At 71.6% G+C, this 57,671-nt stretch carries 42 protein-coding genes and 3 pseudogenes (2 of these 45 cut by a window edge); 31 read left to right on the top strand and 14 right to left on the bottom strand.

Annotation, left to right across the window (positions count from 1 at the left end; all coding sequences use genetic code 11):
* Positions 1–22: pseudogene (locus tag GA0070618_RS35600) on the bottom strand (site-specific integrase); its annotated part reaches 158 nt to the left of the window's first position; the annotation flags it as partial.
* A 236-nt stretch (positions 23–258) separates the two neighbouring features.
* Positions 259–885, bottom strand: a complete 627-nt coding sequence (locus GA0070618_RS33770; protein WP_143740200.1) for a DUF4760 domain-containing protein — start codon at positions 883–885, stop codon at positions 259–261.
* A 158-nt stretch (positions 886–1,043) separates the two neighbouring features.
* On the opposite strand from GA0070618_RS33770, the pseudogene GA0070618_RS31235 reads away from it, so the two are divergent.
* Positions 1,044–1,202 (top strand): annotated as a pseudogene (locus GA0070618_RS31235) (IS1634 family transposase); the annotation flags it as partial.
* A gap of 282 nt (positions 1,203–1,484) precedes the next feature.
* Positions 1,485–2,315, top strand: coding sequence for a PIG-L family deacetylase (locus tag GA0070618_RS31230; protein WP_088984848.1), 831 nt, complete (start codon positions 1,485–1,487; stop codon positions 2,313–2,315).
* Positions 2,316–2,637: 322 nt separating this feature from the next.
* On the opposite strand, the gene GA0070618_RS31225 is transcribed toward GA0070618_RS31230, so the two are convergent.
* Positions 2,638–3,885 (bottom strand): NAD-binding protein, encoded by a 1,248-nt coding sequence (locus GA0070618_RS31225; RefSeq protein WP_088984847.1) that lies wholly within the window; start codon positions 3,883–3,885, stop codon positions 2,638–2,640.
* Positions 3,886–3,960: 75 nt separating this feature from the next.
* A complete protein-coding gene (locus GA0070618_RS31220; RefSeq protein WP_088984846.1) occupies positions 3,961–7,257 on the bottom strand; it encodes an NACHT domain-containing protein in 3,297 nt (1,098 codons plus the stop codon).
* 250 nt (positions 7,258–7,507) lie between these two features.
* Between GA0070618_RS31220 and GA0070618_RS31215 the strand changes: the two genes are divergently transcribed.
* A complete protein-coding gene (locus tag GA0070618_RS31215; protein WP_088984845.1) occupies positions 7,508–10,411 on the top strand; it encodes a beta-N-acetylglucosaminidase domain-containing protein in 2,904 nt (967 codons plus the stop codon).
* Between the two features lie 87 nt (positions 10,412–10,498).
* Positions 10,499–11,377, top strand: coding sequence for an endonuclease/exonuclease/phosphatase family protein (locus GA0070618_RS31210; RefSeq protein WP_157749047.1), 879 nt, complete (start codon positions 10,499–10,501; stop codon positions 11,375–11,377).
* An 88-nt stretch (positions 11,378–11,465) separates the two neighbouring features.
* Here GA0070618_RS31210 and GA0070618_RS31205 read toward each other — a convergent pair whose 3' ends face one another.
* From GA0070618_RS31205 to GA0070618_RS31190, 4 genes are all read right to left on the bottom strand, one after another.
* Positions 11,466–13,295: a glycoside hydrolase family 15 protein gene (locus GA0070618_RS31205; RefSeq protein ID WP_088984843.1), complete on the bottom strand. Its 1,830-nt coding sequence runs from the start codon at positions 13,293–13,295 to the stop codon at positions 11,466–11,468.
* The gene (locus GA0070618_RS31200) at positions 13,288–13,764 is read right to left on the bottom strand and encodes a hypothetical protein (RefSeq protein ID WP_088984842.1); all 477 of its coding nucleotides are present in this window, start codon (positions 13,762–13,764) and stop codon (positions 13,288–13,290) included. The genes GA0070618_RS31205 and GA0070618_RS31200 overlap by 8 nt, the downstream gene beginning before the upstream one ends.
* A gap of 243 nt (positions 13,765–14,007) precedes the next feature.
* Entirely contained in the window at positions 14,008–14,967 is a 960-nt protein-coding gene (locus tag GA0070618_RS31195) for a zinc metalloprotease (protein ID WP_088984841.1), read from the bottom strand.
* Between the two features lie 241 nt (positions 14,968–15,208).
* Positions 15,209–16,120 carry a helix-turn-helix transcriptional regulator gene (locus GA0070618_RS31190; RefSeq protein ID WP_088984840.1) on the bottom strand — a complete coding sequence of 304 codons (912 nt, stop codon included), beginning with the start codon at positions 16,118–16,120 and terminating at the stop codon, positions 15,209–15,211.
* A 191-nt stretch (positions 16,121–16,311) separates the two neighbouring features.
* Here GA0070618_RS31190 and GA0070618_RS31185 point away from each other — a divergent pair, with 191 nt between their 5' ends.
* Complete coding sequence (locus GA0070618_RS31185; RefSeq protein WP_088984839.1) at positions 16,312–17,334, top strand: zinc-dependent alcohol dehydrogenase family protein; 1,023 nt, start codon at positions 16,312–16,314, stop codon at positions 17,332–17,334.
* A 261-nt stretch (positions 17,335–17,595) separates the two neighbouring features.
* Here GA0070618_RS31185 and GA0070618_RS31180 read toward each other — a convergent pair whose 3' ends face one another.
* Positions 17,596–18,666, bottom strand: a complete 1,071-nt coding sequence (locus tag GA0070618_RS31180; RefSeq protein ID WP_197701688.1) for a class I SAM-dependent methyltransferase — start codon at positions 18,664–18,666, stop codon at positions 17,596–17,598.
* Between the two features lie 209 nt (positions 18,667–18,875).
* Between GA0070618_RS31180 and GA0070618_RS31175 the strand changes: the two genes are divergently transcribed.
* Positions 18,876–20,669: a gamma-glutamyltransferase family protein gene (locus GA0070618_RS31175; protein ID WP_088984838.1), complete on the top strand. Its 1,794-nt coding sequence runs from the start codon at positions 18,876–18,878 to the stop codon at positions 20,667–20,669.
* A 10-nt stretch (positions 20,670–20,679) separates the two neighbouring features.
* Here the strand turns inward: GA0070618_RS31175 and GA0070618_RS31170 are convergent, their stop codons facing one another.
* The 3 genes from GA0070618_RS31170 to GA0070618_RS31160 form a co-directional block, all read right to left on the bottom strand.
* The gene (locus tag GA0070618_RS31170) at positions 20,680–21,867 is read right to left on the bottom strand and encodes a PucR family transcriptional regulator (RefSeq protein ID WP_088984837.1); all 1,188 of its coding nucleotides are present in this window, start codon (positions 21,865–21,867) and stop codon (positions 20,680–20,682) included.
* Positions 21,868–21,999: 132 nt separating this feature from the next.
* Complete coding sequence (locus GA0070618_RS31165) at positions 22,000–23,481, bottom strand: FAD-binding protein (protein WP_088984836.1); 1,482 nt, start codon at positions 23,479–23,481, stop codon at positions 22,000–22,002.
* A 239-nt stretch (positions 23,482–23,720) separates the two neighbouring features.
* Positions 23,721–24,536 carry a Rossmann-fold NAD(P)-binding domain-containing protein gene (locus GA0070618_RS31160; RefSeq protein WP_088984835.1) on the bottom strand — a complete coding sequence of 272 codons (816 nt, stop codon included), beginning with the start codon at positions 24,534–24,536 and terminating at the stop codon, positions 23,721–23,723.
* Between the two features lie 256 nt (positions 24,537–24,792).
* Between GA0070618_RS31160 and GA0070618_RS31155 the strand changes: the two genes are divergently transcribed.
* From GA0070618_RS31155 to GA0070618_RS31140, 4 genes are read left to right on the top strand one after another with little or no spacing between them, the layout of a single operon-like run.
* Positions 24,793–25,263, top strand: a complete 471-nt coding sequence (locus GA0070618_RS31155; RefSeq protein WP_197701687.1) for a VOC family protein — start codon at positions 24,793–24,795, stop codon at positions 25,261–25,263.
* Entirely contained in the window at positions 25,260–26,213 is a 954-nt protein-coding gene (locus tag GA0070618_RS31150) for a hypothetical protein (protein WP_088984833.1), read from the top strand. The genes GA0070618_RS31155 and GA0070618_RS31150 overlap by 4 nt, the downstream gene beginning before the upstream one ends.
* The gene (locus GA0070618_RS31145; RefSeq protein ID WP_088984832.1) at positions 26,213–27,100 is read left to right on the top strand and encodes an LLM class flavin-dependent oxidoreductase; all 888 of its coding nucleotides are present in this window, start codon (positions 26,213–26,215) and stop codon (positions 27,098–27,100) included. The genes GA0070618_RS31150 and GA0070618_RS31145 overlap by 1 nt, the downstream gene beginning before the upstream one ends.
* Entirely contained in the window at positions 27,097–27,990 is an 894-nt protein-coding gene (locus tag GA0070618_RS31140; RefSeq protein ID WP_088984831.1) for a PhzF family phenazine biosynthesis protein, read from the top strand. Before GA0070618_RS31145 ends, GA0070618_RS31140 begins: the two co-directional genes overlap by 4 nt.
* Here the strand turns inward: GA0070618_RS31140 and GA0070618_RS35050 are convergent.
* Entirely contained in the window at positions 27,954–28,721 is a 768-nt protein-coding gene (locus GA0070618_RS35050; RefSeq protein WP_231931524.1) for a hypothetical protein, read from the bottom strand. The genes GA0070618_RS31140 and GA0070618_RS35050 overlap by 37 nt on opposite strands.
* Positions 28,722–28,913: 192 nt before the next feature.
* On the opposite strand from GA0070618_RS35050, the gene GA0070618_RS34185 reads away from it, so the two are divergent.
* The 16 genes and pseudogenes from GA0070618_RS34185 (at position 28,914) to GA0070618_RS31060 (ending at position 50,420) form a co-directional block, all read left to right on the top strand.
* Positions 28,914–30,098 (top strand): kynureninase, encoded by a 1,185-nt coding sequence (locus GA0070618_RS34185; protein ID WP_170107781.1) that lies wholly within the window; start codon positions 28,914–28,916, stop codon positions 30,096–30,098.
* Positions 30,095–30,880, top strand: a complete 786-nt coding sequence (locus tag GA0070618_RS34180) for a tryptophan 2,3-dioxygenase (RefSeq protein ID WP_197701686.1) — start codon at positions 30,095–30,097, stop codon at positions 30,878–30,880. The genes GA0070618_RS34185 and GA0070618_RS34180 overlap by 4 nt, the downstream gene beginning before the upstream one ends.
* 28 nt (positions 30,881–30,908) lie before the next feature.
* Positions 30,909–31,649 (top strand): methyltransferase, encoded by a 741-nt coding sequence (locus GA0070618_RS31125; RefSeq protein ID WP_088984830.1) that lies wholly within the window; start codon positions 30,909–30,911, stop codon positions 31,647–31,649.
* Positions 31,646–32,815 carry a dTDP-4-amino-4,6-dideoxygalactose transaminase gene (rffA, locus tag GA0070618_RS31120; protein ID WP_088984829.1) on the top strand — a complete coding sequence of 390 codons (1,170 nt, stop codon included), beginning with the start codon at positions 31,646–31,648 and terminating at the stop codon, positions 32,813–32,815. The genes GA0070618_RS31125 and rffA overlap by 4 nt, the downstream gene beginning before the upstream one ends.
* Complete coding sequence (locus tag GA0070618_RS31115) at positions 32,812–34,062, top strand: class I SAM-dependent methyltransferase (RefSeq protein WP_088984828.1); 1,251 nt, start codon at positions 32,812–32,814, stop codon at positions 34,060–34,062. The genes rffA and GA0070618_RS31115 overlap by 4 nt, the downstream gene beginning before the upstream one ends.
* Positions 34,059–35,093, top strand: a complete 1,035-nt coding sequence (locus tag GA0070618_RS31110; protein WP_088984827.1) for a methyltransferase — start codon at positions 34,059–34,061, stop codon at positions 35,091–35,093. Before GA0070618_RS31115 ends, GA0070618_RS31110 begins: the two co-directional genes overlap by 4 nt.
* On the top strand, positions 35,090–35,911 hold the full coding sequence (locus tag GA0070618_RS31105) for an alpha/beta hydrolase (RefSeq protein WP_157749045.1): 822 nt from the start codon (positions 35,090–35,092) through the stop codon (positions 35,909–35,911). The genes GA0070618_RS31110 and GA0070618_RS31105 overlap by 4 nt, the downstream gene beginning before the upstream one ends.
* A complete protein-coding gene (locus tag GA0070618_RS31100; RefSeq protein ID WP_088984825.1) occupies positions 35,908–36,489 on the top strand; it encodes a dTDP-4-dehydrorhamnose 3,5-epimerase family protein in 582 nt (193 codons plus the stop codon). Before GA0070618_RS31105 ends, GA0070618_RS31100 begins: the two co-directional genes overlap by 4 nt.
* Positions 36,486–37,340 (top strand): annotated as a pseudogene (gene rfbA, locus GA0070618_RS31095) (glucose-1-phosphate thymidylyltransferase RfbA); the annotation flags it as partial. The gene GA0070618_RS31100 and the pseudogene rfbA, both read left to right, overlap by 4 nt.
* Positions 37,341–37,479: 139 nt before the next feature.
* On the top strand, positions 37,480–38,658 hold the full coding sequence (locus tag GA0070618_RS31090; RefSeq protein WP_088984823.1) for a glycosyltransferase: 1,179 nt from the start codon (positions 37,480–37,482) through the stop codon (positions 38,656–38,658).
* The gene (locus GA0070618_RS31085) at positions 38,655–39,710 is read left to right on the top strand and encodes an FAD-dependent monooxygenase (protein ID WP_088984822.1); all 1,056 of its coding nucleotides are present in this window, start codon (positions 38,655–38,657) and stop codon (positions 39,708–39,710) included. The genes GA0070618_RS31090 and GA0070618_RS31085 overlap by 4 nt, the downstream gene beginning before the upstream one ends.
* A gap of 50 nt (positions 39,711–39,760) precedes the next feature.
* Positions 39,761–42,073, top strand: a complete 2,313-nt coding sequence (locus GA0070618_RS31080; RefSeq protein ID WP_088984821.1) for an excinuclease ABC subunit UvrA — start codon at positions 39,761–39,763, stop codon at positions 42,071–42,073.
* 77 nt (positions 42,074–42,150) lie between these two features.
* Positions 42,151–43,944, top strand: a complete 1,794-nt coding sequence (locus GA0070618_RS31075; protein WP_211296289.1) for a non-ribosomal peptide synthetase — start codon at positions 42,151–42,153, stop codon at positions 43,942–43,944.
* On the top strand, positions 43,941–48,452 hold the full coding sequence (locus tag GA0070618_RS31070) for a non-ribosomal peptide synthetase (RefSeq protein WP_088984819.1): 4,512 nt from the start codon (positions 43,941–43,943) through the stop codon (positions 48,450–48,452). The genes GA0070618_RS31075 and GA0070618_RS31070 overlap by 4 nt, the downstream gene beginning before the upstream one ends.
* A gap of 22 nt (positions 48,453–48,474) precedes the next feature.
* Positions 48,475–49,908, top strand: coding sequence for an FAD-dependent oxidoreductase (locus GA0070618_RS31065; RefSeq protein ID WP_088984818.1), 1,434 nt, complete (start codon positions 48,475–48,477; stop codon positions 49,906–49,908).
* The gene (locus tag GA0070618_RS31060) at positions 49,908–50,420 is read left to right on the top strand and encodes a pyridoxamine 5'-phosphate oxidase family protein (RefSeq protein ID WP_088984817.1); all 513 of its coding nucleotides are present in this window, start codon (positions 49,908–49,910) and stop codon (positions 50,418–50,420) included. The genes GA0070618_RS31065 and GA0070618_RS31060 overlap by 1 nt, the downstream gene beginning before the upstream one ends.
* Here the strand turns inward: GA0070618_RS31060 and GA0070618_RS31055 are convergent.
* Positions 50,389–51,357, bottom strand: coding sequence for a response regulator transcription factor (locus GA0070618_RS31055; RefSeq protein ID WP_088984816.1), 969 nt, complete (start codon positions 51,355–51,357; stop codon positions 50,389–50,391). The two genes, GA0070618_RS31060 and GA0070618_RS31055, sit on opposite strands and share 32 nt — an antisense overlap.
* Positions 51,358–51,518: 161 nt before the next feature.
* On the opposite strand from GA0070618_RS31055, the gene rfbB reads away from it, so the two are divergent.
* The 5 genes from rfbB to rph form a co-directional block, all read left to right on the top strand.
* On the top strand, positions 51,519–52,475 hold the full coding sequence (gene rfbB / locus GA0070618_RS31050) for a dTDP-glucose 4,6-dehydratase (RefSeq protein WP_088984815.1): 957 nt from the start codon (positions 51,519–51,521) through the stop codon (positions 52,473–52,475).
* Positions 52,476–52,505: 30 nt separating this feature from the next.
* Positions 52,506–54,068, top strand: a complete 1,563-nt coding sequence (locus GA0070618_RS31045) for an MFS transporter (protein WP_088984814.1) — start codon at positions 52,506–52,508, stop codon at positions 54,066–54,068.
* A 112-nt stretch (positions 54,069–54,180) separates the two neighbouring features.
* Entirely contained in the window at positions 54,181–54,510 is a 330-nt protein-coding gene (locus tag GA0070618_RS31040) for an ArsR/SmtB family transcription factor (protein ID WP_172900350.1), read from the top strand.
* Positions 54,510–55,232, top strand: coding sequence for a cation transporter (locus GA0070618_RS31035; RefSeq protein WP_088984812.1), 723 nt, complete (start codon positions 54,510–54,512; stop codon positions 55,230–55,232). Before GA0070618_RS31040 ends, GA0070618_RS31035 begins: the two co-directional genes overlap by 1 nt.
* A gap of 232 nt (positions 55,233–55,464) precedes the next feature.
* A protein-coding gene (gene rph / locus GA0070618_RS31030; protein ID WP_088984811.1) for a rifamycin-inactivating phosphotransferase crosses the window boundary here: on the top strand, positions 55,465–57,671 show its 5' portion. The gene runs 421 nt beyond the window's last position; only the first 2,207 of its 2,628 coding nucleotides appear in the window; the start codon lies at positions 55,465–55,467; its stop codon lies beyond the right edge, outside the window.

The raw sequence follows: 57,671 nt of genomic DNA, 5'->3' as shown, positions 1-57,671 counted from the left end.
CCGGCACCCTGGCGTCAGCGGTGGAATGCAAGAGTTGGCGTCGTCCAGTTACGAAGCCTCATGTTCTCGCGCTGCGTGAGATCGTTGCTGACCTCGGCGCGGACAAAGACACCTCGCGACCTCGCGGAACGTCTTGATAGGGCTGTCACTGAGTGGGAACGACGACTTGACCGTGGCGAAGCTCGCTTAGCTGGTGGCGCTGATGGCTGAGCGGGCGCCGCTACCGCACCATCCAGATCCAAGCTGGCGACCACACCATCACCGCCGCCGCCCCCATACCCGCTGAACTACGGACAGCACTGGACTCGATCCACGGCGCGCGCCAAATGAGCCAAGTCGGGACGCGGGTGATCGAGGCGCGTCTCGACCTTCCTGCGTCCTGGCGTAACGAAGTCCGAGTTTCGCGTAGATCTTGTGTGGCGGATTTCGGGAGGCCCGGTGCGCGAGATCTTCCAGGTAGACGCCGGTCATGACGTCTCGCTTCCTGCGTTCTTCGTAGATAAAAGGAGCGACGCATTTCCAGACTTTGCGGATGCCAGGTCCATTGGCTCCGAGGATCAGTTCCTCGCCCACGACTCCGTGAGCCACGAGCTTGCCCAGATCATCGTACCGGCCAGCCACGATCCGCACTTTGGCCAAGACGTCGGAAGGTAGTTCGGAATAGGCGACAGGCTGGTCGAAATCCTTGTTCAGGTCATCATAGACATATCGCCGAGCCTCGTAGAACTCCTCCGTACGAAACTGGCTGAAGATCTCTAGAACGACCGGCAGAGAATACCCGGCAGACGCCGTCCGATTCTGCCGGGTGGCGAGAGCTCCAGAAACAGCCAGCGACGTAGCCGAGATGGCGATTGCCGCTATGTTGACGACGACTTCTGAGTCCACGCCGTCAACACTACGCGGTCCGGGCAACGTCGCACACCGCGAAGAGCGCGGTCGATGGACGCCGACTTCCTGCTTGCCGATCTCCGGGCTGGCCGGCGCCAAGAAGATCGGCACCCGGTTGGGGTATGCGCCCGCAGAGCAGGCGCGCCAACAGCCGGCTACTGCAGGTCGAGGAGTCCTTTCGGATGCCCAAGGCCGACCTGGCCGCCCGACCGATCCACCATCACACCCGCGAATCGATCGAAGCGCACCTGACCATCGTGTTCGCCGCCCTGGCCGTGTCCCTATGGATCGAGAACACCACCGGCTGGAGCATCAGGCCGGAGCATATGCCCTGGTAGGCGGCTTTTAATTCATTCTGCGCCGGCACGGGATTGATTGGCAGTTGCCGGGTAACAGGCGGTTCAGCTCAATTCGGGGCGGCAGCAAGCACCGCTGCGGGACGTCCGGCACCGATAGGTGGTCACTCGCAGGTCTTATCGGAGTTCACGCTACGCGCGGTCCAGATCAGCAACCGGAGCCAACGTATCTCGCCTCGTTTCAGCCGCCGCGCAGCGTGGCAATGCTGGTGGGTCGGACGTCCCTCGTATGGTGGTGGGGTGGCTGAGCGATCTCTGACGCTGATGGCGGTGCACGCGCACCCGGACGACGAGGCGACCAGTACTGGCGGCGTTCTCGCCCGGTACGCGGCGGAAGGGATCACGACGGTGCTCGTGACCTGCACGGACGGGCGGTGCGGCGACGGGCCCGGCGGAGTGAAGCCGGGCGACCCGGGGCACGACCCGGAGGCTGTGGTAGCGATGCGTCGGGCCGAGTTGGCGGCCAGTTGCGAGGCGTTGAAGGTCACGCATCTGGAGACGCTCGGCTATGCCGACTCCGGCATGATGGGTTGGGCGGCCAATGACGCTCCTGACGCCTTCTGGAACACGCCGGTGGCGGAGGCGGCCGACCGGCTGAGCGAGTTGATCCGGCGCTATCGACCCGACGTCGTCGTCACCTATGACGAAAACGGCTTCTACGGCCATCCGGACCACATCCAGGCGCACCGCATCACGATGTCCGCCGTCGAGCGGACGGACATCCCGGCGAAGGTGTACTGGACCACCGTGCCGCGTAGTGCGTTTCAGGAGTTCGGCCGCGTGATGAAGGAGATCGGCGTCGAGTTTCCCGAGCCGGACGGGCCTTCGGATACGGTGCCGCAGCTCGGCCTGCCCGACGATGAGATCACCACCTGGGTGGACACGAGCGGCTACGGCGCGCAGAAGTTCGAATCGTTGGCTGCGCACGCGAGTCAGGCCGAGAACATCTTCTTCCTGCAACTTGGCCAGGAACGTTTCACCGAGCTGATGGGCATGGAAACCTTCGTCCGGGTCCGCGACAAAACCGATGCGCCGACGCCCGAGGACGACCTGTTCGCCGGACTGCGCTGACCGAGCACGCATGGCGGTCAGGGCCGGATCCCTGCGCCGTGGTGCAGACGGATCTGTTCGACCAGGCAGATGCCCACGCGCGGGGCTCGGGCCTCGACGATCTCGCCGAGTTGACCCAGCACGCCGACAGCCGTCAGGGCGCTCAGACGCGTCGTCGCACTGTGGAAGCGTGCCCGCACAGGGCAATCCGCGTCGTGACGCTCCGGTCGAGTTCCCGGACGCGGGGCCACCAACCACGGGGCGTCGGTTCGAATCCGGCTGTCCCGACAGTACGCAGAACGGCCGTTGACCGGAGCATAAGCCCAGGTCAACGGCCTCTAGTTCATCCTGCGCCGACGGGGGAATGGTCGGCTGCGGTACCGGAGCTGACGGGTTGGGGCTGCTGGTGGTTGGTCAGCAGGTCGGCTACCTGTCCGGCGATGTCGTCGAGGGTCGCGTCCGGAACGGCGACGTGGGGCAGCCGGCCGGCCAGGGCGACGAGGTCGTCGTCTCTGGGGAGCCAGACGATGGGTAGCTCGGGGCGGATCGTCCGGGCGGCCGTCACGATGGTGAGACCGGTGTCGTCGTCGGGGGTGGTGACGACCAGGGCCCGGCTTCGGTCGAGGGCGGCGTGGAGCAGCGTGTCGGGCCAGCGTGCGTCGTCGACGATGACGGGGATGTCGCGTCGGCGGGCGGCGCGTACGCCCCGCGCAGTCGGTTGGGAGTCGATGGCGACGATCTCGTCGCCGGCATCGTGGAGGGCGCGCACGAGGTGTGTCCCGCGTTCTCCGAGTCCGGCGATCACGACATGTCCGCGGATCCCCGCCGGTGGTAGACCGGCGGCGGCGAGGGTCCGGCCCTGTTGGAGGGCGTCACCGAGGTAGACACCGGTGGTGACACTGCCCAGCACTGTGAGCAGCGCGAAGCAGACCTGGTAGAGCTGCACGGCGGTGCTGCCGGCCAGGTCCGGTTCGGCTGCGCTGCGCAGCAGTGTGATGTAGAGGGCCTGGCCGATACTGAGATCCTCCAGCACGGCGAGCAGCGTGGTGCTCAGCAGGGCGAGGATGAGTGCGACCAGGGCGACCCGCGCCGCCCGGGCCCGTAGCTGGTTGCGCACGATGCGCCGTGGGTACGGGGTGCGTCGCGCACCCCCGAGGGCCGGTAACGATCGAGGCCGGCGGGGCGCCGTGGAGGCCACTGCCGACAGGTATGCGCGGGCGACTGTGGACGCCGGGGAGAAACACCGGGCATCGTACGGAGCCGCGTCGGCGAGCAGTTCGGTCCGGATCACCAACCTCGCCCGCGGTTGGTGAGCGCGGGCCAGCAGAGCGTCGCGCAGCGCGGTGTCCTGGCGCAGGACCGTCACGGTGTCGACGAGCCCGCAGCGGGCCAGGACCTCGGCGTCGAGCCGATCGGCGACGAGCACCGACGCCGCACCGGGAAGCCCGGCGGATACCAGCTCCACGGCGTACTCCGGTACGGCCAGCGTCACCCTTGTGTCGGGTGCGGCCAGGAGGCGTCGGGCCACGGCGGCGGCGAGCGCATCGTCGCCGCACACGAGATGGTGGAGTTCCCGTTGGTCGCCGGACATGGAGTCACCCTAAGCGACAGAGGCAACACGATCGGAGGTGGCGGTCGGTCGCCGCACACATCGGGTTGGGGAGTTCTATCCGCCGTTCTCCGTAGCGGATTCCTGATCTGACGTGGTGTGGTGCGGCCGGGCGAACACGGCCTCGGCGAGGTCCGGGGCCGCGCGTTCGAGGTCCGGTTGGCGTCCGGCCTCGGTCAGGGCTGTGGCCAAGCGGGGGAGGAGATTCTCAGCCTCGGGTTCCCTGCTACCGGCCAGCGCACGTAGCGCCGTGACGAGCGCGCGGACGTCGATGCCATGTGCGTGTTCCCGGATGAGGTCCGAGGTGAGCAAGGCTCCGTACCAGTCTTCGGTGGCCCTTGACGCCACGAGGCAGTGAATCGCGCTGGCGGCCGCGCGCACAGTCATCCATCCCTCGTCGAGCTGCCGATGGACGATCTCGCAGACCCTCTCCGGCGGCAGGCGGTGCGCTTCGGCGCGCATGGTGCCCAGCACCATCTCCGTGGCGTCCCTGATCGCCGACGTGGTCCTTTCGCCCGACAGGGCCAGGTCCGCCACGGCGTAGGCGGCGTCATCGCAGGCGGCGACCAGTTCCTCGGCGGGGGCGTGCAGCGAGACCGCCAGCCACATCCGGACGAGGGTGTGCGCGACCGAGAGGTGGCTGCCATCTCCCCGCTGCGCGAACCGGTTCAGCGCCGCAGGTATCCGTCGGATCAACGGTTCCAGGGCGTGCAGCAGCGTGTCGTCGCTCAGGCGGCTGCTCAGGTGCATGGACCGGAGCGCGGGCGGTATCTCGAAGGCGGCCCTGAAGACCGCGTCGCGGCTCTCGCCGGGTCTGAGCCCGTTGATCCAGTACACGTCTGTCGGATCCGGGAGGTCGGCCGTCCAGCCGCGCGCGTGTTCGACGACGATGTCGCGGCGGCCGTCGTGCCAGGTGCGGGTGACCTTGAGGACCTCCATGGCGTCCATCCACATGCCACCCGGCACGGCGGCCTGCCACTGCAGAGCCGAGTTGCGCAGCCAGGTCGCCGGATCGTTGGTGCGGGTGAACAGGTCCGACGCCCGCAGTTCACCGCCGCAGGCCAGGGTCAGCAGGAAGAGGTTGAACGAGTAGGTGGCCATCCAGTGGTCGATGCGCTTGTCGACGGGGCGGTAGCGGCTCTCGGCGTACTGCGGGCGGGTCATGGCCTGGGCGGTGCGACCGGTCAACCAGGCCCGGATACGTTCGCGGTCGGGGCCGTCGAGCAGACCGGCGATGAACGGCAGGACCGTGGCGCGGGCGGTCAGCGGCGTGACGCCGAGCAGGGACCGCAGCAGGTCGTCGTCGTTCGACGGGCCCATGCGCAGGGCCAGCGTGCTCGCCGACTCGCGCGCCTCGGTGTCGCGAACGGCCTGTACGACGAGCCGGGACACGAGGTATTCGCCGAAGGTCGCGTGCAGGAACTCGTACGTCTGCCGGGTCTGGTCGTCCTGGACGGCCTGGGCGCGCTGGATGAAGAAGAAGCGCCCGACCATCTCCTGACCGGCGGTGAGCGGGCTGCGGAAGGCCTCGGTGCGGCCCGGGTGCGTCGGGGCGATGCCGAGGCTGGTGAGGTCGTCGTCCAGCTCGCGCTCGGTGACCCACAGGCGCAGGCGGTGGAACATCGCGAAGGCGACCACCGACAGGCGCAGGAGCTCCTGCTCGACCAGCCCCGGCACGGCCGGTTCGGGCTGTCCCGGGTGTACCCGGCGCACCTCACGCTCGGCGAAGGAGGCCAGCAGCCGTTCGTAGAGCTGACCGTCGTCGAGGGCTGCGGCGTCGTCCTGGAGAGCGTTGCCAGCGGCATCGTAGAGGGCGAGCATGAGCAGCAGTAACGGCTGTTCGGCGAGGTGCCGGAAGCGGAGGACCGCATCCGGCGTCAGGGGTCTGGCGAGCTGACCGGTCTCGTTCCAGACGGTCAGCCAGCGTTCGATCTGGACCTCGTCGAACGGCTCGAGGCGCACGGCGAGGGCACCGACGGGCAGGCGGGCGCGGTCCGCGACGGCGGTCCGGGTGGTGACCATGACCGCGACCGGGCGGCCCAACGCTGCCTCCCGCTGCTGGAACCGGGCGACCCGGTGCAGGTAGTCGGACTGGTGCAGGCCGGTGGCCTGTAGGAGTTCGTCGAAGCCGTCGAGGAGGATGACCGGCAGGGCGCCCTTGGCGTCGCGGGAAAGCTCTGCCCAGGACACCGTCTCGCCGATCGCGAGGCGCAGGGCCCGTTCGACCTGGCCCTGGATCTCGGCTTCGGCGGGCACCTCGCGCAGCGGGACCCGGCAGACGAAGAAATCGCCGGCGGGCAGGCGGGCGGCGAGGATCCGGGTCAGCGAGGACTTCCCGGCGCCCGGCTGGCCGAGCAGCAGCATCGGAGCCTCGGTGGCCTGGGGCGTGGTCAGGTGGGCGGCGAGGAAGTCGGCGAAGTCGTCGCGCACGTCGGCGCCGGCCCACCACTGGTCGTCTGCGGGACGTGCGTCCGGATCGGCCGCCCGGACCCGAAAGCGCGGATCGAGGTACGCGGCTCCGAGCGTCGGCAGGAGCAGGCCCTGCGTGTCGCCGCCGAGAACGGGACGGTCGAGTTCGGCGCGATAGGAGCGGGACAGCGCGGCCCGGTGGAGGCCCGGGTCGCGCCCCGAGCCGGCCCGCAGCAGCAGCGCCTCGAGACGTTCCAGGCCCCGGGCGGTGGCACGCGCCTCGAGGCGGTCGGCCCAGAACGCGAACTCGGGGATCTCCTCGGCGAGGCGGCGATGGATCTCGTCGTAGCGGGCGACGGCCGCACCGGGCAGCCGCCGGTCGAGCAGGTCGGCCAGCCTGCGACGGGCGCGCTCGTCGGCCCGGTCCCAGACGGCCAGCCCGGTGAGATGGTGGCTCATGCGGGTCGACTCTTTGGCGTACCAGGCCTCCAGGGCGGTCAGGAGGCTCGCATACGGGAGGTCGGGCGTCGGTAGCGGGACCGGCGTGCGCAGGAAGCGGTCGACCAGCGTCCCCTCACCCCGGTCAGCGGCGAACGCGAGCTGGTCCCCCCGGGTGAAACCGGGATCACGGAAGCCTGCCGTGGTCAGGCAGACGTCGAGCTCCTCGAAGAACGCGGTGACCACCAGGACGGCGTGCGCGGCCTGGAGTCGCTCGCTGCGGTCGTGGCGCCCCAGTCCGCGTACGGAATCACTGATCTTGGCCGTGACCACGCCGCCGAGCCGGACCACCTCGGTCTTGGCGTCGAAGAGGCTGATCGCGAGATCGCTGCCGCCCGCGGTCGCTACGGTGAGCGCGCCGCCGAGCAGGTTGTCGACGGCCTTCGCGAGCGGTCCGGAGCCACCCAGGATCCGGACGGCGTCGGCATAGGACAGGCGGTGCGGCATCGGTACATGATGACGCACCTGGGGAAGCGGCCAGGGCTGGGCGGACGAGCCCGGCTCTGTGCCGTGGCAGCGGGACCGGCAAGCGGCCGTACGTACGCCACCCACTCGCTCCCCATCAAGATCATGACTGCCGGCTCGGTCGGGGCCATTGACGAAGCTGTGTGGTCTAGCCCAGTATCTCCGAAAGCCGTCGTGTGCCCACCGCGTGCCACGGCTCCGGTCATGATCCTCACGTTCTAGGAGTGAGTCCATGCGAAACGGCCTTCGGAGACGTTGGCGCTTCCCACGTGCACTGGCCGGCTGCGTCCTCGCCTCGCTTGTCGGCACGGTCGGGCTGCTGGGCTCGACGTCCACGGCCGGTGGCGCATCAGCCACCCCGGCCCTCAATCCGCAGCCGCAGGAGTTGTCCGTCACCGGGACTCCGCTCGACCTGCCGGCCGCTCTGACGATCGTCCGCGGCACGGCCGCGGACCAGCCGGCTGTCGACGCCGTGGTGGCCGCTCTCACCGCGCACGACACGAGCGTCACCCTCACCAGCGCCGATCCGGGCGGCGGGGCGACCGTCTACGTCGGGGGAGCGCAGGAGACGCCCGCGAGCGCGGCGGCCCTGACCGCGATCGGTGTCCCCGCCCCGAGCGCCCTGCCGGGCCAGGGTTATCTGCTGGCCACCGGGACGGACTCCGGCGGCAGGCAGCGGGTGGTCCTCTCCGGTGGCGGAAAGGCGGGCACCTTCTACGCCGCACAGACCCTGAGGCAGCTCCTGACCCCGGACTCCTCCGGCGCACGGATCGCGCGGGTCACGATCAGGGACTGGCCGGCCTTCTCGTTCCGCGGCGGTATGGACTCGGCCAACCCCCCACCACCAGGGGTGGCCCTCTGGACGAAAGCCGACCGGCTGGAACAGGTGGAGGTTCTCGCCCGCAACAAGATGAACCGCTTCTTCTACGGCCCCGCAGCCGACCCGCGCACGGGTGGCAGCGGAAGCAACAACTGGCGGACCCCCTACTCGGCGGCGGAACTCGGCGACCTGCGGGAGATCGTCACCAAGGCCCACAGCCTGCACGTCGCGTTCGTGTACCGGATCTCCCCCGAGATGCCGCTGGACCAGGCCAGCGGCATCTGCCACTCCTCCGCCACGGAGCGCGCCACCCTGCTCTCCCGGCTCGACCAGATGTACGGAATCGGAGTCCGGCACTTCGTCATCGCCTGGGACGACGTCTTCCCGACGCGGCCGTTCTCCTGCGCGACCGACCGTGACACGTACGGAACCGGGGTCACGGCATGGGCCCGGGCGCAGGCCGACGTCACGAACTTCGTCCAGACGCAGTTCGTCGGCGCCCGCACCGGCATGGGCCAGCTGTACACGGTCAGCAGCGAGTACGCCGGGACGGCGGTCAGCAGTTACCGCACCGAGTTCGACAACCGGCTCGACACCGCGGTGGGCGTCTACTGGACCGGACCCGAGGTGCTGTCGCCGAGCATCACCAGGAAGAACCTCGACGACGCGCAGTTGGCCTTCCCCCGGCACCGCCTCGCGATCTGGGACAACTTCCCGGTCAACGACCAGGTCTGGGACCGGCTCCAGATGGGCCCGCTGGTCGGGCGCGAGGCCGCGCTCTCGGCTGCGCCCGGAATCCTGTTCAACGAGATGACCCAGCAGGGCCCCTCTCAGCTGCCCCTGCTCACCGCCGCCGACTTCGCCTGGAATCCGGCCCGGTACCGGCCGGAGGACTCCTGGTCCCGCGCCATCGAGACTCTCGGTGGGGCGAAGGCCGGCCAGCTCCGAACCTTCGCGGAGGTCAACCGCTCGTCGGTCATCGACCGCACCGACTCGGTGGCGCTGGCCGACGCCATCAGGAGCTTCCGCGACGCCCTCCGCACCGGAAACGGGGTGGACAGCGCCGCCGCCGCGCTCAAACAGAGGCTCTCCGCGCTCAAGACGGCCAGCACGGACCTACAGACCATGCCGACCAGCCTGACGACCCAGGCGCGACCATGGCTCCAGCAGACGGTGCGCCTCGTGGACGCGGCCACCCGCGCCGTGGACCTCCTGATCGCCGAGCGCGCCGGACAGGCCACCGTGGCGAACGGTCTCCGCCGGGAAATTCGTGACCTGCTTCCCGCGATCGCCTCGCACCCCGAGTCGGTGGCACACGGCGTGCTCCACCCCCTGGTGACCTTCGCGCTGCGTCGGGGCGTCGACCGGGTGGACTTAAGCGGAGACGGACGCGCCGATGTCCTGGCCGTGACGGGAAGCGGCACGCTGAACGCGTACGAGAACCTGCGTACCACGATGAACTGGCCGGAGCTGGGCGCCACCCAGACGGTCGGGCAGGGGTGGTCGACCTCGCAGCTGCCCGTCATCGGTGACCTCGACGGTGACCGGCTCGCGGACCTGCTCACCGTGAACAGCGCCGGGGCCCTGGTGCAGTTCCGCAACTCCGGGTCCTTCACGGGTGGCATGTTCGCTACGGGCGTCCAGGTCGGTAGTGGCTGGCAGGGGACGTTGGCGGTGCGCCTCGCCGACCTCGACGACGACGGGCGCGCCGACCTGCTGGGGGTGTCCCCGGGCGGCACGCTCACGGCGTTCCGCAACACCGGCATGCACAACGGTGCGGTCACCTGGGGTCCGGCCGTCCAGGTCGGGCAGGGGTGGAGCGCCGCCGAGCTTCCCTTCGTCGGCGATCTCACCGGTGACGGAAGAGCCGACCTGATGTCCGTCAAGTCCGATGGATCGCTCTGGCACTACCTGAACACCGGCAGCTTCACCGGAGGAATGTTCGCCGCCGGCCAACGGGTCGGTGCGGGCTGGACCGGTCACCTGGCCCTGCACGTCGTCGACCTCGACGGCGACGGACCTGCGGACGTGCTCGGCGTGCTGGCGGACGGGACGCTCGCCGCCTTCCGTAACCAGGGTGTGACGAACGGGCTGGTCAGCTTGGGACCCCGGACGTCGGTGGGCCAGGGATGGCACGCGAACATGCTGCCCTACCCGACCGATCTGAGCGGGGACGGCCGTGCCGACCTGGTCTCGATCAACGGCGAGGGGCGGCTCCTCACGAACATCAACGCGGGCCGCTTCGCGAGTGGATTGATGTTCCCGACGACGGCAGCACATGGTCCGGGATGGGGAGGAACCATCTTCCTGCGCTGACGAACTTCGATATCGACTAGCATCGCGGCGACAACTTTCTCCGCCGGCTGCGCTCAGGTCGGCGTCATGTCACTGGAAGGGACTGCCATGGAGAGTGGACGACGATGGTCGGCCCGTGGCGCGGCCGTGCTGGTCAGTGCGGTCGCGTTGGTGACCGGCCTGCTGCCGGCGCCACCCGCTGCCGCGGCGAACGCGGTCTTCCAGGCGGCGACGCTGAACATCTACCACGGGCTCAGCCGGGCGGACTTCGTCGCCGACCTGCAACTGATCACCTCGAAGGCGGACCTGGTCGGCCTCAACGAGGTGGGGGAGCGGAAGGACTATCTGCAGGACTGGGCCGCGGCGAACGGCTGGTGGTACTACGCGCCGGAGCCGACGAGCGCCGCGCAGGAAGCCCTGTTGGCCAGGAAGAGCATGTTCGACGTGGTCGACAAGGGGTCCGTCTTCGTGTGCGACACCAACGGGCCGGGCGAGGTGCCGCCCGCCCGCTACAACAACTGGGTCAGCTACCGGCACAAGGCGAGCGGCCGGAACGTCGTCCACGTCAACGCGCACCTGAACGCGAGCATCGAGAGCAACGGCCGGCCGGAGGACCTGCCGCGCACCCGGTGCGCCGAGGAGCAGATCCAGAACATCAAGAACCTGGCGGCCAGCAAGAAGGACGACGGTCAGGTCATCGTCAGCGGCGACTTCAACATCGACTTCAGCGCCGACCGGGCGTACGGGTACGAGAAGTTCCCGTGGAAGGTCTTCGAGGCCAACTCCCTGCCGAACCTGCGCTCCGTCTACAACCTCTACGGAGAGAAGGGCACCGGAACGCACACGTCGGGTCGGCACATCGACTACGTCTACTTCTGGAAGCGCGTGCCGGAGCACCAGGTCATGTGGATGACCGACTACAGCATCGTCGGCGGCACGAAGTCCGACCACGACGGCGTCGTGGCGACGTTCGCCATCCAGACGTAGGTCCCTTACCGGGGCCACCGAGGCGGGGACGGGCCGGGCCCGTCCCCGCCTCGGTTCTTGACGAGCCGGAGTCGGACTGCCGATGCGCTCAGGCGGATCCGCGATCGGTTGTCGGGGCGTCTCGAATGGCGAGCGCGGCCTGGACGAGCGCCGCGTGGGTCAGCGTCTGGGGGTAGTTGCCGAGGTGGGCGCCGGTCGCCGGGTCCAGTTCTTCGGCGTAGAGGCCGAGTGGGCTGGCGTGGTCGACCATCGCCTGGAAGAGCTCGACCGCTTCGCGACGGCGTCCGACGCGGGCGAGGGCCTGGACGAGCCAGAACGAGCAGGGCAGGAACGCGCCCTCCGTGCCGGGGAACCCGTCCCGCCCCGGCGGGTAGCGGTAGAGCAGGGGACCGCCGGCGGAGAGCCGGGACCGAATGGCGTCGATGGTGCCGTGCACCCGGGGCGATCCGATGTCGTCCAGGCCGAGCAGCGGCAGGACGAGCAGGGCCGCGTCCAGGTCGGCCGAGTCGTAGCTGCGGACGTAGCTGCCTGCCGCCGGGTCGAAGCCGCGCGCGCGAACCTCGTCGGCGACGGCGTCCCGTGCGTGCCGCCACCGTCGACGTTGGCGGTCCGCGAGCGGATGGGTCTCGGCGATGCGGAGGGCCCGGTCCAGGGCGAGCCAGCCCATGAGCTTGGAATGTACGTGTTGGGCGGGTGCGCGGATCTCCCAGATGCCGGCGTCGGGTTCCGGCCAGCGACGGGCGACCAGGTCGGCGAAGCCGCGCACCGCCCGCCACGTCTCGGTGGAGAGGCGCTGCCCCGCCTGCGCGAACGCCCAGGTGGCGTCGATCACCCAGCCGTAGCCGTCGAGCTGGTGTTGGCCTGCGGCGTCGTTACCGATCCGCACCGGGGCGCTGCCGAGGTAGCCGGGCCAGCCGGGCACCGGCCGCTCCGCTGGTACGCGGCGGCCGTGCAGGGTGAACAGCGCCGGCAGACGCGGCCGCTGGAGCCGGCTGGCGTGCAACAGCCAGGCGAGGAAACCGTGGGCCTCGTCGGGTTTTCCGACGCTCAGGAAGGCGCTGACGCCGATGCTGGCGTCCCGGGGCCAGACATAGCGGTAGTCCCAGTTCCGTGACCCGCCGGGGTCCTCCGGCAGTGAGGTCGTGGGTGCGGCCACCGGCGCCTGCGACGGCGAGTAGGTCATCAGTCGCAGGGTCAGCAGGCTTCGTGCGACGTGCTCCCGGAAGGGCAGCGAACTGTCGATCCCGGTGGTCCAGGTGCGCCATCGGCTCTCGTCCTCGATCAGCAGTTCCCAGGCGGCTGCCGGCTCGACGTGGATCACCGGTTCGCGGTGGGCCACCGCCAGGACGAGGGTGACCGCGTGGCCCGGCCGGACCGTGATCGGGGTGGGCCGACCGGGTTCGATGGGGAGTCGGGGTGCGCTGCCCAGAGCGACCGCGGTCGCCCCCCACTCGCACAGCAGGGCCCGGCCACGGTGGTCGACCCGGGGACGGCGGTGCCGTGCGCCGAGGCGGGGGTCGAACTCGACGACGGCGTCGACCGCCGCGCCGGCGGCCGACAGGCGCCGCACGATCAGGGTCGTGGGCAGCAGGCGTCCGCTGATCTCGGCCACCATGCCCTCGGTGAGGGTGAGCCGACCGCTGCCCACCGCCCACGTCGTCGTCAGTGTGGCGGTGTGCTGCCGGTAACGTCGTTCGACCACCGTTGCCGGCCGGGCCGGGCCCACCCGGTACGTTCCGGCGTCCGGGCCGCCGACCAGCCGGCCGAACAGGGGCTCGCCGTCGAAGCGGGGCACGCAGAGCCAGTCGATTCCGCCGTCGCCGGCGACGAGGGCAGCGGTGCGGGTGTCCCCCAGCAGCCCGTAGTCGCTGATCGGCGCCGGACGCCGACGGCCTGTCACGTCCGACCCGTCAGTCATGGTCGAGGAGCAGGCCGAGGACGACCCCGTACATGACGTGGACGACGACCGTGACCGCGGGAGTCTGGAGGCCGTAGTTGAGGCCGAACAGGCCGGGTGGCTCCAACACGGCCGTGCTGGCCGGGCCCGCCCGCTCCGAGGCCATGCGCGAGTGGACACCGGGAAGCAGCGGCAGGAGCACCGTCAGCGCTATCCCGACGTGCAGCATCCCGAACAGCGCGCCGATCCACCAGGTCGCGCGGTGCAGCAGCGCGAACGCGGCGGCGTACCCGAGGGCGAAGCCCTGACCGGCGCAGAGGTGGATGACGAATCCGATGACCCGGGCCCGGTCGGGGTCCTCGGTGACGAGCGTCCCGAGCACCAGGGGCAGGTCGAGGCGGGTGAGACCGGCCAGTTGGGCGGCGATCAGCGCTGCGGTGAGCACGGCGGTGGCGACCAACCCGAACAACGCCCAACCGGCCCAGTCCATCTCAGCAGTCGTCGACGTCGCTCACGGCAACGTCCTCTCGCATCGACGGTCCACCTCTCGGCCGGACGACGTGACGCTTCCGGTCGGCGTCGCGACGTGCGCTGTGCGCCACCGTGCGGCGACAGCGGCCCCTTCGGTCTCCCACCATAATCCGGCCAAACGGTGCATAAGGTCGACTCACCGAGATGCGACCGGAACGAAGGGCTGGCGGGCCGCTGCGCGACCCGCCAGCCCGACACGTGCCTACTTGCTGCCGCCGGCCCGGAAGGCCACCCAGGCGTCGCTCATCCGGTCCGCCTGGCCCGGGGTGAACATGTTCATGCAGGAGTCCTGCGTGTAGTCCATGAAGTTGTGGATCGGGTCCAGACCGGGCGCGGAGCAGCTGTCCGCGCCCTCCGGGCAGTTGAACTGCGGCGCCGCCTCCCGTGGCGTGTCGGCGACGAAGTCACCGGAAGCGGAGCACCCGTGCGCGAAGGTGTGCTCCAGCATCAGCCAGTGCCCGACCTCGTGGGTCAGCGTGTCGCCCAGGGCGTACTTGCCCGCCGTTCCGCCCGGCATCGACTCGTCGAGCATCACCACGCCGTCGATGAAGTCCCGGCCGTTGTTGTAACCCTTCGGGAAGTACGCCCAGCCGAGGAGTCCGTCGCCGATGTTGGCCGCGTACACGTTCAGGGTGCGGGAGTCGCCGGTGTACAGCGCCTTCTTCATGTCCCGCTCGTTCTTGCCCGGCACGACCGTGTACCAGTCGCTGTTCACCGTCCACGTCGTGTCGACCAGCGAGAACCGGAACGGCGTGTTGGAGGCGTCCGCCGCCGTGCGGCCGGCAAACGAGTCGTTGAGCACCGTCATCTGCGCCGCGATCAGGGTCTTCCACCGGGCCGTCTCGGCGGCGCCGAACGGGTGGTCGGAGATCATGTGGAAGACCGTGGGCACGGTGACGCTGCCGTCGGGCAGGCGAGGCGAGTCCTTGATCACGCCGTAGGCGTTCGCCTCGTTCTTGGCGTACAGCTCCGGCTCGTGCGCGGTGGCGCCCTCGCGCACCCGCGCCGCGCTGTGCTGCTCGGCGCCCGGCTCACACGCCTCGACACCGGGGGAGGCGGTCGCGGGCGCTGCCGTCACCGCTCCGGAGGCACCGCCGGAGGCCAGGAACGTCGAAGCCGTAGCGGCCAGAACTGCCAGTTGGAACATGGACTTCTTGCGCATGGTCGCCCTTTCGCGCGTGGGGAGGCGGAGGGCTCGCAGAGCGGGACGGCCGAGTGCCGCCGCCGAGAGGATCACCGCCATCGTCGTGCCGGTATGAGAACACGCCGTCGACGTCCGCGACAGGCCCCGAAGAGACGTTCCCCGACGTCGCTGTGGCGACGGTGGGTATCGATTCGGCCCTTCCCCGCGCCCGGTCGAGGATCCGACCGTCCCGACCCCCGAGCGGCGCGACCGGGCGGCGCTACTGTCCGCTGCCGGGCGATCCGCTGGCCGCGTTCGACGGACGGTCCGACGCCGAGAGGCGGTTCTCGCTGGCGGCCCAGGAGGCGAGGAGCGAGAGAGCCTGCGCGGTCGGCGAGTCGGGCTCGGCGGCGTAGATGGTCATGGTCAGGTCCGGCTCGGCGCGCAGTTCCATGCTCTCGTACGCGAGGGCGAGGTCGCCCACGATGTGGTGGTGGAAGTGCTTGACGCCGGTGCCGTGGATGCGCACGTTGTGTGCGCCCCAGCGGCGGCGGAACTCGTCGCTGCGGGTGGACAGCTCGCCCACCAGGTCGTGCAGACCCTTGTCGTGGGGGTCTATGCCCGCTGCGGTGCGCAGGTTGGCCACGGTCATGTCGGCGAACAGACCCCAGTCCGGGTAGAAGCGACGGGCGGCGCTGTCGAGGAACGTGAACCGGGCGAAGTTCGGCACGCCGGTGGGGTCGGCGTAGACGTCGCTGTGCATGGCCCGGCCGAGCAGGTTGGCGGCGAGCAGGTCGGCGCGGTTGTTGACCACGATCGCGGGTGTGGTGACGGCGTCTAGCGACCACTGCAGGCTCGGGCGCACGGTCCGCTGCTTCGCGCGCCGGCTGGGCCGCAGCAGCGCGGAACTGCCGTTGGCCTCCTGCGCGAGGCGCAGCAGGTGGGCCCGCTCGGCGTCGTCGAGCCGCAGGGCGCGGGCGATCGCGTCGAGCACGCCGGCGGAGACCCCGGCCAGTGAGCCGCGTTCGAGCTTGGCGTAGTACTCGACGCTCATCCCCGCCAGCGCGGCGACCTCACCGCGGCGCAGCCCGGGTACCCGGCGCTGCCCGGTGGTCGGCAGCCCGGCCTGCTCCGGTGTGATCCTGGCCCGGCGCGAGGTGAGGAAGTCGTGCACTTCGACTCGGTTGTCCACCTGCTCGACGGTACGACGCTCCGTGCCGAACTGGGATGTACCGCCGGTACACCTTTCATCAGAGTCTCCCGCCGGGACCGCTGGCGTGGTTCTCTGGGATCCGGTCAGCGCGAAACAGACATGCCGGGAATATCGCATCGGCATTGTCGCGCGCTGCCGTGGGCAAGTGAGTGCGTCTAGGGAGAACAGCTATGCGTGGTGCCGTCCTGCACGCCCCCGGCGACGTCCGGGTGGAGAACCGCGACGATCCCCGGATCGAACAGCCGACGGACGCGATCATCCGCCTCTCGGCGACGTGTGTCTGCGGGTCGGACCTGTGGCCGTACCGGGGGATCCAGAAGCTGGCGGGCCCGACGGCGATGGGCCACGAGTACGTGGGCGTCGTCGAGGAGGTCGGCAGCGAGGTCACCGGCGTCCGGCCCGGCCAGTTCGTGGTCGGCTCGTTCTGGGCCTCCGACAACACCTGTGAGCTCTGCCGGGCCGGCTACCAGAGCGCCTGCGTGCACCGGGTGCCGATGGGCGACCTGGGCTCGCAGGCCGAGTACCTGCGGGTGCCGCTCGCCGATGGCACCCTCGTCGCCACGCCCGAGGTGCCGTCCGCCGACCTGATCCCCAGCTACCTGGCCGCCTCCGACGTGCTGGGCACCGGCTGGTTCGCCGCGGTGGCCGCCGAGGCCGGGCCGGGCCGGACCGTCGCGGTCGTCGGCGACGGCGCGGTCGGCCTGCTCGCGGTGCTGGCGGCCCGGCAGCTCGGGGCGGAGCGGATCATCGCGATGAGCCGGCACGAGTCCCGGCAGAAGCTGGCCCGCGAGTTCGGCGCGACCGACATCGTCACCGAGCGCGGCGAGGAGGGGGTCGCCCGGATCAAGGACCTCACGAACGGGCTGGGCGCGCACTCGGTGGTGGAGGCCGTCGGCACGCAGGAGTCGATGATGCAGGCGGTCCACTCCACCCGTGCCGGTGGGCACGTCGGTTTCGTCGGCGTCACCCACGACGTGAGCCTGCCGGGCATGGAGATGTTCTTCTCGCTGGTGCACCTGCATGGCGGTCCGGCCCCCGTACGCCGTTTCCTGCCGCACCTGATGGAGCTGATCGGCGACCGTACGATCGACCCGGGCAAGGTCTTCGACCTCGAACTGCCGTTGGAGCAGGCCGCCGAGGGCTACCGGGCGATGGACGAGCGCCGCGCCGTCAAGACCCTGTTGCGCCCGTGAGGGGAGCCGCGCTGACCGGCTCCGGCAGAAACCGGCCTCGCGGCTGCCCCTCGCCGACCGGGTGGCTGTGGACCTCGTCGCTACCTCGCCGGAGACCGTGGGATCCGGTGCGGTGGCCGTCGTCCACCGACCGCCCTCGACGACGACCCGCCCTCGACGACGACCCGCCCCCGACGGCATCGCCCCTGTGACGGCACCCGCCCCCGGCCCGGATTCCGGACCGCGGCACGACCGGCCCGGGTCCACACCCGTGCCTGGTCGTCACCGCCCGACCGGGACCTCGGACGCGGGTCGGAGGTCGTAGAAGCACAGCCGTGGCCCGGCTCCCGGCCGGGTGTAGATGTGCCGGCAGGGCAGTCCGGCCTTCTCGAACACCGGCAGCCAGGCGTGCCGGTCGCGGGGCAGGCCCTGACCGGTCAGGACATGGACCAGCAGGAAGTCGTCGTGGTTCTCGCGGTCCTCGTACAGCAGCTCGGGTTCGCCGACCAGCAGCATCTTCAGCGCCGGGAGGCCGCGGGCGTAGCGGCGCAGCAGCTCGGCCACCGCGTCCTCGCCGTGGCGGAAGTGCTCGTGCAGGGCGCTGACGATGCACATCGCGTCGGCTGTGCGGCAGACCTCCGGCCACGTCTCGGGTTCGAACGCGTCAGCGACGAAGAACTGGACGCGGTCGGCGACGCCGTGCTCACGTGCCGACTTCTCGGCGACCGCGATCGCCTCCGGCGAGTTGTCGAGCCCGATCCCGGTCAGCCGCTCGTCGCGCAGGCAGGCGTCGACGAGCAACTGGCCGCCGCCGCACCCGGCGTCCAGCATGGTACGGATGCCGCGCTCCCGCGTTGCGGTCATGATCGTGTCGCTGTGGAAGACGGAGAACAGCGTGGCGCAGTGCCGGCCGAGCGCCCCGCCGTCGCGGTCGACGTCCACGCCGTAGCGGGCCTTGCCGGTGAGCAGGTCGCCCATCCGCGCAGTCACGGCGCCGTACGCCCCGGCGTACACCCCCAGCCGGGCGAGCGACACGTCGGTGGTCAGCAGCTCGCCCCGGCGGCTGAGCCGGTAGCCGTCCGGCAGGTCGTCCACCACGCCTCTGACCACCAGGTAGCGCAGCAGCCCGCGGACCAGTTCGGGGTCGAAACCGGGAAGCGAGGTGATGTCGTCGCGGCGCAGGCCGCCCCGCAGCTCGGCCAGCAGACCGGTCTCGGCCAGCGCGTGGACCGCCTGGCACAGGTGCATCGCACTGATGAGGTGGGGCATCCCCGACAGTTGGAAGTCCTGCCATTCCCGCAACTGGGGCTGGGTCCTGAGCTCGACGAGCTGGTCACCCGCATCGGTCCGCACGACGATCCCTCCCTTGGACTGGGCCTGCCGGTGATCCTCGCCTACCGCATTCCGCCCTGCCCGGGACCGGAGGGTGACGCTGTGGCCAGCACCAAGGACGTTGTGCCGGGGCACCGATTCTCTCCGGTGTGCGCGGCGGCCGTGCCACGCTCGCTGCGAGCAGCGAGCGCGCGGGCGGCGGACGCCCGGCGTCAGGCGGAGGGAAGATCATGCTTTCGCGTCCCGATTTGCACGGCACGTACGGAGCGGTGTCGTCCACCCACTGGCTGGCCTCGGCGGCCGGCGCGGCGATGTTCGACCGTGGCGGCAACGCCTTCGACGCGGCGGCAGCCGCCGCCTTCGTGATCCAGGTGGTGGAGCCGCACGTCAACGGACCGGCCGCCGAGGCCCCGATCATGGTCCACGACGCCTCCTCCGGCGAGGTCAGCGTCTACGCCGGTCAGGGGCCCATGCCGCGCCGAGCCACCATCGACGCCTTCCGGCGCCTCGGCCTGCGCTACGTCCCCGGGTCGGGCCTGCTGGCGGCGTGTGTCCCCGGTGCCTTCGGCGCCTGGATGACGATGCTGCAACACCACGGCCGGCTGCGGCTCGCCGAGGTGCTGGAGCCGGCCATCGGGTACGCGGAACGCGGATTCCCGCTGCTGCCCAAGGCCGCCGAGATCATCGGTGTGCTCGCCCCGCTGTTCCGTGAGGAGTGGACGGAGACCGGCAGGATCTACCTCGACCGTGGTGCCGCGCCCCGCGCCGGCGCGCTGGTCCGCAACCCGGATCTGGCCGCGACCTTCAGCCGCATCGTGCAGGAGGCGACGGCGGCGGGCCGGGGGCGCGAGACCCAGTTCGAGGCCGCTGTCGACACGTTCTACGAGGGCTTCGTCGCCGAGGCGATCGACGCGTTCACGAGTTCGGCGGAGGCCCTCGACGCGACCGGGAAGCGGCACCGGGGTCTCCTCCGTGGCGACGACCTGGCGGCGTGGCGTCCCACCATCGAGGCGCCGGTCACCGCCGGCTACCGGGGCCACATCGTCCACAAGCCCGGCCCGTGGACGCAGGGACCGGTGTTCCTGCAGCAGCTCGCCCTGCTGGAGGGCTTCGACCTGGCCGCGCTGCGGCACCTCGGCCCGGAACACATCCACACCGTCGTCGAGGCCGCCAAGCTGGCGTTCGGTGACCGCGAGGCCTGGTACGGGGACCCGGACCACGTCGACGTACCGCTGTCGGACCTCCTGTCCGCCGGCTACACCCGCGAGCGCCGGGCCCTGATCGGCGACCACGCCGCGGCCGGCCTGCGCCCGGGCTCCCCGGGCGGGCGGACGCCGTGGCTTCCACCGCTGCCGGACGAGCCGTCGCCCCTGGAACCGGCCTGGCTGAACCAGCTCGCCCACGGCATCCCGGCGGTCGTCGGGCGCACGTCGCAGAACCGCGACACCACCTGCGTCAGCGCCAGTGACCGGGACGGCAACATGGTGGTGGCCACGCAGAGCGGCGGATGGTTCAGCAGTTCCCCGATCGTTCCCGGTCTCGGCTTCGCGCTCGGCACGCGTGGGCAGATGGCGTGGCTGGCGGAGGGGCACCCCAACTCCCTCGCACCCGGCAAGCGGCCCCGCACGACGTTGAGCCCCACCATCGTGCGGGCCGGGTCGGGCGAGCCGCTGCTGGCCTTCGGCACGCCCGGCGGCGACCAGCAGGACCAGTGGACCCTCAACTTCTTCGTCAACCACGTCGACTTCGGCATGACGCCCCAGGCGGCCGTCGAGGCCATGACGTTCCACACCGGACACGTGCCCTCGTCGTTCACGCCCCGCCAGACGCCCCCGCCGGTCGTCGTGGTCGAGGAGGGACTTCCGAGCGAGACGGTCGAGGGACTGCGCCGACGGGGACACGAGCTTCGGCAGGTGGCCGCCCACTCGCTGGGCAAGGTGTGCGCCACCGGGCACTCCGAGGGCGGCCAGGTGTTCGCGGCGGCGAGCCCGCGGGGGGAGCAGGCGTACGCCATCGTGCGTTGAGCGCGGTGCGTCAGGCCACCCGGGAGACGGGCCGGCGGCCGGCGGGAACCCCGTCGGCCCTGCTCGTCACCTGCCAGGCCATGAGCGAGGCCTTCAGGAGACAGAGGTCACCGGCGCTGGTCAGCGACAGCCCGGTGAGCTCGGAAACGCGCCGCAGGCGGTGGTTCAACGTGTTCGGGTGGATGAACATCTGCCGTGCGAGTTCCCTCCGCTCGCAGTCGCTGTCCAGGAAGGCCGCCAGCGTGTCGAGCAGGTACGGGTTGCGCATCGCCACCGGCCGCAGCCGCCCGGCCAGCCGGGCGGCCAGCTCGGGTGATCGGCAGAGCACCGCCTCCAGCAGGACGTCGTCCAGTTGGAAGAGTCCCCGCTCGTGCCGCCCGAGCCGGTTGAGCGTCGCGACGGCCTCCCGGGCCTCGGCGACCGCCGCGGGGATGTCCTCGACGGTGTTCGGCAGGGCGAGGCCGGCGGGGTGCTCCGGACGCAGGGTCTGGAAGGCGCGCTGGGCGCGGGCCCGGCCCTCGGCGCGGCGATCGGGCCCGTCGACCGGCACCAGCACGGTGACGGATCCGGGCTGTTCGGCGGCGAGCCAGCCGTGCCGGGCGGCGACGGCGGCCATGGCGGCCGGTCGGCGGGCCGGGACGACCAGCACCGCGTACGTGGCGGCGACCGGGAACCCCGCGGACAGCGACGCGGGCGGCCGTTCGCCGTCGAGCAGCCGGGTCAGCACCTGCTGCCGGCACGTCCCGGGACGCGCCTCGATCTCCGGTCCGGTGCGAAGGCCGGTGAGCACGTGTTCGACGAGGACGGCACCGGCCGCCAGGTAGCGCGCCGCCCGTTCCAGCAGCAGGACGCCCTCCGCGTCCGTGGCCTCCTCCACCAGGGCCTGCCAGGTGCGCTGGCACATGTCGTTGCAGGCCTGGCTGACCAGCGGGCCGGTGAGGCCGTCGTCCACGCGCTCCAGCACGCCGGACCTGCGGATGTCCCCCGGGTCGGCGCGGTCGTCGACGCTGCTGAGCACCCAGAGCGCGGCCCGGCTGACGATCGTCCGCAGTGCCTCGGTAGCGGCCGGCGTCAACGGGGGTGCGTCGGGCCGGCCGCGTACGACGGCGACCGTGGTAGCGGCGAGCCGCGGCACCGCGCGGCGGACGCGGTCGAGGACGGTGTGCAGGGGCTTGCGGCGTTGGTCGTCGCCGGACAACGGTCATCACCCTCGGTTGGTGGGACGGTACGGACGGACTGACTGCACACGAAGGTCGGACCCCGGCGACCGGTCGCTCGTACGCCGTGTCGCCGGGGCCCGGTACGACCCGGGCGGGATCTCCCCGCCGGGTCAGTCCTGGCGGAAGATCCCGGGGCCGGGCGTGAGCACGCCGGCGGGGTCGTAGCGGCGCTTCGCCGCGTGGAAGGCCGGCCAGGCGTCGCCGTAGTGGTCGTGCCAGTCCCTGGCGGTGAACGGGACCGACCCGATCGGGTACAGCACGGCGCCGTAGGACTGCCGGGCGTGGGCGTAGAGCCGCTTGTTGCGTTCGAGCATCTCGGCGCTGAACTCCGGGTCCGGCCCGGGGGTGCTGGAGACGGTGTTGATGTCCACCACGTACACGAAGGGCGAGCCGTCCGGTTCCGGGCGCCGGGGAGCGGGCCGGGTCGCGAGGTCGCGGCGCTGCGGGTAGATCAGGCCCGCTCCGTATGTCCCGATGTCGCGCGGGGTGAGGGTGGGCAGGAGTTCGGCCAGGTACTCCTCGATGGTGGAGTCGGGGAGCCACACGTCGTACCAGGGCTTGACCAGCCGGTCCCAGTTCTCGGTCTCCCGGAGCATGTCGATCAACCGGTCGATGGTGAGCACGTAGTCGAGGTACGGGGTGTCCTCGACGACGGGCTCGGTGGTCAGGCCGGCGAGGATGGCCGCGTCGTCCGGCGTCGCGGGGGGATCGTAGAACGCCGTCGCGTGGATCCGGTAGACCGGCGTGGGGTCGGGCGCGGTGAACTCGGCGTAGACGTGGTCGACCCCCGCCCGGTCGATGAGCAGGCGTAGGTCCCGGAAGAACGGGGCGTTCTCGGAGTACTGGAGCACGAAGTTGCGGGCGCGCTCGGGGGCGGGGACGAGTTCGATCACCGCCTTGGTGATCACCCCACACTGGCCCAGACCGCCGAGCACCGCGTCGAACAGGTCGGGCTGCTGCTGCCGGGAGCAGCGTCTGATGCTGCCGGTGCCGGTCACCACCTCGAGTTCGCGGACGTGGTCGACCTGCAAGCCGGTGCGCAGGCCGCCGACGATGCCGCCGATGCCGCCCACCGAGAGCGTGCCGCCCACGGTCAGTCCCGTGTAGCCGGTGAGCACCGGCGGTGTCAGCCGCGGCGACTGTTCGTACGCGGCGGTCGCCAGGTCCTTCCAGTGGATCCCGGCGTCGACCTCGGCGTACCGGCCGTCGAGTGAGCGGATGCGCCGGAGGTGGCGCATCTCGATCACCAGACCACCGGAGACGCCCTGGCCGTAGGTGGTGTGCGCCTGACCGCGGGTGGAGACCGGGATGCCGTGCGCGGAGCAGAAGCGGATCATCGTGGCGATGTCGCGGGCCGAGCCGGGGCGCAGCACCGCGCGCGGTTGGCGGTGGACGATGTTGCCGAGGTCGGTGGCGACGGCCTGCCGGGCGGCCGGGTCGACGGCGAGTTCTCCGTCGAGCGGGGGCACGTCGGAGAACGACGGCCGTGTCGCGGCCTCGGCCTCGGTGACCCAGCGGTGCCCGAACGGGTCGAAGCCCACGACCGCAGCGGCGGACGCGGCCGCGCCGAGGAACCCGCGGCGGCTGATCATTTGCCCTCCCCTGATAAACGGTTGTCCGTTCGGCTGGCGGCCTCCCCGCGCGGTGCGGAGGCCGTGGCCGGCACGCATCCCGGACCGGTGGAATCCATTCCGCCCGGGACGGCCCTTCGGTGCAATGCGTCGAACCTAACCGATCCGGGATGCGTGCGACGTCATGGTTACGTCAATTCATCGTGAGAGAACATGCAATTCCCGCGGTGTCGGGAAGCGGTTGCGGCGCCGCGCGGGAATCAACGCCAGCGACCTGCGGCGGCTGCGGCGGCGGCGTACTGCTCGAACGTGCGCGCGGGGCGGCCGGTCAGCCGCGCCACCGTGTCCCGGGGCTCGGAGTCGCCGAGTTCCCGCAGCGCGGCGAAGGCTTCGATCTCGACGTCGACCTCCTCTGCGGGACGTCCCAGCGCCGTCTGGCTCCGGCGGTAGTGCTCCGGGCTGCCGTGGAACGTCACCGGTCGGCCGGTGGCAGCCGCGATCAGCGCGCAGGCCTCGTCGAAGGACAGCGCCTGTGGCCCGGTCACCTCGTACGTGTGACCCGTGTGGTCGGCGTCGCGCAACGCCCGCACCACGACCTCCGCCACGTCCCCGAGGTCCACGAAGGTCTGCCGACAGTCCACCAGCGGAACGCTCAGCTCGCCGGCCAGGACGGCGTCGCGGAACGGTCCTTCGTCGAAGTTCTGGTCGAACCAGTCCGAGCGCACGATCGTCCAGTCCATGCCCGACTCGCGGACCAGCCGTTCCGCGCCCAGGAGCCGCTCGTCACGCATGGCCTCGATGCCGCGGCTGGAGAGCAGCACGACGCGTCCGACCTTCATGTCGGCGGCCAGTCGAACGAACGCCGGGTCGACGTCCACGCCGTCGGGCGCCATGAGGAAGAGCCTGCCGGCCCCGCCCAGCGCCGGTTCCCAGGAGGTGTCGTCCGCCCAGTCGAAGCGGGTAGCCGTATGCCGCGAGGCCGCCCGTACCGGCTCGCCGAGGTCGCGTAGGCGGGCGGCGACCCGGCCGCCGACGGAGCCGGTGGCACCAAGGACAAGAGTGACCAGATCATCCATACCGGGAAAAACGACAAGGTCGTCGCCGGGTTGTGCTCAGGAAGCCCATCGCGCAGTTCTGTATACCGTTTGTAAGAATTCTGAAGCATCTGGAAACCATCTGCGTTGACCGTCGCCGAACGGCGAAGATACGTTGTGGCAATCTCGCCATTGCCGTGTTCGATTGTGATCGACGGGTCGGCAGTGCCTTTCATGAAGGCGGCCGTCTCCGTTCTCGGGCGGTCTCTCGTGTCGCATTCAGCAAGGAGGCAGGATCGTGCCGACAGTCGCATTGCAGCCCCGCGTCCATCACGTGGGCGTACAGACGTCGGATCTGGACAACAGCGTGCGCTGGTACACCGAGTTCTTCGGCGCCCGGGTCGCCTGGGAACTCGACCGCTTCTCGGACCTGACGCTCAGTCGTCTCCCCGGCATCCGCAGGCTGGCCGAGGTCGCCGTGGACGGACTGCGGGTGCACCTGTTCGACCGAGCCGGGCACAGCCGGGAACTGCCACCTGAGCAGGCGTACCAGTTCCAGCACGTCTGCCTGCAGGTCGACCGGGTCAAGGACCTGGTGACGGCGCGGGACCGGTGGATCGAGCTGTACGAGTCGGGCCGTTTCTCCTTCGCCCGCGCCGACGCTCCCACCGACATCGTCGTCGACGCCGACGGGGTGAGCAGCCTCTACCTCTTCGACCCCAACGGGCTGGAGTACGAGTTCACCCACGTGCCGGCAGGGTCGCGATGACCGCCGTCACGCTCTCCCCCGACGCGCGGGTGGGGGCCTGGGACTTCGGAGACTTTCCGTACGGCCTGGAGCCGCTGACCATGCCCCCGGTCGGCAGGGCCCGGGTGCTCGGTGCCGCAGCCTGTCCCGACGTACCGCGGTGCGACGTGGACCGCGTGTCCGTCGAGTTGCGCCTGCTCGACGGCGGCGTACGCGCCGCCGGTCGCTTCGACCTGCCGACGGCGCCCACGTACGAGCAGCTCTTCTGGTTCCGCTGGATCACCGGCCACCAGGTGACGTTCGCGCTCTGGCGGCTGATGGGCGCCCTCCTGGCCGAGCACCCCGCCGACGGCGCCCCGCCGGGTCGGGAGGTGCTGGACCGCTTGGAGACCTACACCCACGCGTACGGCGCGATGCTGATCTACAGCGGGTCGTGCCCGCGCGACCTGTACTCCACGCTCATCCGCCCGGCGATGGTCCTGCAGCACCGGGGTTTCAGCGGCACCTGGGCGCCGGACTTCGCCCAGGTGCGCTCGCTGCTGCGGGGGCGGTCGCGGGGCTGGCTGGGCGAGGAGGGCGCGGCGCGGCTCCGGGCCGCAGTGGAGGCCCACTGCGCGATCCACGACGACGTGGCCGCGCGGCTGGTGCCCAACGGCCGGTCCTTGCTGCAGAACAGCATCGCCGAGACGCCGGTGCGTCCGTCCGAGCGCACCTCGGTGCTGTACGACAACTTCTTCATGACGTTGCGGGCACCGGTCGCCGACGGGATCGTCGCCGTCCAACTGCTGCGGCGGCTGCGCGCGGTCGCCCTGGACCTCGCCGCGAACGGGCTGTACCCGCTCGGCCGCGACGAGGCGGTCGACGAGAGGCAGCCGTGGGGTGCCATGGTCGCCCGTGGCGAGCGTCGGCTCGGGGCGGTGGTGACCGCCGCTGGCCGGTACGCCGCGGAAATCGCCTGGCAGGCACGCTGATGCGGCACGGGGTACTGATCCTGCCCGAGCACCGGTGGCCGCAGGCCCGGCAGCGGTGGACTCTCGCCGAGCAGCTCGGGTACGCGCACGCCTGGACCTACGACCACCTCATGTGGCGCTGGTTCGCCGAGAAGCCGTGGTTCTCGGCGGTGCCCACGCTCGCCGCCGCCGCGGCGGTGACCGATCGGATCGGGCTCGGCACGCTCGTGGCCAGCCCGCACTTCCGGCACCCGGTCAGCTTCGCCAAGGAGCTGGTCTCGCTGGACGACGTCGCGCAGGGCCGGATCGTCTGTGCCGTCGGTGCCGGCGCTCCCGGGTTCGACGAGGTCATCCAGGGTGGACGGCCGTTGACGCCGCGCGAGCGGGCCGACCGTTTCGACGAGTTCGTCCACCTGCTCGACCTGCTGCTGCGCGAGCCCCGGACCACGTACACCGGGCGGTGGTACTCGGCCCGCGACGCCGTCATCCTGCCGAAGTCACCGGTCGCGCCCCGGCTGCCGCTGGCCGTGGCCGCCGCCGGCCCGCGGGGGATGGCGTTGGCCGCCCGGTACGCCGACATCTGGGTCACCAGCGGCCCGCCCAACGTCTTCGAGCAGGACCGTTTCGACCGCGTGGCCCCGCTGCTCAAACAGCAGTCGGCGGCGCTGGACGAGGCCTGTGTCGCCCACGGGCGGGACCCGGCGAGCCTGCGCCGGCTGCTGCTCACCGACGGCGCGGTCGGCGGGGTGCTGGAGTCCGTCGGCAGCTACCGCGACGCGGCCGGGCTCTTCGCGGAGCTGGGCTTCACCGACCTGGTCGTGCACTGGCCGCGCCCCGACTCACCGTTCCAGGGCGACGAACGGGTGCTCATCGACTTCGCCACCGCTCATCTTCAGGGGGAACGATGACTGTCTCCTTCGAGCTCGTGGGTGTCTTCGGCACGGAGCCCGGCGGCGGGAGCCCGCTGGCGGTCGTGCACGACGCCGACGGGCTGGACACCGCGCAGATGCGGTGGATCGCCGACCGGCTGCGGGCGGACGAGACCGTCTTCGTCCTGCGTCCGGGCGTGCCCGGGGCGTCGTACCGGGTCCGGGTCTTCACCGCCCGGGGGGAGTCGCCGTTCGGCGGGCACTCGGCCGTGGGGACCGCGGTGGCCCTGGTCCGGCGCGGCCGCATCCCCGCCGGCACGGTGGTGCAGGAGTGCGGGGGCAGGCTGCTGACCCTGCGGGCCGACGCCGACCGAGCCACGATCAGCGCGACCGGTCCGCAGCCCGTCGAGCCGCTGCCGGCGGAGCCGGTGCTCGACGCGGTCGGGCTCACCGCGGCCGATCTGGCCGGCCAGCCCGTACTGGCGGGCTTCGGGCCGTTGTTCCGGCTGGTGCCGGTCCGTCCGGAGGCGCTCGCCACGGCGCGTCCCGACGTCGCCGCCATGGCCCGCCACGAACTGCCGGAGGTGTTCCTGTTCACCTGGGACGACGCGGAGGGCGTCGCCGTCGCCCGGCTGTTCGCCCCGGGGTGGGCCATTCCGGAGGATCCGGCGTGTGCGTCGGTGGGGCTGGCGCTGGGGGCGTGGCTCGCCGAACGGTCCGGTCCCCACGCCCAGCGGTTCTTCCGCATCGAACAGGGCGCGGAGCTGGGGCGCCCGGCGCTGCTGGAGGGGACGGTCGCCGCCGACGGCCCGGCGACGGTTGTCACGGTCGGCGGGCGGGCGCCGAGGGAACTAACCGGGGAGATCACGGCCAGCTCCCTCCCGAGCGCCGGTCACGTCAGTGTGCGCCGTACGTCCTCGGTGGCGTAGTACGTGCGTCCCGCTCGCCGCTGACGCCTCCACCCGTTCTCGCTCGCCAGGCGGTACACGCTCCCCCGGGGCACACCCCACAGCGCCGTGATGCCGGCCGCGCTGAGCCAGGGCGGCTCCTGCGGTGCCCGCTTCCCGGACCGCAGCGACAGCACCTCGGGTCCGTTCCACTCGTGGGTGGCGTCCGCGTCGCAGGTCACGCGCAGCGGGTCCTGCTGCCGACCCCCGGTGAGGCGTCCCTCGCAACCGGGCACGACGCACGAGCCGAGGTGCCGCCCGCGCTCCGGGTGCAGCACCCGCTCCGCCTCGGTGACCAGGGCGGCGACCTCCGCCGCCAGGTCGCCGGCCGCCGGGTGCCGCAGCAGGAAGTCGAGCCGGTCGAGCAGGAACCGGCTGAGGTCCGCCACGACCCGTCGCGGTGGCGGCGCGCCGGTCGCCTGGGCGGTGAGCCCGGCCCACGACGCCAGCACGGTCTCGATGGCGTGTCGCGCGTCCGTGGCCCCGGCGTGCAGCGGGCCGGTCGGTCCCGGCCGGCCCGCGCGCGGCGGCCGCTGCCACGCTGGCGCACGGCTGGGCAGGTGGCGTTCGCCGCACTGCCGGTACAGCACGGGCAGCCGACGCAGGGCCTGCCCGAGCCGGGTGGCGCACGTCGGGCAGAGCGGGGAACCAGTGGCGGCGCCGGCCGGACATTCCGGCCCGGCGCACCGGGTCAGCAACTCGGTGACGGTCATTGCTCCATTCTGGGCGGCGGCGGTGCCGCAACGCTGGTACCTGCATTCTTCCTGGAACATTTTGAACTTTTCTGAAGACCTTCACAGTGCTCTGAGCTGCGCTCTGAACTGCGGCGAAGATATGTTTGGCTACGGTGAGCGTCCACTGTGTCCGGCCGTGGTGCCGGGCATTCACAAGGGGGGAGCTGCCTCGTGGAATTGACGCGTGAATGGGCCGAGCGGGAAGCCGCGGCCGATCCGCTCGCCACATTCGCCAAGGAATTCCTGATCCCGGAGGGGACCCTCGCGCTGAACGGGAACTCGCTCGGTCCGCCGGCTGCGGGCGTACCGGTGGCGCTGGAGAACGCGGTGCGGCGGCAATGGGGCGGGCATCTGATCCGCGGGTGGTGGGACGACGGCTGGTGGGACGCCCCGGAGCGGGTCGGCGACCGCATCGGTCGACTGATCGGGGCAGGACCCGGCCAGGTGGTCGTGGGGGAGTCGACGTCGGTGCAACTGTTCAACGCCGTCACGGCCGCGGCCCGACTCGTCCCGGAGCACCGGGTGCTGGTCGCCGACGCCGGGAACTTCCCGACGGACCGCTACCTGGCCGCCTCGGTGGCTCGGCTGCTGGACCTGCACCTGGTCGAGACCCCGATGGACGATCTCCCCGGGGTCCTCGACCGGCATGCGGGCGAGGTCGGCGCGGTGCTGTGCGGTGCCGTCGACTTCCGGACCGGGGAGCTGTGGGACGTCGCGGGGCTCACCGCCGCGATCCAGCGGGCCGGTGGCGTCGCCGTGTGGGACCTGAGCCACGCGGCGGGCGCGGTTCCGCTGCGGGTCGACGACGACGCCGTGGACCTCGCGGTCGGCTGCGGGTACAAGTACCTCTCGGGCGGGCCGGGTGCGCCGGCCTTCCTGTACGCGGCCCGCCGGCACCACGGTGACCTCGATCTTCCGATCACCGGCTGGCACGGGCACGCGGACCCGTTCGCGATGACGGATCCGTTCGTGCCGGCCGCCGGCATCACCCGGGCCCGGACCGGTACGCCGCAGATTCTGTCCATGCTCGCCCTGGAGGCGGCCCTCGAACCGCTCGAGGCGGCCGGGGTGGCTGCCGTGCGCGACAAGAGCATCCGACTCGCCGAGTACCTCTTCGCGCTCGTCGCCGACCTGGACGGCGTCGAGGTCGTCACGCCGCGTGCCCCGGGCCGCCGTGGCAACCACGTGACGCTGCGCCTGCCGGACGCCGTCGCCGTGGCCGAGGCGCTGCTGCACCGGGGGGTGGTCGTCGACGAACGGCCGCCGGACCTGCTGCGGATCTGCCTCAACGGCCTGTACGTCTCGTGGACCGACGTGTTCGACGCCGTGGCGCACCTGCGGGAGGTGCTGCGGTGACCGCCGGGAACCCGTACGTCGACTACGCCCGCATGGACGCCCTGCACGCCCTGCCGGCGCCCGCCACGGAGTCTCCCTTCGAGTTGCAGTTCATCCTCCTGAGCCAGGTCAAGGAGCTGCTGTTCCGGATGGTGCACCTGGAGGTCGACCAGGCCCGGGCCCGGCTGCGCGAGGACCGGCCGGAGGCGGCCTGCCGGGCACTGTCCCGCGCGGTGCGGCACCAACGCACGCTGATCGGCTGCTGGGAGAGCATGAACGCGATGCCGGTGGACGAGTTCCTGGCGTTCCGCGACGAGCTGGGGGAGGCCTCGGGCACCCAGTCGTACATGTACCGGCTGCTCGAGTTCACGCTCGGCAACCGCGGCGCCGCGATGGTGCGGCACAGCGACTTCACCCGGTTCCCGCAGCTACGCGCGGAACTGGAGCGGCCGAGCCTGTACGACGAGGTGCTGCGTCACCTGTACCGCACCGGACTGCCCACGCCCGAACACGTCGTCACCCGCGACGTCACCGTCCCGTACGAGCCGGACAAGGGGGTCGAGGACGTCTGGGCGACGGTGTACCGCAACCCGGACAAGTACCGGCCCGCGTACGACCTGGCCGAGCAGTTGCTCGAGGTGGCGTACCAGTTCTCCCGCTGGCGGGCGACCCACCTGCTGGTGGTCGAACGCATGCTCGGCGGCAAGCGCGGCAGCGGCGGCACCGACGGCGCCTCCTGGCTGCGAAAAATCAACGAACACCGATTTTTTGCGGAGCTGTGGACGATGCGCTCCGCCCTTTGACCCTCAGGTCCGACCGAGAGGAACCGACATGAACCGACTCGGCCTCACCATGGGCCAGGAAGCGTACGAGCACGCCCTGCGCACCAACGACACGCAGGAGTTCGACCTGCTGGACAAGAAGTGGATCCAGCTCAGCGGCGTGTTGGGCGGCGACTACAACTACGCCACCGGGTTGTTCGCCTCGTCCCTGCCGTACGACGGGGTGCAGTCGATGCTGGAGATGGGCTGCGGCTGCGGGGTGGCCTCCGTGGTCGCCGCGCTCGCCGGCGTGCCCCGGGTGACCGCGCTGGACATCAACCCCGCGGCGGTACGCACCACGCAGCTCAACGCCGAGCGCCACGGCGTCGCCGACCGGGTGACGGCCCTGGTCAGCGACCTGTTCTCCGCGGTGGACGAGGACGCCACCTACGACCTGATCTTCTGGAACTCACCGTTCATCCAGGTACCGCCGGACCGCACCCTCGATTCCGACCTCGCCTACCACTTCTTCGACCCCGGCTACGCGATGCACGAACGGTTCTGCCGCGAGGCGCGTCGGCGGCTCACCCCGGCCGGCCGGCTGTTCCTCGGCTTCAGCTTCGCGATGGGCAGCTCCGACCGGCTCCGCCAGGTGGTGTCGGAGGCTGGTTTCGGGGGCGTACGGGTCCACGTCCAGGAGTCGTTCTCCGTGACGCCCGAGGAGCTCGGCTCCTCACCGGTGTACGGCGAGCACGCCGACGACGACGCTCGGGTGCGTATCGACTTCACGCTGTTGGAGCTGACCCGGTGACCGCGACGGGGACCGTCCCGTTCCACGTACCGCACACCGCGGGACGTCAGTTCGAGTACCTGCGCTCGGCCCTGGAGTCCGGGGACCTCGACGGCAACGGCGCCTACAGCGCCCGCGCCGCCGAGCGGATCCAGCAGCTCACCGGCGCGGGCCACGTGCTGCTCACGCCGTCGTGCACCGCCGCGCTGGAGATCGCCGCGCTGCTGCTGGACCTCGCTCCCGGCGACGAGGTGGTGATGCCGTCGTTCACCTTCGCGCCGACCGCGAGCGCGTTCGTCCTGCGCGGCGCCGTACCGGTCTTCGTGGACTGCCACCCGGACACCCTGAACCTCGACGAGAAGGCCCTGCAGGCGGCGATCACCCCGCGGACCCGGGCGATCGTCGCCGTCCACTACGCCGGGGTCGCCTGCGAGATGGACGAGATCCAGCGCATCGCCGATGCCCACGGCATACCGGTCGTGGAGGACAGCGCGCACGGCCTGGGCGCCTCCTACCGGGGCCGGCCGCTGGGCGGCATCGGGACACTGGCCGCGCAGAGCTTCCACGCCACCAAGAACGTGCACAGCGCGAAGGGCGGCGCACTGCTGGTCAACGACGCGAACCTGGTGGACCGGGCGACCATCATCCGGGACCGGGGCACCAACCGGCACCAGTACTTCCTCGGCCAGGTGGACAAGTACCGCTGGGTCGACCTGGGCTCGTCGTACATCCTGCCGGAGCTGCTCGCGGCCCTGCTCGCGGCGCAGTTGGAGGAGTTCGACACGGTGCAGCGGCGGCGCCGCGAGGTCTGGTACCGCTACCACGAGGGCCTCGCCGAGTGGGCCGCCGCGCAGCGGGTCCTGCTGCCCGTCGTGCCGGCGGACCGCGTCCACTCGGCCCACCTCTACCACCTGGTGCTGCCCGAACCGGGCGACCGCGCCGCGTTCCTGGACCACCTGAGGGCCCGCGGCGTGAACGCCACGTTCCACTTCGTCCCCCTGCACACCTCGCCCGCCGGCGTGCGGTACGGCCGCACCGCCTCCGGCGGCTGCCCGGTCACCGAACACGTCGCCGAACGGCTGGTCCGGCTCCCGTTGCACACCGAGCTCACCCCGGCGCAGGTGGAGCAGGTCCTCGACGCCGTCGTCTCGTTCCGTACCTCCGAGTCCCGAGGGAGTCTGCCGTGACCACGGACATCGCGAAGAAGGTCACCACCTGCCGCGTGTGCGGCGCCTCGAACTGGCAGGACGTCATCTCGTTCGGCGCCGTGCCGCTGGCCAACGCCTATCTCGACGAGCCCGGGCCCGAGGACGCGTACCCGCTGGAACTGGTCTCCTGCCGCGAGTGCCGCCTGCTGAGCCTGACCGTCGTGGTGGACCCGCAGGTCCTCTACCGCACCTACTCGTACGTCACGTCCGAGTCGGAGACGATGACCCGGCACATGCGGGAGGTGGCCCGGCTGTGCGGTGAGCGGATCGGCCCCGGCGGCCTGGTGGTGGAGCTGGGCAGCAACACGGGCAACCAGCTGCAGTTCTTCCAGGCGGCGGGCCACCCGGTCCTCGGCGTCGACCCGGCGCGCAACCTCGCCGAGACAGCCGCACAGCGGGGCGTGCCGACGCTGGCGGAGTACTTCGGCGCGGAGGTCGCCGGGGCGATCGCCGCGGAGCACGGCCCGGCGTCGCTGATCCTGGGCCGGCACGTGTTCGCCCACATCGACGACCTCACCGACGTCCTGGCCGGCGTCAAGGCGCTGCTCACCGACGACGGCCTGTTCGCGATCGAGGTGCCGTACGCCGTCGACCTGCTGGACCAGGTCGCGTTCGACACGGTCTACCACGAGCACCTCTCGTACTTCCTGATCAGCACGCTGGACCGGCTGTTCGCCCGCCACGGGCTGCGCACCGTCGACGTGCGGCGCCTGGCCGTGCACGGCGGGTCGGTACTGGTCACCGCCGCCCGCGCGGACAGCCGGTGGGAGACCGGCGAACGGGTCGGCGAGCTGATCGCGTACGAGAAGGAGCAGGGGTTCCACACCGACGCCCGGTACGAGCAGTTCGCCGCGCGCGTGCGCACCACCTGCCAGGAACTCACCGATCTGGTCCGCAAGGAGGTCGCCAACGGCAGGCGCGTCGCGGGCTACGGCGCCTCGGCCAAGGGCACCACGCTGCTGAACATCTGCCGCCTGACCCGCGCGGAGGTGCAGTTCTGCACCGACACCACGCCCCAGAAGCAGGGCCGGTTCACCCCGGGGACACACATCCCGATCCTGGCGCCCGCGGACGTGGCGGAGCAGCCCGACCTGTACCTGATGCTCGCCTGGAACTACGCGGAGGAGATCCTGCGCCGGGAGGCCGCCTACCTGGACGCCGGCGGCGGGTTCATCATCCCGGTGCCCCAGCCGGTGGTGCACACCCGGCGGGAGGCCCGGCGATGAGCTCGGAACTGTCCGCCCTCGTTCCCGTGCTGTTCGGGCACGCCACGTTCCAGCAGCTCAATGCCGGGTGCGAGCTGGGCCTGTTCGAGCTGCTGGACACCGACGGACCGTTGCCGGCCGGCACGGTGGCCGAAACGCTCGGGCTCAGCCGGCGCTCGACCGACATCCTTCTGCTGGGTACCACCGCGCTGGGCCTGACCGAGGTGGCCGGTGGCGAGTACCGCAACGGCGCGCCGGTGGCGGCCGTCTTCCGCCACGGGCTCTGGCCCGTCCTGCGCGACATCGTGCAGTACCAGGACAGGATCGCGTACCTGCCCGCGGCGGACTACGTCGAGTCGCTGCGCACCGGGGAGAACGTCGGCATCCGGCACTTTCCCGGCACGACCCGTGACCTGTACTCACGGCTGGCCGCGGTGCCCGGCCTGGAGGAGCTGTTCTACCGGGGAATGCACGCCTGGTCGCAGCTCTCCAATCCGGTGCTGCTCGCGCAGCACGACCTCGCCCGGGCGCGGCGGGTCCTCGACGTCGGCGGCGGCGACGCGGTCAACGCCGTCGCACTCGCCCGGGCCCACCCGTCGCTGCGGGTCACCGTGCTCGACCGGCCCGGCGCCCTCGAGGTGGCGCGCAAGACCATCGCCGAGGCGGGCCTGGAGGACCGGGTGGAGACGTACCCGGCGGACATCTTCGCCGACCCGTACCCGCCCGGCCACGACTGCGTGCTCTTCGCCCACCAACTGGTGATCTGGTCGCCGGAGCAGAACCTCGCGTTGCTGCGCAAGGCGTACGACGCGCTGGATCCGGAGGGCCGTGTGCTGGTGTTCAACGCCTTCACCGACGACGACCGTACCGGCCCGCTCTACGCCGCTCTGGACAACGTCTACTTCACCACGCTGCCGTTCCGGCACTCGACGATCTACCGCTGGGCGGACTGTGAGCAGTGGCTGCGCGAGGCCGGGTTCACCGACGTCGGGCGGACGGCCGCGTCGGGATGGACCCCGCACGGTGTGGTGTCCGGGCGCCGTCCGGCATGACCGCCACCCGAGCAGAGCTGGACCGGGAGCTGTCGCCCAGCTCGGCGGCGGTCGACGCGCAGGCCACCCTGACGCGGTACCGACTGCTCAGCCAGGCCGCGCGCCGGGATCTCGCCCACCGCGTCGACGTGCGGTACGGGCCCCACCCGGCGGAGGTGCTGCACCACTTCCCGCCGCGCCGGCCGGGCGCGCCGCTGCTGGTCTTCGTCCACGGCGGCCACTGGCAGGAGTCCAGCAAGGAGGACGCCTGCTTCCCGGCCCCCGGCCTGGTCGCTGCCGGGTTCGGCTACCTGGCGCTCGGCTACGGCCTGGCGCCGACCCGGCGGCTGCCGGAGATGAGCGCATCGGTGCGGCGCGGGCTCGCCTGGGCACGCGACCAGGCGCGGGCGCTCGGCGGGCGCGAGGACGCGGTCTTCGCCGCGGGCAGTTCCGCCGGGGCGCACCTGGTCGCCATGGCAGCCGACCTGCCGCTGGCCGGGATGTTCCTGCTGAGCGGCCTGTACGACCTCGCTCCGGTGGTGGACAGCTACGTCAACGACGCGCTGGGTCTCACCCCGGCCGAGGCGCGGGAGCAGAGCCCGCTGCTGCGCCCGCCCCCGGCCGCCCCGGTCCTGCTGGCCGTCGGTGAGCACGAGACCGGCGAGTACCACCGCCAGCAACGCCGGTACGCCGCCTCCCTGCGCCGCGCCGGCACACCGGTGACCGAACTCGTGGTGGCCGGTCGTGACCACTTCGACCTGCTGTTCGACCTGGGCGACCCGACGACCGAGCTGGGCGCCGCGGTGGTCCGGGCAGCGGAGCGGGGGAGTTGGGGATGAAGACACGCGAACTCGCGGTGGGCGGAGCGCTGGAACTCCTTCCGCCGGTGTTCCCGGACGAACGGGGCTCGTTCTGCCCGATCTACGAGGACGGTGCGCTGGACGTGCCGTTCCGGGTACGGCGCAGCGCGCTCAGCGTCAACCGGGCCGGGGCCGCCCGGGGCATCCACTACGCGCCGGACGGCGACGCTCCCGCCAAGATCGTGCACTGTGTCGCCGGGCGCGCCCTGGACATCGTGGTGGACGTCCGGGCCGGGTCGCCGACCTTCGGCCGCTGGGACACCGTGCTGCTGGACTCCGACCGGCCCCGGGCCGTGTACCTGCCCGCGGGCCTCGGTCACGCCTTCGTCGCGCTGACCGGTGGCACGGTGCTCAGCTACCTGCTCTCCACCGTGTACCGGCCCGAGGACGAACGCGCGGTGGCGTTGCTCGACCCGGCGCTCGACCTGCCGTTGCCGGGGACGCCGGAGCTGGTCATGTCTGCGGCCGACCGCGCCGCGCCCACGCTGGCGGAGGCGCTCGACCGGGGCCTGCTGCCGCGGTACCGGACCGATTCGACCAAGGAGGACGAGACGTGAAGGGCATCATCATGGCCGGCGGCTCCGGTACCCGGCTCAAGCCCCTGACCGGGGTGATCTCCAAGCAACTGCTGCCCGTCTACAACAAGCCGATGATCTACTACCCGCTGTCGGTGCTGATGCTCGCCGGGGTCACCGACGTGCTGATCATCTCGTCGCCGGAGCACCTGCCGCTGTTCCGCGCGATGCTGGGCGACGGCGGCCGGCTCGGCATGCGGTTCACGTACGCCGAGCAGCAGCGCCCGGCCGGTATCGCCGAGGCGTTCATCCTGGGCGCCGACCATATCGGCGACGACTCCGTCTCGCTCGTGCTCGGCGACAACATCTTCCATGGCCCCGGCTTCTCCGCGTTGCTGCGCGAGCAGGCGCGGCGGGTGGACGGGTGCACGCTGTTCGGCTACCCGGTGCGCGACCCGCACCGATACGGCGTGGCGGTCGTCGACGCCGACGGCAGGCTGCGCGACATCGAGGAGAAGCCCGCCCGGCCCCGGTCCGAGCTCGCCGTGACCGGTCTCTACATGTACGACAACGACGTGGTCGAGATCGCCCGCGGGCTGCGCCCGTCCGCCCGGGGCGAGCTGGAGGTCACCGACATCAACCTGACCTACCTGGAGCGGGGCAAGGCGCGCCTGGTCCAGCTCGGCCGCGGCTTCGTCTGGCTGGACACCGGCACCCACGAGGCGCTGCTGGAGGCCGGGCAGTACGTCCACATCCTGGAGCAACGGCAGAGCGTCCGGATCGCCTGCGTCGAGGAGATCGCCTTCCGGATGGGCTTCATCGACCGGGCGGCCCTGCAGCAGCTCGGCCGCGAGCACGCCGACACCGAGTACGGGGCCTACCTGACCGAGATCGCCGACAAGCCGCCGGCCACCTGGCGGGTACCGGGCGGTACGCCGTCCCCGGTGGTGGCCGACCCCAGCGGACTGCCGTCACCGGCCACCGAGTTCGGTCTGCTGATCCCCGCCCCCGCCGGCCGCTGAGGAGCTGATCATGCGTTACCTGTTCACCTCGATGCCCGTCGCGTCGCACGTCATGCCGCTGGTACCGCTCGCCCACGCCGCGCTGGCCGCCGGGCACGACGTGCTCGTGGCGACGTCCGGCCCGGCCGCGCGTACCGCGGTCGCCGCCGGCCTGGTCACCGCCGACGCCGGTGGGAGCCGGCAGGCCCGGCAGCCGTACGACGACCTGCTGGACATGCTCGCCCGCGGTGAGGCGGGCGAGGCCCCGGACGATCCGACGTCGCTGGCCGTGCACGGCCGGCAGTTCGGCGAGGTCGGCGCCCGGCAGCTCGACGACCTCGTCACGATCGCCCGGGACTGGCACGCCGACGCGGTGGTGTACCCGGGGATCCACGCCGCCGCGCTGGTGGCGGCCCGGGCGGTCGGTATCCCGGCCGTGCTGCACGGCTACGGCACACCGCTGCCCACGTTCGGACCGGCCCTGGAACATCTCGCCCCGCACGCCGCCCGGCTGGGCGTGGAGTCGGTCACCGAGGCCGCGTTCGAGATCGACGTCCTGCCCGCCTCGCTGGCCAACTTCACCGACGTGCCGACCGCCATCGGCAAGCCGCAGCACGTCCTCCCGATGCGCTACGGCTGCTTCAACAACGGTGGGACGCTGCCGCACTGGGCGCTGCGGCGCGGTGACGTACCCCGGGTGGTCGCCACCTGCGGGTCGGCGGCGGCGATGACCCTCGACGGACGCCTCTACCGTGACATCGTCATCGCGACCGGGCGCCTGGGCGCCGAGCTGATCCTGCTCACCGCCGACGCGGACCTGCCCGAGCTGCCCGCCGAGCTGCCGCCGCACGTGCGACCGGAGCGCTGGCTGCCGCTGCGGGCGCTGCTGGACACGGCCGACGCGGTCGTGCACCACGGCGGCTCCGGCACCGTGCTCAGCTCGTTCGCCGCCGGGGTTCCGCAGGTGTCGCTGCCGATGCCGGGCACCGTCAACGTGAGCAACGCCCGCTCGGTGACCGCCCGGGGCGCCGGTCCTACCCTCGACCTCGACTCGGTCGACCCGGACACCGTGACCGTCGCGCTGGAGGCCGTGCTGCGCGACCCCCGACCGCGTCGCGCGGCCCGGGACGTGGCCGCCGAGATGGCCGCCATGCCGCCGGCCGCGTCGGTGATCCACCGGATCGGCGAGCTGATCCGGGACGGCCGATGAGGATCCTGGTCAACGGCGGCGGGCCAGCCGGGTTGGCGTTCGCCGTGTTCGCGGCCCGGTCCGGTCGGGATGACGAGATCACCGTCCGGGACCGGGCCGGCGTCGAGGACACGTACGGCTTCGGCGTGGTGCTGCCGCCGGCGGCGGTGGAGGTGTTCCGGGACGTGGACCCCGGTCTCGCCGACGAACTGGCCACCCACGTGACGGGCTGGGACCGGCTGACCGTCCACCGGCACGGACGCTCGGCCTCCATCGGGGCGCCCCGCCTCGGCGCCATGGACCGGCGCACCCTGCTGCGGGTGCTGCGCCGGCGCTGTGCCGAGCTGGGGGTCCGGCTCGCGCAGGGCGCCGTGGATCCGGCCGCCGACGGGTACGACCTCGTCGTGGCGGCGGACGGGGCGCGGTCGGTCACCCGTGGGCAGCGGGCGCAGGCCTTCGGCACCACCACACGGCAGATCGGGGTGGACTACATCTGGCTCGGTGCCGGGCGGGCGTTCGACGACCTGACGTTCCTGGTCGTCGAGACGCCCGCCGGCCCGGCCGTGGCACACGCCTACCCGTACGGACCCGACCGCAGCACCTTCCTGGTCGAGGCGCCGGGCCACCCGACGCCCGCCGCGCTCACCGAGTGGTTCGCCGGCCCGCTGGGCGGGGCGCGTCTGCTGGAGAACCGTTCCCGGTGGAGCCGGTTCCACGAGGTGCGCAACCGCACCTGGTCCAGCGGCAACGTGGTCCTCGTCGGCGACGCCGCGCACACCGCGCACTACTCCGTCGGCTCCGGTACCCGGCTGGCCCTGGACGACGCGCGGGTGCTGGCGGCGGCGCTGTGCGCGGAGCCGCGGCTGGCGGACGCCCTGAGCGCGTACGAGGCCGAGCGCCGCCCCGTCGTGGAGCACACCCAGCGCATCGGCCGGCTCAGCGCCGAGTGGTTCGCCCAGCTACCGGACGCCCCGGTGGACCGGCTGCTGGGCGACCTGGCCACCCGTGGGGGCCGGATCTCGTGGCGCGACCTGGCCACGGAGGGTACTGGCGCGGTTCCCGTGGGCGGGTAAGAAAGGACATGTCGATGACGGACGAATACGTATGGAGGAACCAGGACACTATGTCCTCAGACAGGCAGCACATCGTGGTGACCGGAGCGCGTACCCACAACCTGAAGGGCGTCGACCTGCGGATACCGCTGGGCGCGCTCACCGTGGTCACCGGCGTGTCCGGCTCGGGCAAGTCCTCCCTGGTGTTCGGCACCATCGCCGTCGAGTCCCAGCGGCAGCTCAACGAGGTCTTTCCGGCCTTCATCCGCAACCGCCTGCCCCGCTACGAGCGGCCGGAGTTCGAGCTCATCGAGAACCTGAGCCCGGCCATCGTGGTCGACCAGAAGGCGGTGGGCGGCGGGAACCGGTCCACCGTCGGCACGATGACCGAGGTGAACCCGATCCTGCGGGTGATGTTCTCCCGCTACGGCGAGCCCAGCGCCGGACCGTCGAACTTCTACTCGTTCAACGACCCGCAGGGCATGTGCCCCGAGTGCGAGGGCCTGGGCACCACCCTGCAGCTCGACGTCGACAAGCTCCTCGACCGGAACCTGTCGCTCAACGAGGGCGCGATCCAGCACCCCAACTTCGCGGTCGGCACGAACTACTGGAAGCGCTACGCCCAGGTCAGCCGCTACCAGGAGGGCAAGGCCCGCGGCGCGGACCTCGAGCCGCTCTTCGACGCCAACAAGCCGCTGGCCCGGTACACCGAGCAGGAGATGGACCTCCTGCTGTACGGCGAGGGTTTCCAGACGACCCGGCCGGACGAGTTCAACAACGTGGCCGTGAACGACTACGAGGGCCTGGTGCTGCGGTTCACCCGGCGCTTCGTCAAGCCCGGCCTGGACTCGTTGAAGGACAAGGAACGCCGCGCCACCGAGAAGGTGGTCACCGAGCAGCTCTGCCCGGCGTGCCGGGGGGCGCGGCTCGCGCCGGCCGCCCTGGAGTCCCGGATCGACGGGCGCAACCTCGCCGACTACTGCGCCATGGAGATCGGCGACCTGGTGACCGAGCTGGAGCGGGTGGAGGACCGCTGGCCCGGCCCGGTCGTGCCGGCCGCGCTGGCGTCACTGCGCCGGATCGTCTCGGTCGGCCTGGGCTACCTCACCCTCGACCGGCCGACCCGTACGCTCTCCGGCGGTGAGGGGCAGCGCCTGAAGACGGTCCGGCACCTGGGTTCCTCGCTGACCGGGATGACGTACATCTTCGACGAGCCCAGCGTCGGCCTGCACGCCCACGACGTGAACCGGCTCACGGACCTGCTCACCGCGTTGCGCGACAAGGGCAACACCGTGCTGATCGTCGAGCACAACCGGGACGTCATCGAGATCGCCGACCACGTCATCGACGTGGGGCCGGGGCCCGGCGCGGCGGGCGGCGAGATCGTCTTCACCGGGAGCGTCAAGGAGCTGGCCGCCAGCGACACCGTCACCGGCCGGGCGTTCAAGGCCCTGCCGGGGCTGAAGCCGCGGACGCGCAAGCCCACCGGCACCCTGCCGATCCGCAACGCGAAGCTGCACAACCTGCGTGGCGTGGACGTGGACTTTCCCCTGGGCGTGCTGACCTCGGTCACCGGCGTGGCCGGCTCGGGCAAGTCGACGCTCGTCTCCAAGGTCTTCGCCGCCGAGTACCCGCAGGCCATCGTGCTGGACCAGTCCGCGGTCGGGATCAACCCGCGGTCCACGCCGGCCACCTACACCGGGGTGTGGGACCTCGTCCGCAAGCAGTTCGCCGCGGCGCACCGCCTGGACGCGAGCCTGTTCAGCTTCAACGCCAAGGGCGCCTGCCCGGAGTGCAAGGGCCGTGGCACGATCACCACGGACCTGGCCTTCATGGACCCGGTGACCGTCGTCTGCGAGGTCTGCGGCGGCACGCGCTACCGCCAGGACGTCCTGGCGCACCGCATCGACGGGCGCAACATCGCCGAGGTGCTGGACCTGACCGTGGAGGAGAGCCGCGACTGGTTCCGCGACCGGGCGATCGTGAAGCGGCTGGACCCGCTGCGCGACGTCGGGCTCGGCTACCTCACCCTCGGGCGTCCGCTGTCCATGCTGTCCGGCGGCGAACGTCAGCGGCTCAAGCTCGCCGACCGCCTGCACGAGAGCGGCAGCGTGTACGTCTTCGACGAGCCCACCACCGGGTTGCACATGGCGGACGTGCAGAACCTGCTCGCCCTGTTGGACCGCCTGGTCGACGCCGGCAACACGGTCGTCGCGATCGAGCACGACCTCGACGTCGTCAAGCACAGCGACTGGGTCATCGACATCGGTCCCGGCGCCGGCGAGCACGGCGGCCAGGTGGTCTTCACCGGCACCCCGGCCGAGATGGCCGCCGAGGGCCGTACGACCACGGCCGACTACCTGCGGGCCTCGCTGCCCGCCTGAGTGGGAAGCCTCTCCATCGATCCCCGGCCGCCGCGGCCCCCGCCGCGGCGGCCATCCGATGCTGCGCAGGAGGAAGCGTGCACACCATCCCGCATCTGCGAGACGTCCCCACCATCCCCGTGGCATTCGAGGCTGCCGCCCGCGCGGCCGGCGACCGGGTCGCGCTGCAGTACGGCTCGTCGTCGCTGACGTACCGCGAGCTCGACGCCGCCGCGAACCGCCTCGCGCGCCGGCTCCGGGACGAGGGCGTGGTCCCGGGCACCCGGGTCGGGCTCCACATGTCGCGGTGCCTGGAGCTCTACGTCGCCATCATCGGGCTGCTCAAGGCCGGCGCCGTCGTGGTCCCGTTGAATCCCGCGCACCCGGTCGCCGTGCGCCGCTCGGTCGCCCGTGAGGCGGACCTGCCGCTGACCCTGCGCGACGTGCCGGCGGGACTGGGCTCCGTGACCGTCGAGCGTGACGTCCACGAGCTGCTGGCCGCGAGCACCGGGCTGGACGACACCAGCCCGGGCCTGTGCACCGACCCGGAAAGCACCGCCTTCGTCCTGTTCACCTCCGGCTCGACCGGCCGTCCCCGCGGAGTGCGGATCGCCCACCGCGGCATCGCCCGGGTCGCGTCCTACAACGGGGAGGTGACGGTCCGTCCGGACGACTGCTTCCTGCAGCTCGCGCCGTACTCGTTCGCCGCGTCCACGACGGACATCTGGCTGAGCCTGCTGCACGGCGCCCGGGTCGTGATCCTGCCGTCGCAACTGCCGTCGCTGCCGAGGCTGGCGAGCACCATCACCGAGTGCGGCGTCACCTTCCTCAACCTGCCGGGCGGCCTGATGAACCTGCTGGTCGACGCTCACCCGGAGGCGTTCGCCGGGATCCGTACGCTGATCGTCAGCGGGGACTTCCCGTCGCTGGCCCACCTGGAGCGGGTCATGAAGGCGGTGCCGGGCACCGTCTACAACGCCTTCGGCTGCACCGAGAACTCGGCGCTGACCGCGGTGCACCCGATGACCGAGGAGGACCTGCGGCTCGGGGTGGTGCCGATCGGCCGGCCGCTGCCCGGTGTGGGACTGCACGTGCTCCGCGAGGACCTGACCCCGTGTGCGCCCGGCGAGGTGGGGGAGATGTGCATCAGCGGCGCCGGTATGGCCCAGGGGTACCTCGCGTCGTCGGACGAGACCGCGGCGAAGTTCCCCACCGTCGATGGCGTACGGCTGCTGCGCACCGGCGACTGGGCGCGGACCAATCCGGCCGGCGAGGTGGTCCTGGTGGGGCGGACCGACCAGATGGTCAAGATCAGGGGCTTCCGTGTCGAGCTGCGCGAGGTCGAACTCGCCGCCGAGCAGGGTGGCCTGGTGCAGCGGGCGGTGGTGCGGGCGGTGGACGGCACCGACGGCCAGAAGGAGCTGGTCCTGTTCTGTACCACCGCCACGGGTGAGCCGCCGAGCACCGAGGCGCTGCTGGCGGACCTGAAGGGCCGGGTGCCCGACTACATGCTGCCGGCCCGGGTCCACCACCTGGCCGAGCTGCCGGTCAACGTCAACGGCAAGCTGGACCGGATGGCCCTGCAGGAGCCGCGGGCTGTCCTGGTCGAGCCGGATGGGTCGGCGGGGCCGCGCCCCACCGCCGAGGACGTCCTCGCCGCCACGGTGACGAGCCTGCTGGCGGGCGTGACCGGACGGCAGCCGATCGGGGTGCGCGACTCGTTCCTGGCCTCTGGCGCGAACTCGCTGCAGATCATCCAGCTCGCGGCGAGCCTGCACGACGTCATGGGCGTCGACGTCCGGCCGGAGGACATCTTCCAGCACGACAACGCCGCGAGCCTGGCCGGACACATCCGTGCCCTGCGTCAGAGCCGCCCGGGGGTGCCGGCATGACCGGCGCCCTGCTCACCGTGGTGCGGGACCGCTGGCGCAGCGCCGCGGGGCGGCCGGACGTGCTCGCCGCCGAGCTGGCCGACATCCTCGGGCGTGATGTCGACCCCGGCGACGTCGCCGCGTCCGGCAGTCCCGAGGAACTGGTCGCACGGCTGTCCACCGGCCCGGCGACGCCGGCCGGCCCGCCGGCGGCCCCCGGCGACGCGTCGATGTGGCCGGCCACGGCGGGGCAGGCCGGGATCTGGTACCTCAGCGAGTTCGGGGACGCGCGGACCGCGTACAACTCGCCGGTCTCGCTGCACTTCCCCGGTCCGCTCGACCCCGGTCCGCTGCGGATGGCACTAAAGCACGTCGTGGGCCGCCACGAGAGCCTGCGCACCACGTTCGAGATGCGCGACGGCACGCTGATGCAGCGGGTGGCGGTCGAGCCACGGTTCAACTTCCGCACCGCCGCCGTCGCGTCCGCCGGCGAGGCCGGCAAGCTCGCGGCGGAACTCGCGGCCGAGCACCTCGACCTGGCCGACGGGCCGCTGCTGAGCGCGTTGTGCGTCGACGCCGGCCCGGACGGGACGGTGCTGCTGGTCAGCGTGCACCACGCGGTGTTCGACGGCTTCTCCTGGTCGGTGCTGCTCAGCGAGTGGCTCACCGCGTACGGGCGGCTGGTGGCCGGCGAGGAGCTGCCACGGGAGGCGGCGGCCCCCCAGTTCCGGGAGGCGGTCGCGGCTCTGCGCCCGGCCGGCGAGGCGGACCTGGCGTACTGGACCGAGCACCTGGCCGGGGCCCCGCCGCTGCTGGACCTGCCGCTGGACCGTCCCGCGGGGCGGCGCGGCTCGGCCGCCGCGGAGTCGGTGCGCACGGAACTCACCGCGCCCGAGACCGCCCGGCTGCGGGAGCGGGCAGCCGCGCACGGGGTGACCCCGGCTGTCGCGTTGCTGGCCGCGTACGCGCTGCTGATGCACCGGCACACCGGTCAGCAGGACCTCATGGTCGGCCTGCCGGTCTCGCTGCGGGACCGCTCGGCGGACCAGCACGTCATCGGCCACCTGGTCAACACGGTGGTCCTGCGGCACCGGGTGGCCCCGGGCCGTACGGGCACCGAGCTGCTGGTCGCGACCCGGGACGAGGTCCGGGCCGCGCTGCGGCACAAGAACGTGCCGTTCGAACGGGTCGTCGAGACGGTGGCGCCGAACCGCGCCGGCGGCCGGTCGCCCCTGTTCCAGACGATGGTGACGATCATGCCCGCGGAGCGGCGCGACCTGCGCCACCTGGGCCTGGGCTCGGACGGGTGGCGGCACGTCACCGGCGCACCGAAGTACGACCTCGCGCTGGTGGCCGAGGAGGGCGTGGACCACGTCGGGCTGACCTTCGAGTACGACCCGGCGGTGCTGGACCACGACACCGTGGCCCGGATGGCGGAGCGGTTCCGCACGGTGCTGACGGATCTGCTGGACGACCCCGGCCGCGACGTGCGCGAGGTGCGCTGGATTCCCGAGGCCGAGCTGCGTGAGCTGGCCGGGGCGTGGCCGGGGCCGGTGGACGAGCGCCCGGCGCGGCAGTCGGTCCCGGAGCTGTTCGAGGCCCGGGTACGCGACCACGCCGACCGGGTCGCGCTGGAGTCCCCGGCCGGGGAGCTGACGTACGGGCAGCTCAACGCCGCGGCGAACCGGCTGGCCCGGGTCCTGGGCCGGCACGGCGCGCGCCGGGGCACCCGGGTGGCCATCGGGCTGGAGCGCGGCCCGGACGCGGTCGTCGCGTTGCTGGCCGTGCTCAAGAGCGGGGCGTCGTTCGTGCCGCTGGATCCCGGGTACCCGCCGGAACGCCTCACGCTGATGCTGCGCGACGCGCGCCCGGGGATCCTGCTCGTGCGTGGCCGCCCGCCGGCCGAGGTGCCCGCGGGTACCACGGTCGTCGACCTGGCCGGTGTGGACCTGCCCGTCGACGACGGTGACCTGGCGGAGCGGCGTGAGCCCGGCGACGAGATGTACATCGTTTACACGTCCGGCTCGACCGGCCGGCCGAAGGGGGTGGTCATCAACGACGTCACCATCACCAATCTCGTCCACCGACAGGACGACCTGTCCGGGCTGGGCGGGGCCGCCCGCACCCTGCAGTACATGTCGATCTCCTTCGACGTGTCGTTCATGGAGATCTTCTGCACGCTCTGCGCGGGCGGCACGGTGGTCGTCCCGACCGAGGAGATGCGCACCGACCTGCGCCGGCTCGCGGACCATCTGCGGGAGCGGAAGGTGAACCGTGTCTTCCTGCCCTACGTGGCGCTACAGGAACTGGCCACCGTGGTCACCCGGGAGGACGTCGCGCTGCCGGACCTCGCCGAGGTCTGCACCACGGGGGAAGCGCTGGTCGTGACCGCCCAGATCCGCGAGATGTTCCGCCGGTGCACCCCGGCCGTGCTGATCAACGCGTACGGACCGTCGGAGGCGCACCTGGTCAGCGCGCTGCGGCTGCCCCGGGACCCGTCGTCGTGGCCCGAACGCCCCGCGATCGGCCAGGTCGCCGGCAACGTCCGTGCGTACGTGCTCGACGAGGAGCGGCGCCCGGTGCCGTTCGGCGTGCGCGGCGAGCTGTACGTCGGCGGCCCGGTGGTGGGCCGCGGCTACCTGAACCTGCCCGCGCAGACGCGCGAGCGGTTCCTGCCGGACCCGTACGTCGACGAGCCGGGGGCGAGGTGTTACCGCACCGGCGACCTGGTGACCCTCACCGTCTCGGACGGGCTGGTCCACCTGGGCCGCGTGGACGAGCAGATCAAGATCCGGGGCTACCGGATCGAGCCGGGCGAGGTGGAGGCCGCCCTGAACGAACTGCCGGGCATCACGGCGTCCGCGGTGGTGGCCGCCGAGTACGGCCCCGGTCACCGGCACCTGGTCGCCTTCGTGTGCACCGGCGGGGGGACGCCGGTGGTCCCCGACGACCTGCGAGCACGGCTGGGACGTGCGCTGCCGGCGTACATGGTGCCGTCGCGGTTCGTGACCCTGGACCGTCTGCCGGTCGCCCCGAGCGGCAAGACCGACCGCAAGGCCCTCGCCGCGCGAGCGGCCGACCTGCCCGCGCAGCGCGAGGACGTCGACGGTCGCCCGCTCTCCGAGACCGAGCAGCGGGTCGCCGCAGTGTGGGCCGGGCTGCTGCCCGGCGCCGGATTCGGGCCGGACACCGACTTCTTCTCGGCCGGCGGCCACTCCCTGCTGGCGGTGCGGCTGCGACAGGCGCTGGAGGAGGAGTTCGAGGTGGGCCTGGCCCTCAGCGCCCTGCTCGCGACGCCGAGCCTGGCCGGCATGGCGGCCCGGATCGACGACATCCGGGCCGGACACGACGGGGCCGCCGGTCCGGACCTCTGGGCGGACACCCGACTGCTGGACGGACTGGAGCTCCGGGTCGTGCGCCGCGCCGATCCGCGTACGGCCCGGACGGTGCTGCTCACCGGTGTCACCGGGTTCCTCGGCGGCTTCCTGCTCAGGGCGTTGCAGGCGGCGGGGTACGAGGTGTACTGCCTGGTCCGCGCCGACGACGAGGAACAGGGCCGTGCCCGGGTGGAGGAGACCTGTCGGCGGTACCGGGTGGGCGTGGACCTCTCCCGGGTCCGGGTGGTCGCCGGTGACCTCGCCCGGGAGCGCTTCGGGCTGTCCGAGGCGGACTACCGGGATCTCGCCGGCCGGATCGAGGCGGTGTACCACGCCGCGGCGCACATCAACTTCTCCGCGCCGTACGTCTCGGTCCGGCCGTCCAACGTCGACGGCTTCGTGCGCGTGGCGGAGTTCTGCGCCGACACCGTGCTCAAGCCACTGCACCACATGTCGACGCTGGCGGTCTTCTCGCCGGCCGAGCCGGCCCGGGTGATCGACGAGGAGAGCGTTCCCGCCACGGCCGAGGGCCTGGGCATCAGCTACGCACAGAGCAAGTGGGTCGCCGAACGGCTGGCCCTGGTGGCGCGGGCGCGCGGCGTGCCGGTCACCGTGCACCGCATCGGCCGGATCGGCCCCGACTCGACCACCGGCGCGTGCCGCACGGACGACTTCTTCTGGCTGCAGATCAAGAGCTTCCTGCAGTTGGGGGTGGTGCCGGACGACCTGGGCCGGCCGGTCGACCTGCTGCCGGTGGACCTGGTGGCCGACGCGGTGGTCCGGCTCTCCCGCTCGGAACAGGTCCAGAACCGTACGGTGCACATCTTCCACCCCACCGGCATGGACTGGGAGACCGTCCTCACCGCCCTGGCCTCGGTCGGGCGCCGTCCCCGGACGGTGTCCGCGCAGGAGTGGCTGGCGGCCCTGGAAGCCGCGCCGGCCGACCCGGACGGCAGCTCGCTGGCGAGCCTGGTCCCACTGTTCCGCGAGGGCGCCATGAAGCTGGGCGAGCACCGGTACGTCAACGACCGCACCATCGGTGACCTGGCCAGGCTCGGCCTGGAGATGCCCACGGTCGACCCGGGGTGGATCACCTCGATGCTCGCGTACTTCACCGAGACCGGCCAGCTCGCCCCCACACCGGCGCCGTGACCTCAGGGAAGGACTCCTCCACATGTCAGCAACCAGACCCAAGGCGGTCATCGTCGGTGCCGGCCCGGTGGGCTGCCTCCTGGCCGTGGAACTGCGGCGCCGTGACTTCGAGGTCGAGCTGTACGAGAAGTGCACCGCGGACACCGCGCTCCAGCAGGGCACCGGCCGCTCGTTCAACCTGACCCTCACACACCGTGGGCTCAGCGTGCTGCACCGGCGGCTGCGCGAGCGCATCTACGAGACGGGCACGATCCTGCGGCAGCGGATCGTGCACCACCGCGACGGCACGCTGACCCACCAGCCGTACGGGGTCAGCGACGCCCACCATCTGCTGTCGGTGCCCCGGCGTGAGCTGCAGCGCAACCTGCTGGCCGAGGCGCGGGCCGCGGGGGCCGAGATCTTCTTCGGTCACGCCTGCGTGGGGGCCGACGCGCACCGCAGTGAGGCGATGTTCGTCGACTCGAACCGCACCGTGCGCCGGGCCGCCGGCGACATCCTGATCGGCTGCGACGGCGCGAACAGCGCCCTGCGCTACGAGTTGTCGAAGACCGGCGCCCGGATGCAGGTCCACCAGCGCTACATCTCGCACGGCCATGTCGAGGTGACCCTCACCGCCGAGGGATCCGCCGGACTGGAACCGGACGGGATGCACCTGTGGCCGCGAACCGACCACTTCCTTCAGGCGCAGCCCAACCGGGACGGTAGCGCGACCACCACGCTGTTCATGCCGGTGGAGAACGACCGGGGCGAGTTGCGCTTCCGTTCCCTGACCGACGGGCGGGCGGTACGCGCGCACTTCGAGCGGGAGTACCCGGACATCGTCGCGTCGCTGCCGTACGTGGCGGAGGAGGTGGTCCGGATCCGCCCGGCGTTGCTCAAGGTGGTCGACTGCGCGCCGTACAACTACGGCCGGGCCGTGCTGGTGGGGGACTCCGCGCACACCATCGTCCCGTTCTTCGGGCAGGGCATCAACTGCAGCTTCGAGGACGCCGCCGTCCTGTGTGAACTTCTCGACAAGTACCTGACCTCGGGTGTCGACCGGCACGAGGCGGTCCGGGCGGCGTGCGCCGAGTTCAGCGAGCGCCGGGTGGCCGCAGGGCAGGCGATCTCGCAGCTGTCGATGGAGAACCTGCACGAGCTGAGCGAGCACATCGCCGACGAGGAGTTCCACCGCCGCAAGCGCCTGGAACGCCGCCTGCACGAGCGGCACCCCGCCGAGTTCACCCAGCTGTACCAGATGGTGGCCTTCACGCGGATGCCGTACGACGAGATCGTGCGCCGCAACCGGATCGACAAGCTGGTCCTCGACACGCTCTGCGGCGTGTACGACCCCGACACCCAGGCAGACAAGATCATCGGCTCGTACCCCGAGGTCCGGCGGGGACTGAGCGAACAGGCCGGACGCGAGCTGGAGCTGGCCCTGGCCGCCACTACGCTAGTGAAGGGAGATCGCTGATGTCCGGCACGCCCTACGAGGTGACCGTCGACCCCCGCTACAGCTACCCGGGCGCGGACCCGGAGGACTGGACCGCCACCCTGGACCTGCTCGCCGGGGCGCAGCTCTACTGGCTCTCGACCGTGCGGCCGTCCGGGACGCCGCACGTGACCCCGGTCGCCGGCGCGTGGCACGACGGCGCGCTGTGGTTCTGCGCGCTGCCGACCGAGCAGAAGATGCGCAACCTGCGGGCCAACCCGCGCTGCACCATGCTGACCGGCATGAACGTCCTGGGTGCGGGGGTGGACGTCACCGTGACCGGCGAGGCGGCCCGGGTCACCGACAGCGCCGTGCTGGAGGCGGCCGCGGAGACCTTCCGCGCGAAGTACGGCCCCGCGTGGGACTACAAGGTCGACGGCGACCTGTACGAGGGCGCCGTCGGCCGGGCGTGGGGCATGCGCATCGCGCCGCACACCGTCTTCGCCTTCCGTAAGGACAAGGTCAAGCAGACTCGGTGGCGTCTAGCAGCCTGAGTACGCCCTGCCCTGGGCGCTCGCCCGGGGCCACCGGCATGAGCCGGGGGTGCGCGCCCCGGTCCGTGCGCCGCCGGCCCGGGACGTCCAACCGGAAGCCCACGCCACGCACGTTGGCGATCCAGTCGCGGTGGCCGAGCTTCCTGCGCAGGCTGCTGACGTGTGTGTCGATCGTGCGGCTGGTCTGGGCGTTGATCGGCATACCGGCCGGGTAATCCCAGATCTTCGTCATCAGCTCCGCCCGGTCGAAGATGCGGCCGGGCGCCGACGCGAGCAGCTCCAGCAGGTCGTACTCCTTGCGGGTCAGCGGCAGCAGCCGCCCGTCCAGCCGGGACTCGCGCAACGCCGGGTTGATGACCAGCCGGTCGGCCACGCTGACGATGCGGCCGTGGTCCTCGTGCGGCACCATGTCGTGCCCTGCCCCGGGGGGCGGTGGCACGACACGGTGCCGTGCCGGCGCGGGCGGGACCGCCGCAGGGTACTGCGCCGTGTGGAACTGGGCCAGCGCGGCGCGGCGCAGCACGGCCTTGATCCGGGCGATCAGGTCCCGGGTCCGGTACGGCCGTTCGATGCAGTCGTCGCAGCCGGTCTCCAGCAGCAGGACCTTCTCGATCTCGTCGGCCGAGGCGAAGGCGATGATCGGGATCGTGCTGATCTGGCGGATCGCGCGCGAGACCGAGACGCCGTCGAGGTCGGGCAGGTCGGTGTCGAGCAGGATGAGGTCGTAGGAGGCGAAGGTCTCCAGGACGGCGCGACCGGTCGTCGCGATGGTGGCGGAGTAGTTCTGGCGTACCACGTCCTGCCGGAGGATCTCCACGGCCGGGCAGTCCGACGCGATCAGGACGCGCGCCCCCGGTACGGCCGGGCCCGGCGAAGTGAGGTGTTCCGCGTTGCCGAGGGGCAACGATTGGTGCGGGTGCCTCACATCGAAGGACATCTATGACCTCCCGTGTCGATGGGAACCAGCCTGATCGTGCCGAGATCGAACGCGTCCAGCGGCTCACATTATGCCGATGGCGACGCGGTGTAACACGTTGAGTAGTCGGTTGTCGCAGCGTCCCTGGTCGTAGCCGAACCGCCGATTTTTGAGGAGCAATCGTGTCGAGGAACATTTTGATCACCGGTGGCGCCGGGTTCATCGGCTCCCACTATGCCCGGGTGCTGTTGGAAGGGCATCACGACAGGCTGTCAGTCACCGTACTTGACAAACTCACTTATGCCGGCAACGCGGCGAACCTGGATGAAATCCGCGACTGCCCGGGATTCCGGTTCGTCCGGGGCGACATCTGTGACGCCTCGCTGGTGGACGATCTGGTGGCGGCGGCCGACGAGATCGTCCACTTCGCCGCGGAGACTCATGTGGACCGGTCCATCGCCAGCGGCGCGGAGTTCGTGCGCACCAACGTGCTGGGCACTGGCACCCTCCTCGAGGCGGCACGCCGCCACGGTGGACGTCGGTTCGTGCACGTCTCGACCGACGAGGTGTATGGCTCGATCGCCAGCGGCTCCTGGCCCGAGAGCCACCCGTTGCGACCGAGCTCGCCGTATTCGGCGTCGAAGGCGGCCAGCGACCTGCTCGCCCTGAGCTACCACACCACCTACGGCCTGGACGTCGTGGTCACCCGCTGCTGCAACAACTTCGGGCCGCGGCAGTACCCGGAAAAGATCATTCCGCTGTTCGTCACCCGGTTGCTCGCCGGACGCACCGTGCCGCTCTACGGCACCGGCGAGAACACACGCGAGTGGCTGCACGTCGAGGACCACGTGGACGCGCTGGAACGGGTGCGCACGAGGGGCCGGCCGGGGGAGATCTACAACATCGGCAGCGGCGCCGAGCTCACCAACCGCGCACTCGTGGCGGTGCTGCTCGAACTCTGTGACGCGGACTGGGACCGGGTGGAGTTCGTCGCCGACCGTCCCGGCCACGACCGCCGCTACTCGGTGGACAGCACGAAGATCCGGACCGAGCTGGGCTGGACCCCACGCCACGACCTCCGCGCCGCGCTGGCCGACACGGTCGACTGGTACCGCAAGAACGACGAGTGGGCCGCCTGACGAGGACGGCCTCCTGGAAAGGACGACACGATGAGCCAAGCGCAGGCCCCCCGGGCCGGCCTGAGGGAGTGGACGGGCCTCGCCGTCCTGGCCCTACCGGCAATGCTGATCGTGATGGACATGACGGTGCTGCACCTCGCCGTGCCGAGGCTTAGCGTCGACCTGAACCCGACGAGCTCGCAGCTACTGTGGATCACCGACATCTACGGCTTCTTCGTCGCGGGCTTCCTCATCACCATGGGGACGCTCGGGGATCGTACGGGCCGCCGGCGCCTGCTACTGGCCGGCGCCGTGGCCTTCGCGGCGGCGTCGGTGCTCGCGGCGTACGCCGACAGCGCCGAGATGCTGATCGCCGCCCGTGCGCTGCTGGGCCTCGCCGGCGCCACCCTGATGCCGTCGACGCTCTCGCTGCTGCGCGTGATGTTCCTCGACGAACGCCAACGCACCATCGCCATCTCGGTCTGGGTGTTGAGCTTCACCATCGGCGCCTCCTGTGGTCCGCTCGTCGGGGGCCTGGTGCTGGAGCACTTCTGGTGGGGGTCGGTCTTCCTGATGGCGGTGCCGGTGATGGCGCTGCTGCTCGTCGCCGGCCCAGTTCTGCTGCCCGAGTACCGCGCGGAGCACGCCGGACGCCTGGACCTGCCCAGTTCCGCGCTGTCGCTGGCCGCCGTCCTGCCCGCGGTGTACGGCATCAAGGAGATCGCCCGGGCGGGCGTGGGCCCCGTCGCGCTGCTGGCCATCGCCGCCGGGCTGCTCGCCGGCGGGTTCTTCCTGCGCCGCCAGCGCCGTCTGACGGACCCGCTCATCGATCTGGACCTGTTCCGCGAGGCGCGTTTCTCGGTCTCGCTCGGGACGCTCGCCGCCCTCTCCTTCATGATGTTCGGCATCAACCTGTTCATCGTGCAGGCCCTGCAACTGGTCCACGACCTGTCACCGCTGGAGGCGGGGCTGTGGACGCTGCCGGGCAGTGTGGGCGGCCTGGTCGGGACGGTGGTCGCCACCAGCCTGCTGCGCGTGGCGCGCAGGGCGTACGTGATGGCCGCGGCCCTGGGCCTGGCCGCCGTCGGTCTGGCGCTGGTGACCCAGGTCGGCCCTACGGACTTCGCGCTGCTGGTCACCGGCCTCGCCATCATGTCGAGCGGCATCGCGCCCGCCCTGAACCTCGGTACCGACCTGGTCGTCAGCTCGGCTCCGCCGGAACGGGCCAGCGCGGCCTCCGCCGTGTCGGAGACCGGCAACGAGTTCGGCGGTGCCCTGGGCCTCGCCGTGCTGGGCAGCGTCGGCACCGCCGTCTACAGCGGCCAGGTCCGTGACCAGATGCCGGCCGGCGTCTCCGCCGGGTGGTCCGATCGTGCCGCCGAGACGCTGGCCGAGGCCCTGACGGTGGCCCAGCGGCTCCCGGCCTCGGAAGGCGCCCGGCTCGCGGAGGTGGCCCGCGACGCCTTCACCAACGGGCTGGCGGTGATCTCCGGTATCGGCGCGGTGCTGATCGCGGCCTCCGCCGCCGTGGTGGCGGTCAAACTGCGGGACCTCGGCGAGCCTGAGCCCGAGCCCGCTGTCGCGCCGGAGGAGCAGTACTCCTCGCGGAGCTGATCCCCGATACAGCGTCCGCTCTACTCCCAGGCGGGGTGAAGACCGAGGGTCACCTGGGAGTCACCGGCCATGCTCGGCCGTTCAGTTCAGCATCCGATGTACTATCCATGGCGTGGAGGCGTTGACGTACGGGCAGGTGTTGGCCCGCTTCGGCCATGCCCTGTCGGATCCGACCCGGGCGCGGCTGCTGCTGGCCCTGCGCGACGGGCCGGGCTATCCGGCGGAACTGGCCGAGCTGCTGGGGACGACCCGGCAGAACCTGTCGAACCATCTGGCGTGTCTGCGCGGCTGCGGCCTGGTCGTCGCCGTGCCGCAGGGGCGGCGGACCCGGTACGAGTTGGCCGACCCGCAGCTGGCGCACGCCCTCGGGGACCTGCTGGGGCTGGTGCTGACGGTCGACCCGGCCGCCTGCCCGACCTCCGACGAGAAGGGCTGTTGCTGATGAGCCTGCCCCTGATCGACCTGACCCCGGCGGGGCCGTCGCCGCAGCGCCGGGCGGTGCTCGCCCGCCGGGTGCGGTTGCTGGTCGCCGCGACGATCACCTACAACGTCGTCGAGGCGGTCGTGGCGATCACCGCCGGCACGATCGCGTCGTCGACCGCGCTGATCGGCTTCGGGCTGGACTCGGTGATCGAGGTGTCGTCGGCGGCGGCGGTGGCGTGGCAGTTCGCCGGCCGCGACCCGGAGTCCCGGGAGAAGGCGGCGCTGCGGGTCATCGCGGTCTCGTTCTTCGCCCTCGCCGCGTACGTGACGGTGGAGTCGGTGCGAGCCCTGGTCGGTGGCGCCGAGGCCGCGCACTCCAGCGTCGGCATGGTCCTGGCCGCGCTGTCACTGGCGGTCATGCCGGGGCTGTCGTACGCGCAGCGCCGCGCCGGCCGGGAACTCGGCTCGCGCTCGGCGGTCGCCGACTCCAAGCAGACCCTGCTGTGCACCTACCTGTCCGCCGTGCTCCTGGTGGGTTTGGGGCTGAACAGCCTGTTCGGCTGGTCCTGGGCCGACCCGGTCGCCGCGCTGGTCATCGCCGCCGTCGCGGTCAAGGAGGGCCGTGAAGCCTGGCGCGGCGACACCTGCTGCGCGCCCACCACCCGGCTCGTCGCGCCGCCGGGCGGACCGACGGACGAGGACTGCGCCGACGGCTGCTGCACCCCCGGGAACGCCCGGTGACGGCCGCTCCGGCACCCGGCCCGTAGTCGCGGCCGACCGCCCCGGGGACGACACCGGGGATCCATTTCCGCGCGGCAGGCAAAAAGAAAGGCAGGGAGACCTCTCCCTGCCACTCTTAACGTATAGCGCACCGGGGGGCTTGCGGCAAGACCCGGGTAGGGGCGCAGAATCGTCGGCCGAAGCCACAACCTGCGGAAATGGGGCACGTCCCGCGTGCCTCGGAGGTAGCGCGATGATCGAGCAGTACGTGTTGGACCTGCACAGTCTCGACGAGAGGCAGATCGCGGTCGTCGGCGGCAAAGGCGCGCACCTGGGCGGTCTGTCGCGGATCGAGGGCGTCCGTGTGCCGGCGGGCTTCTGCGTGACGACGGACGCCTTCCGGCGGATCATGGCGGAAGCGCCGTCGCTCGGCGATCGGCTCGACCAGCTGTCGCGCCTGAACGCGGACGACCGGCAGGCGATCCGCGCGCTCAGCGCGACGATCCGCCAGACCATCGAAGGGATCACCATCCCGGGCGATCTCGCGGCGGCGATCCGCCGCGCGCTCGCCGGGCTCGGCGAGCAGGCCGCCTACGCCGTCCGGTCCAGCGCGACGGCGGAGGACCTGCCGACGGCCTCGTTCGCCGGTCAGCAGGACACGTACCTGAACGTGGTCGGTTCGGCGTCGATCCTCCAGCACGTCAGCCGGTGCTGGGCGTCGCTGTTCACCGAGCGGGCGGTGACCTACCGCCAGCGCAACGGCATCGACCACCGCGCGGTCCACATGGCCGTGGTCGTGCAGCGGATGGTCTTCCCGCACGCGGCCGGCGTCCTGTTCACGGCCGATCCCGTCACGGGCAACCGGAAGGTCGCCACCGTGGACGCCAGCTTCGGCCTCGGCGAGGCCCTGGTCTCCGGACTGGTGAACCCGGACGTCTTCCGGGTGCGCGACGACGGGATCGTCGCCAGGACGGTGGCCGCCAAGCAGCGTGCCGTCCACGCCCTGCCTGACGGCGGTACGCGGGAAGTGACGATCGACCCGCAGCGGCAGGAGCAGCCGGCGCTGACCGACGCGCAGGTCGTGCGACTCGTGCGGCTCGGCCGGCGGATCGAGGCGCACTTCGGCTGCCCGCAGGACATCGAGTGGTGCCTGGTCGACGAGGACTTCCAGATCGTCCAGAGCCGGCCGATCACCACGCTATTCCCCGTCCCCGCCGCCGGGGACGGGGAGAACCACGTCTACCTCTCGGTCGGTCACCAACAGATGATGACCGACCCCATGAGGCCCCTGGGGATCTCCGTGTGGCAGCTGACGGCCATGGCGCCGATGCACGAGGCCGGCGGGAGGCTGTTCGTCGACGCCACCCGGAATCTGGCCTCGCCCGCGAGCCGCGCCGGCTTCCTCGAGATGGTGGGGAGGTCCGACCCACTGACCAGGGACGCCCTGGAGACCGTCCTCGACCGCGACGACTTCGTCCTGTCGTCCCCCGACCGCGGCGACCTCGTCCGGTCGCTTGCGGACGCCGGTCCCGGCAGGCCGCCGGCCGGCGGCCCGCCCGCCCCGATCGAGACCGATCCGGCCATCGTCACCGAGCTGATCGCGCGCAGCCAGGCGTCCGTCGCCGCCCTGCGGCGCGACATCCGGACGAAGACCGGACCGGAGCTGTTCGACTTCCTGCTGGAGGCGTTCCAGGAGCACAAACGAGTCCTCGGCGATCCGCTGAGCATGCAGGCGATCATGGCGGTCATGCAGGCCACCTGGTGGCTCAACGACCAGCTACAGGAGTGGCTGGGCGAGAAGAACGCGGCCGACACGCTCACCCTGTCCGCCCCCGACAACGTCACCTCGGAGATGGGCCTGGCGCTGCTCGACGTGGCCGACGTGATCCGGCCGCATCCGGAGGTGGTGGCGTTCCTGCACGGTGTCGAGGACGAGGACTTCCTGGACGAGTTGCCGAAGCTCCCGGGCGGAACCGAGGCGCGGGACGCCATCGGGGCCTACCTCGACCGGTACGGCATGCGCTGCGTCGGCGAGATCGACATCACGAGGCCGCGTTGGAGCGAACGGCCCCTCACGCTCGTGCCCCTGATTTTGGACAACGTCAGGAACTTCGCGCCGGGAGCCGCCGCGCAGCGCTTCGAGCAGGGGCGGCAGAAGGCACAGCAGAAGGAACAGGACGTGCTCTCGCGCCTGCGGGCCCTGCCCGACGGGGAACAGAAGGCCGCCGAGACCAAGCGGATGATCGACCGGGTACGCACCTTCATCGGGTACCGCGAGTACCCGAAGTACGGCATCGTCAGCCGCTACTTCGTCTACAAGCAGGCCCTGCTCCACGAGGCCGAGCTCCTCGTGCGGGCCGGCGTGCTCGCCGACCGGGAGGACATCTTCTACCTCACGTTCCAGGAGCTCCATGACGTCGTGCGGGCGAACAGCGTGGACGCCCGGCTCATCCGGCAGCG

The organism is Micromonospora echinospora (assembly GCF_900091495.1).
GTDB lineage: Bacteria > Actinomycetota > Actinomycetes > Mycobacteriales > Micromonosporaceae > Micromonospora > Micromonospora echinospora.
This window is presented reverse-complemented; position numbering and strand designations above follow the sequence as displayed.

Bases quoted from the DNA above. Each gene is read 5' to 3' on its own strand.
- GA0070618_RS31150 (WP_088984833.1), top strand. From the start codon at position 25,260: ATGACCGCCGTCACGCTCTCCCCCGACGCGCGGGTGGGGGCCTGGGAC.
- GA0070618_RS31210 (WP_157749047.1), top strand. From the start codon at position 10,499: ATGGAGAGTGGACGACGATGGTCGGCCCGTGGCGCGGCCGTGCTGGTC.
- GA0070618_RS31140 (WP_088984831.1), top strand. From the start codon at position 27,097: ATGACTGTCTCCTTCGAGCTCGTGGGTGTCTTCGGCACGGAGCCCGGC.
- GA0070618_RS31065 (WP_088984818.1), top strand. From the start codon at position 48,475: ATGTCAGCAACCAGACCCAAGGCGGTCATCGTCGGTGCCGGCCCGGTG.
- GA0070618_RS31175 (WP_088984838.1), top strand. From the start codon at position 18,876: ATGCTTTCGCGTCCCGATTTGCACGGCACGTACGGAGCGGTGTCGTCC.
- GA0070618_RS31080 (WP_088984821.1), top strand. From the start codon at position 39,761: ATGTCCTCAGACAGGCAGCACATCGTGGTGACCGGAGCGCGTACCCAC.
- GA0070618_RS31035 (WP_088984812.1), top strand. From the start codon at position 54,510: ATGAGCCTGCCCCTGATCGACCTGACCCCGGCGGGGCCGTCGCCGCAG.
- GA0070618_RS31090 (WP_088984823.1), top strand. From the start codon at position 37,480: ATGCGTTACCTGTTCACCTCGATGCCCGTCGCGTCGCACGTCATGCCG.
- GA0070618_RS31045 (WP_088984814.1), top strand. From the start codon at position 52,506: ATGAGCCAAGCGCAGGCCCCCCGGGCCGGCCTGAGGGAGTGGACGGGC.
- GA0070618_RS31185 (WP_088984839.1), top strand. From the start codon at position 16,312: ATGCGTGGTGCCGTCCTGCACGCCCCCGGCGACGTCCGGGTGGAGAAC.
- GA0070618_RS31160 (WP_088984835.1), bottom strand. From the start codon at position 24,536: ATGGATGATCTGGTCACTCTTGTCCTTGGTGCCACCGGCTCCGTCGGC.
- GA0070618_RS31100 (WP_088984825.1), top strand. From the start codon at position 35,908: ATGAAGACACGCGAACTCGCGGTGGGCGGAGCGCTGGAACTCCTTCCG.
- GA0070618_RS31055 (WP_088984816.1), bottom strand. From the start codon at position 51,357: ATGTCCTTCGATGTGAGGCACCCGCACCAATCGTTGCCCCTCGGCAAC.
- GA0070618_RS31060 (WP_088984817.1), top strand. From the start codon at position 49,908: ATGTCCGGCACGCCCTACGAGGTGACCGTCGACCCCCGCTACAGCTAC.
- GA0070618_RS31145 (WP_088984832.1), top strand. From the start codon at position 26,213: ATGCGGCACGGGGTACTGATCCTGCCCGAGCACCGGTGGCCGCAGGCC.
- GA0070618_RS31105 (WP_157749045.1), top strand. From the start codon at position 35,090: ATGACCGCCACCCGAGCAGAGCTGGACCGGGAGCTGTCGCCCAGCTCG.
- GA0070618_RS35050 (WP_231931524.1), bottom strand. From the start codon at position 28,721: ATGACCGTCACCGAGTTGCTGACCCGGTGCGCCGGGCCGGAATGTCCG.
- GA0070618_RS31195 (WP_088984841.1), bottom strand. From the start codon at position 14,967: ATGCGCAAGAAGTCCATGTTCCAACTGGCAGTTCTGGCCGCTACGGCT.
- GA0070618_RS31205 (WP_088984843.1), bottom strand. From the start codon at position 13,295: ATGACTGACGGGTCGGACGTGACAGGCCGTCGGCGTCCGGCGCCGATC.
- GA0070618_RS31165 (WP_088984836.1), bottom strand. From the start codon at position 23,481: ATGATCAGCCGCCGCGGGTTCCTCGGCGCGGCCGCGTCCGCCGCTGCG.
- GA0070618_RS31200 (WP_088984842.1), bottom strand. From the start codon at position 13,764: ATGGACTGGGCCGGTTGGGCGTTGTTCGGGTTGGTCGCCACCGCCGTG.
- GA0070618_RS31220 (WP_088984846.1), bottom strand. From the start codon at position 7,257: ATGCCGCACCGCCTGTCCTATGCCGACGCCGTCCGGATCCTGGGTGGC.
- GA0070618_RS31085 (WP_088984822.1), top strand. From the start codon at position 38,655: ATGAGGATCCTGGTCAACGGCGGCGGGCCAGCCGGGTTGGCGTTCGCC.
- GA0070618_RS31125 (WP_088984830.1), top strand. From the start codon at position 30,909: ATGAACCGACTCGGCCTCACCATGGGCCAGGAAGCGTACGAGCACGCC.
- GA0070618_RS31225 (WP_088984847.1), bottom strand. From the start codon at position 3,885: ATGTCCGGCGACCAACGGGAACTCCACCATCTCGTGTGCGGCGACGAT.
- GA0070618_RS31110 (WP_088984827.1), top strand. From the start codon at position 34,059: ATGAGCTCGGAACTGTCCGCCCTCGTTCCCGTGCTGTTCGGGCACGCC.
- GA0070618_RS31070 (WP_088984819.1), top strand. From the start codon at position 43,941: ATGACCGGCGCCCTGCTCACCGTGGTGCGGGACCGCTGGCGCAGCGCC.
- GA0070618_RS31215 (WP_088984845.1), top strand. From the start codon at position 7,508: ATGCGAAACGGCCTTCGGAGACGTTGGCGCTTCCCACGTGCACTGGCC.